Origin of the sequence: Streptomyces sp. NPDC015130, assembly GCF_043080005.1 — a bacterium.
In the GTDB taxonomy this organism is placed as follows: domain Bacteria; phylum Actinomycetota; class Actinomycetes; order Streptomycetales; family Streptomycetaceae; genus Streptomyces.
Genome location: NZ_JBIBVC010000018.1, coordinates 113,592 through 168,281, shown reverse-complemented (window position 1 = coordinate 168,281; position 54,690 = coordinate 113,592). Strand labels below are relative to the sequence as shown.

The window sequence follows — 54,690 nt, the reverse complement described above, 5'->3', positions numbered from 1 at the left end:
GCAGCAGCCACGGCCTGCTCCACTTGGCGATCACCGGCAGCCCCAGCGACCAGGCCATGGCCGCGGCCTCGTCGGTGCCGGTCGGGATCTCGGTACGCGGATGGGGCAGCCCCAGCGCCGCGCAGGTCCTGGCGAGCCCGGCCTTGTCCGCGACCCGGAGGAGCTGTTCCTCGGTCTGCTCGGGCAGCAGGAGGCGCGGGGAGAGCTCGGCGCGCCGCCGGGCCAGGGCGAGCGCGCTGACGTCGTCCAGCGGGACGGCCAGTACGGGATGTGACGGCCCGTCGGCCGTGGTTTCGGCGATCTCGTCGGCGATCCGGGTCAGCAGGGCCGCGAGCTCGACGGACGACGGCGTCGCGGGGCCCGTGCGGGCCGAGACCAGATAGCGCGACCGGGCGACCGGACTGGTGCTCGATTCGATGACGGCGTGCACCGGAATTCCCGCCCGTCCCAGCGATCGCGCGGCCCCGAGTGTGCCGTGATGGAAGGGATTCCGGTCGAGCCGCACGAGGACGGTGGGGACGCGGGTGTCGAAACTCTGACGGCGCGGCACGGCATGCCCTTCATCTCGGGTGCCCCAACTGGGCGATGAAATCCTCTAATGGACTACTGATCCAAGGGAAGCCGAGTTCACGGTCGGCTCATTAGGAATACTTTCGGAGAATCGGATTGACGGATCATCAAAAAGCAAGCGACGAGAAGGAGTGGCCATGGGAGCTGCGCAGCGGAGAACATCGAGAGCGTGGCTGGGGGTGTTCACCGCCGGTCTCCTCGCCTCGGGATCGGTCGTCCTGTCGTCCCCGGTCCATGCCGCCGAATCCGTAACGACGAAGGACCCCGGTCCGACTCTCTCCAGCGCCATGGGAGCCTTCCTCGACTCGGGCGAGCTCGGGGTCGCCCGCATCGCGGAGCTCGAAAGGTGGCTCGGCGGACGCGAACTCCGGGTCGGCCACACCTACCTGCCGGGCGACCTCTGGAAGAACATCGAGGGCCCGCCCGGCTTCCTCGACGCCTGGGCGGACTGGCGCAACGAGCAGGAGGACCGGCTCTTCGTCCTCAACGTCCCCATGCTGGAGCGCAACGAGGCCGGCGTCTCCGACTACGAGGTCCGCCGCCAGCTCCAGCTGGGCGCCGCCGGGTACTACGACCACCACTTCACGGCCCTCGCCGAGCGGCTCGTCCGGCTCCGGGCGACCGACACCGTCATCGTCCTCGGCTGGGAGATGAACGGCACGACGTACACCCACCGGTGCGCGCCGGACCCGGCGGCCTGGAAGAAGTACTGGAACCGCATCGTCACCGCGATGCGCTCCGTCCCGGGGCAGGAGTTCCGCTTCGACTTCAATCCCAGCCGCGGCCGCGACGCCGTGCCGTGGACCGAGTGCTACCCGGGCGACGACGTCGTCGACATCATCGGCATGGATTCGTACGACCAGCCGCCGGGAATGAGTTTCGACGAACACGTGAGCGAGCCTTACGGGCTCCAGAAGCAGGTCGATTTCGCCGCGGAGCACGGAAAGCAGATCTCCTATCCCGAATGGGGTCTCTTCCGTAACGGCGACAACCCCGTCTACATGCGGCGCATGCTGGAATGGATGAAGCAGCACAAGCCGCTGTACCACACGATCACGGACTACTGTCCGCACGGCGTCTGGCAGTGCGACGACAATCCGCGGTCGTCACTGGTGTTCCGGCAGACGCTGTTCGGGGTGGAGCCGGAGATTCCCGAGGTTCCCGTGGACCCGGTGGACCCGGTGGACCCGGTGGATCCGGTGGATCCGGTGGATCCGGTGGACCCTGTCGACCCCGTGGACCCTGTCGACCCGGTGGACCCTGTTGATCCCGTGGATCCGGTCGACCCTGTCGACCCGGTGGATCCTGTGGATCCTGTGGATCCGACCGACCCCGTCGAGCCGACAGACCCGACGGTTCCGGTTCCCAAGCCTGAGCCGAAGCCGGAACCGAAGCCCGAGCCGAAGCCTGAGCCGAAGCCGGAACCCAAGCCCGAGCCGAAGCCCGAGCCGAAGCCGGAACCGAAGCCCGAGCCGAAGCCTGAGCCGAAGCCGGAACCCAAGCCCGAGCCGAAGCCCGAGCCCAAGCCGGAACCGAAGCCTGAGCCGAAGCCGGAACCCAAGCCCGAGCCGAAGCCCGAGCCGAAGCCGGAACCGAAGCCCGAGCCCAAGCCGGAACCGAAGCCCGAGCCGAAGCCCGAGCCCGACTGCTGGACCGTGAACCTCGGTTCTTGGGTGGAGAGTTGGATCGGCGGGCCCGTCTGTGTCCCGAAGAGCTCCTGGAAGGACGAGGTCGACCTCGACTGGAAGGACGCCCTGACGGGGGTCTGGCCCTTCTGACCCGACCGGACCGGACCCGGACGGCGGCGGAGATCATCCGCCGCCGTTCGGCGTCCGTCCGGGGAGCCGGGCCAGGGCGCGGCCGACCCAGGCGCGCTCACGGGCCTGGCGGGCCGCCCAGCGGCGGCCGTCGGCGGCGCCCGCGCGCAGCCACAGGAGCGGGGCCGTACGCCGGCCGGCGAGCATCAGGCGCTGGTTGCGGACGGTCTCCGGGCGCCAGTGCTGCTTGTACGCCTCCGTGCCGCGCAGCATGCTCAGCGTGGCCCGGCCGCCGGTGCCGGCCTCGCGGGCGCCGTGGCGGAGGAGCATCGTCGCCACGTCGACCTTGCGGGCCCGCAGCGCCGGGTCGGCGCCGTACAGGTAGCCGCCGGCGAGCCGCGGGGACATCAGGGTCAGGTCGGCGGCCACCACGTCCCCGGCGAGCCGGAACTCGGTGACCATCGCGTCGCCGCGCTCCACCATCGGCCGCACCGCCCGTGCGAGGTGCTGGGCGAAACGGCTGCTCGTGTGCTCGGCGGTCACCCCCCGCCCCTGCCACTGGAGCTGATGGAGCCGCAGGAGCCGGTCGAGGGCCGCCGGGACCTCGTCGCCGGTCACGACGTGCGAGTCGATGCCGAGGGCGTCGAGCTTGCGGAGCTTCGCGCGGACCCGCTGCGCCTTCCCGGAGGGGATCCGTTCGAGCAGGCCCTCCATCGGGACGGCGGGCAGCTCCAGGCACAGCGAGTCGGGCAGCCGCCGGCGCGGCCCGCGCCAGTGGGCGAGGACCCGCTCGACGGCCGCGCCGGGGCGCACCTCCCGCAGGTCGACGACCGCGCCCCCGGCCGCCCCGGCGATCGCGCCGGCCAGGGCGGACGCCGCCTCGGGGCAGTCCTCGTCGAGGAGCACGTCCGTGAAGTCGGTGATGGTGCCGCCCAGCTGGGTCAGGACGGGCAGCGGCCCGCCGGTCCGCATCAGGGGCGCGGCGGCGACGAGTTCGCCGCTCTCCCGTCGTACGAGCACCACCCGCAGCGCACCGGGCCGCCCGTAGGAGAGCCACCAGGAGTGCAGCCAGGAGTGGGACTGGAAGGGGGTGGCGGAGGAGCAGCGCCCGTACAGCGCCGTCCACTCGGCCGCCAGCCCCCCGAACCGTTCCTCGTCACGGCAGATCTCGGTCCGCAGCGCTCTCGGGGTCACACCGCCTCCGGTTCCGGCTGGTGCGAGGCGGCCGCGGGCGCGGGCACCGCGGCGGAGGCGGCGGACGTGCCCGGGGCGGCCGGGGGAGTCTGCCGGGAGTGCCGGGCCTCGCCGCGCGCGGTACCGCGCTTCGGGCGGACGAGCAGCACCAGACCGCCGAGGAGCCCGCCCGCACAGGCGCCGACGAGCGCGGAGAGCGGCGCCGACGGGGACACCGGGGCGACGGGCTTGGTGGCGCGCGAGAACTGGACGACCTTGACGCCCGTGCTGCCCGCGACGTGCGTGCTGTTGAGGACGAGCGCGCGGGCCACCCCGTCGGCCATGGACACGGCCTTCGCGGGCTTCTCGGCCCGCGCCGTGATCGAGATCATCGGCGCGTCCGGGGACGTCGCCGCCTGCACGCTCCTGCGCAGGGTGTCGGCGGTGACACCCGCCCACACCTGGGCGTCGCCGGTCACCGCGATGTCGGTGGCGACCCGCCCGTAGGCCTGGGCGAAGCCGAGCGCCGCGGCCGGGTCGGACTTCTCGGCCGGTACGACGATGACGTAGCTGACCGCCGCGTACTGCGGGGTCTTGAGCGCTCCGTACCCGCCGCCGAGCGCGGCTCCGGCGAGGACGGCCGCGGGGAGCACGGCCCAGCGGCCGGGGCGGCGCAGCCCGGCGGGCGGGAAGGAGCGGGTTGGGGTGGTCTTCATCGTGCGGGCTCTCTCACTTCGCGGGGGAGGGGGTGCCGTGGACGGCCTGGTCGTAGAGGGACATCAACTGCCCCGCGCTGCGCGCGATGTCGTAGCGGCGGGCGGCCGCCGGCTGTGGGAGCCGGGCGAGCCGGGCGTCCCGGATGCCGCGCAGCGCGGAGATCAGCTCGGGCACCGACTCGCCGATCCGGCGCGCGCCCGGAGCCGCGTCCGGCGGCAGGTCGTCGATCGCGGGGCAGGCCACGTACAGCACGGGAAGGCCCGCGGCCAGCGCCTCGACGACCGCGAGTCCGAAGGTCTCGTCGGGGGACGTGGACACGAAGGCGTCCATGGCGGAGAGCAGTTGGGGCAGCGAGGGGCCGGTCGAGGCGGCGGGCGGCGGGTCCTCGCAGGCCCCGGCGAGGAGCACCCGGCCGGCGGCCCCGCACTCCCGGGCCACCCGCAGCAGCTCCTCGCGGTGCTCGCCCTCGCCGACGAGGAGCAGCCGGGCCTCCGGCACCGCGGCCACGGCCCGGACGAGCCGGTCGAACCGCTTCCCCGGCGCGAGCCGCCCGACACCGCCGACGACGTAGGCGTCCTCGGGGATGCCGAGGCCACCCCGGGTGAGGCGGCGGGCGCGGGCGTCGAAGGCGAAGCGGCCGGTCTCGATGCCGTTGGGCACCACCTGGATACGGGCCGGGGGCACCCCCCAGTCGGCGAGGCGACGGGCCACGCTGGGCGAGACGGCGACCGTGGACGTGCCGAGCCGCTCGGAGGCCAGGTACAGGGCGCGGGTGCCCGCGGAGAGGGGGCGGCCCTCGATCTGGGCCTCGCCGAGCGAGTGCTCGGTGGCGATGACCCGGCGGACCCCGGCGAGGCGGGCGGCGAGCCTGCCGTACACGCACGCCCGGTAGAGGTGCGTGTGGACGAGGTCGTAGCGGCCCTGCCGGACGATCCGCGCGAGGCGGGGGAGCGCGCCGAGGTCGCGGTTGCCGGCCATGCCCAGGTGGGTGACGGGGGTGCCGTCGGACTCGATGCCCGCGGCGACCGCGCCGGGGTTGGTGAGGGTCACCACCCCGTGCTGGACCGGGAGGTGGCGCAGGAGGAGCCGCAGCTGCTGCTCGGCGCCGCCGATGCCGAGCCCGGTGATGACGTGCAGGACCCTCATGGCGCACCGACCACGGCGGGTCCGGTCTGGGCCGGCGAGGGGAACACGTCGACGGGGTGGCGGCGGCGCAGCGGGTGCAGCACGCGCTTGGCCGTGAGCCGCCAGGACGTGTCGTTCTCGCCGATGTGGATGCGGGGCAGGGCGTACGCGCTGGTGTGCGGGCCGGGGTCGATCGCGCAGGCGTGGCGGTAGCCGGCCTTCCGTACGGCGTGGATGACGCGCCCGTCGACCTTCCCGTACGGGTAGCAGAAGCCGTCCACGGTGTCGCCGGTCATCTCCTCCAGGAGCTCGCGGCTGCGCCGGGTCTCGTCCGCGAGGGCCGCGTCGTCGGCCTCGGTGAGCGCGAGGTGGGTGAGGCCGTGGGAGCCGATCTCCATGCCGGCCGCGGCGATCCGCAGGATGCCGTCCTCGTCGAGGAGCGTCTTGCGCGGGCCCTCGGTGTCCCAGGCGTTCTCGCCGCCGAGCCGGCCCGGCAGGACGTACACGGTGGCGGTGAAGCCGTGGCGGCGCAGCAGCGGCAGCGCCGAGTCGAGGAAGTCGGCGTAGCCGTCGTCGAAGGTGAGCCCGACGAGCCCCTCGGCGCGCCCTGCCGCGGTGGCGGCGAGCAGCTCCCGCACCGAGACCCCGCGCAGCCCCCGGTCGCCGAGCCAGTGCATCTGCCGGGCGAAGCGGACGGGGGAGACGGTCACGCGGTACGGGTCGTCACCGGGGTCCGTGATCGAGTGGTACATCGCCACCCACAGGGGCGGTTTCACCCACAGGGGCGGCTTCGGCAGCAGTCGGCGCAGCGCGGTGGGGGCGGGCATGGTCGGTCCTCCGGGAGGCGGAGCGGGGCAGGGGCGGGATCTCCGGCGCCTTGGCGGCGCAGGCGATGAAGAGCAGGAAGACACCGATGACGACGGCGGCGGCGACGGTGACGGAGAGGGCGGGGGAGTCGATCCCGACCGAGCAGAGCCAGCCGGCGCCGGTGGCCCACGCGCCGGCGGTGGCGAGCCGGAGGAGCCCTTCGCCGAGCCGGTCGACCTGGACCGGCACGGCCTGGCGGTGGGCGCCGCGCAGCAGCAGGACGGCGGTGCACGTGATGCCGAGGGCGTTGGCGGCGGCGATGCCGACGGCGCCCCAGTAATGGGCCCCGGGGATGCCGGCGACGGTGGTCACGGCGAGCCCGGCGGCCATGGCGGCGGCCGGGTACCAGAGGGGGCGGGCGGCGGAGAAGTAGCAGCGGACGAGGGCGCCGACCATGGTCTGGCCGAGGAGGCCGAGGGAGTAGACGCGCATGACGGCGGCGGTGGCGACGGTGGCCGTGCGGTCGAACTCCCCGCGCTCGAAGAGCAGTTCGACGATCTTGGGGGCGGCGGCGATCACCGTCGAGGCGCCGACGAGCACGACGACGGCCGCGAGCAGCAGGTCCCGCTCGACCCGGCGCCGGGCCGCCTCGGTCTCGCCCGCCGCGAGCGCCCGGGCGACCACGGGGAAGCTGACCGTGCACAGCATCAGGGAGAGGATCATCGGCATCTGCGCGACCTTCTGCGCGTAGTTCAGATACGAGATGGCCCCGGCGGGCAGCGGCGAGGCGAGGAACCGCTCGACGAGCGTCTGCGACTGGCGGAAGAGCGAGAAGGCGACGACGGGCGCGATCAGCCCGAGGACCAGGATGCGCCCCTCCTGCCCGCCGTCCGGCGCGAGCGCGGTCGGCTCCTCCTTCGGCACCGGGCGGGCCCGCAGCTCGCGCAGGAGCGACGGCGCCTGGACGAGGACCATCAGGACCCCGCCGACGGCGACCCCGGCGGCGGCGGACCGCACGCCCCACGGCTCGCGCAGCACCAGGACCGTGCCGATGATGCCGACGTTGTACGCGACGTAGATCGCGGCCGGCGGCAGGAAGCAGCCGTGCGCGCGGAGCGCGGCCGAGCAGTACCCCACCAGCGCGAAGGACAGCACGCAGGTCGCGGTCAGCCGGGTGCAGTCGACGGCGAGCCGCGGGTCGGGCAGGCCGGGCGCGAGGGCGGAGACGACCAGCGGCGCCGCCAGGATCAGCGCGGCGGCGGCGACCGCGACGACGAGGGTGAGCCGGGGGAGGGTGCCGCGCACGAGGGCGCGCACCGGATCCCCGAAGAGGCTGCCCGAACGGCGGGCGAGCGCCCGGGAGAAGGCCGGGACCAGGATCAGGGCCAGCGCGTCCTCGATGAGCAGCGTCGAGGCGAACTCGGGCACCGTCCACGCCACCAGGAAGGCGTCGGTCTCGGCGCCGGCGCCGAAGTACCCGGCCAGGATCTGGTCGCGTACGAGCCCGAGCAGCGCCCCGAGGGCGGTGAGGGCGGCGGTCACGGCGGCGGCCTTCGCGAGGAAGCCCCGCCCCTGCACCCGGTCGGCCCCGGCCCGCACCCGCGCCCGGGCGTGGGCGCGTCGGCCGCGCGGCGCCCGCACCGGCACCGGGTCGGCCGGCACCCCGTCGGCCCGTACTCCGACCCCACGCACTGCGTCGGCACGCACTGCCTCCGCATGCGTTCCGTCGGCCGGCACGCGGTCGGTCCGTACGGCCGTCCCGGCCCCGGCCCCGGCTGCCGCCCCCGCCCCAGTTCCGGCCCCCGGCAGCACCGAGGCCTCCGGGGTCCACGGGGGGTCCGTGGGGCCCGGAGGCGCGGTCTGCCAGGGGTCGGTCAGCGGGGTGCCGCAGGGCGGCCGGGAAGCGGGGCGCGGGGCGCCGGGCCACGGGGTGTCCGTGGGCTCCGGCTCCCCGGCCCACGGGTCACGCACGCCGCACCTCCGCCAGCGACCACCAGGCCGCCAGGCCGAACACCACCGACATCAGCACCGTCGAGGGGCCGCCGATGTCCGCGTAGAAGAAGTCGATCAGCTGCCAGGACAGCAGGCCCGAGGCGACGAGCGCGCAGTCCGCGCCCAGGCGCCGCCGACGCAGCGCGCCGACGAGCAGCGCGACCCAGCTGCCCGCCAGCGCGAGCAGCCCCAGGAGCCCCTGCTCGCTGAGCACCAGCAGGTACATGTTGTGCGGGGACAGCAGCGGCTGCCGCTGGAACGCGGCGCCCGCGCCGGCCGTGTCGCTGCCGGAGGAGAGCGCGAGCGAGGCGTTCGAGTCGCGGTACGCGGGGAAGCCCTTGAGGCCGACGCCCGTGACCGGCTCCGCGCTCCACATCCGCCCGGCCGCCGCCCACATGGTGTACCGGTCCGTCACCGACTGGTCCGGCGCCGCCGCCACCTGCGTGATGCTGGCGGCCCGCTCCTTCACCATCGCCGAACCGATGCCGAGACCGCCGACGAGCACGACCCCGAGCGCCCCCGCCGCGAGCGCCACCAGGGCCGCCCGGCGCGGACCGGACAGCAGCAGCTGGATCCCGCAGGCGAGCACGGTCGCGATCCACGCGCCCCGGCTGAAGGACAGCACCAGCGGCAGGAAGAGCAGCCCCGCGCAGACCAGCGCCGCCGTCCGGGTCCGGCCGGGCCGGCTGCCGAGCGCGAGCCCGGTGACGACGACGAGCCCGTACGACACGACCGTCGCCATGCCCATCACATCGGTCGGCCCGAAGGTGCCGACGGCCCGGATGTCCTCGCCCATGTACGAGGCGCCCGTACCGGTCAGGTACTGGACGACGCCCACCGCGCCCTGGAGCAGCGCGAGAGCGACCAGCCCCCACGCGACGACGGCGAAGTCCCGCCGGTCGCGGATCATCAGGAGCACGGCCGCCGGGACGAGGACGAAGACCTGCACGTAGCGCGCGACGCCCGGCAGGCTCGCCGCCGGGTCGTTCGAGGTGATCGCGGCCAGGCAGATCCCGAGGACGGGCAGACCGAGGACGACGGCCGCCGCCCGGGTCAGCGGCCGGGTGCCGCCGCGCAGCAGCCGCACGAGGCAGATCAGGACGAGGAGTCCGGAGGCCGCGTCCGCGATCGTGCCCGTGCCGCCGGTGCCGCCCTGCGCGCCGCCGCCGCCCGGGACGAGCAGCAGCGCGATCACGGCGAGGACCGGGGACAGCGCCCCGGCCCGGCGGACCCAGTCCCGTACGTCGGGACGGACCGCGGGCCCCGGCGGCACGATCCGGACGTCCGGGTCGACCGCGGGCACCGGCGTCACGGCCGTGGCCATCCTCAGCTCCCTGTGGGTCGGACGAGCCCGGCCGCCGTGCGCAGCAGGATGCAGACGTCCTGCCAGAGCGACCAGTGGTCGATGTAGTGGTTGTCGAACCGGCAGCGGTCCTCGATCGACGTGTCCCCGCGCAGCCCGTGCACCTGCGCCAGACCGGTCAGCCCCACCGGCATCCGGTGCCGGGCCGCGTAACCGGTGTGGATCTTGCTGAACTGGGCGACGAAGTACGGGCGTTCGGGTCGCGGCCCGACCAGGCTCATGTCCCCGCGCAGCACGTTCCACAGCTGCGGCAGCTCGTCCAGCGAGCTCTTGCGCAGGAAGCTGCCGGCCGCGCTCATCCGCCGGTCGCCCGCCACGTTCCAGCGGGTCGCCGACTCGGTGTCGTCGCTCGGCCGCAGCGTACGGAACTTCAGGAGCGTGAAGTGGCGGCCGTGCTGCCCCACCCGCTCCTGCCGGAACAGGACCCCCGGACCGTCCGAGAGCCGCACGGCGAGCGCGCACACCAGCAGCACCGGCAGCGCGAGCGCCAGCGCGGGCGCGGCGAGCGCGATGTCCAGCGCCCGCTTGGCGGACAGCCCCGGGCGCTCGCCCAGCGGGACGATGCGGTGCCGGGCGTACCCCCACAGGTGCTCGCCCATCGCGCCGGTCCGCGGCTCGCCGCCGACCCGCCAGGTCGTGCAGCCGTAGTGCTGGAAGAGCGTCACCAGACCCGGGTCGTCGTCGAGGAACACCGCGTCGCGCACGCTGTTCTGGATGACGGCCCGATGGATCTCCTCGGTCGTGGTGAGCACCGGAAGCCCGGGCTCCCCGATCGACCGGGGAGCGCCGCCCTGCTCCGGCACGCCGATGATCCCGACCGGCCGCATCCCGTACTCGGGGTGCTGGGCCGCCGCGGCGGCGAACCGGCGCGCGGCCCCCGCCCCGCCGACGAGCAGCGCCGAGCGCGGACGCTCCCGCGCCACCCGCCGCCTGCGGGCCAGCAGCATCGCGCGGACCAGGCACACGACGGCGACGTGCGTGCCGTACGCGGCGCAGAGCCGCAGCGGCCCGATCACGAGCGCGGGGGAGTACGCGGCCACGGCCGCCGCCGCCAGGCACCAGGCGACCCCGGCGCGGGAGGCGAGCGCGGGCAGCTCGTCGAGCAGCCGGGTGTGCGCGGCCGGCCGGTACAGCCCGCCGAACCCGTCGAGGACGAGGACGAGCGCCGCGACCGGCAGCAGCAGCCGGGCGTCCTGGTGGGCGGCGCTCAGCAGCGAGGCGGCGGCCAGGACGGCGAGGCAGTCGACGGCCACGAGCGGCGCGGCGCCGGACCGTCGCCGGCGGACGCGGCGGTGCGGCATCGCGAGCCGGTTGGGCGCGCCGCGGCGCGGCGCGAGGGAGGCCAGCCCGAAGGCCTGGCCCGCCGTGGGCCAGGGGCCCGGGGAAGGAACGCTGGTACTTTCCGTGGTCACTGCGCAATCGGCTCTCTGTGCTCGGCCCCCCGCACACCGGCGAGTTCGCGGTAGACCCCCGCGACGGCCGCACCGGTGCGCCGGACATCGAAACTGCTCAGTACGTGGTGGTGGGCCTCTCGGCCCAGTCGGTGCCGCAGCTCCGGCCTGCCGAGGAGGCGGCCGAGAGCGGCGGCGAGCGCGGCCGGGTCCTCGGGTGGGACCAGGCACGGGGACGCGTGGTCGGGCGGCAGGCTCTCGCGCGCCCCGTCCACGTCGCTGACGACGACCGGCCGGCCGCTCGCCATGGCCTCCAGCGGCGCGAGCGCCATGCCCTCCCAGCGGGACGGCAGGACGACCACGTCGGCGGCCCGGTACCAGGGGACGGTGTCGTCGACGGCGCCGGTGAAGCGGACCGAGGGGCCCGCCGCGGCGCGCAGCCGCTCGCCGTCCGGGCCGTCACCGACCAGGACGAGCCGGGCCGTCGGCACCTCGGCGAGGACGGCCGGCCAGGCGGCGAGCAGCACGTCCTGGCCCTTCTGGCGGCAGAGTCGGCCCACACAGACGACGGTGGGCGCGGGGTTGCCGGGCGGCCCCTCGGTCGCGAACCGGGCCACGTCCACACCGTTGTGGACGACGGACCAGTCCGCCCTGACGCCGGCCGCCTCGCCGGTACGGCGCTCGGCCTCGCTCACGCAGAGGATCCGGTGCGCCCAGCGGGCGCCGAACCGCTCCCAGCGGCGGGCGAGCGAGGCGGTCGTCCCGGTGACCGCCTCGAAGGACCAGGCGTGCGGCTGATACACCGTCGGAATCCGTCCGCGCAGGGCGAGTCGGGCGCACAGCCCGGCCTTGGCGCTGTGTGCGTGGACGAGCGAGGGCCCGACGGCACGGATCACCCGGGCCAGTTCCCTGGTCTCGCGGACCAGCCGGGGCCCGGGGTCCCGGCCGGCCCGCCAGTCGTGGGTCTCCGCGCCCTCGGCGCGGACGGCGGCGGACAGGGCGGTGCCGGGCGGGCAGGCGACGGCGACCCGCAGGCCGGCGGCGCGCTGGGCACGAACCAGGTCGACGACGACACGGGCGACCCCGCCGTCTCCGGGCTGGACCGCGTGCAGGACGGTGAGGGAGGCGGGATCCGGCGCTTCCGGCGCTCGTGGAGGCCGCACGTCAGCGCCGGACGTCAGCCTGGAGGAAGAGCGCACCGAGCCAGACGGTGTCCTTCCGGCTGCCGAACCCGACGTGGACACGATCGGCCCCCTCGCGCAGCGCCCCCCGGAGGTCGAACACGTCGGAGTCGTATCCCAGAGTGTTCGTACCATCGGGGAAGCGGACCGTCCGACCGGTGCCGAATTCCGTGATGCTGGAGTTCATGACGTCGTCGGAGGAATTGGCGGAATCGGCCATTCGGACGCGCTTGGACGCGCTTGTCCCGACCGCCAGGTAATCGCCGGAAGTACCGCGGTCACCGTCATAGGCGATCACTCCGAGCCGCCCGGCCGTGCCCTTCGGATAACGGTTTCCGTCGACCGGTACGCGCAGCTCACCGGTGGCCGGGCCGACCGTTTCGAAACCGTCCCAGACGGCCAGCCGGCGCAGCGGTTCCGAGGCCTTCTCGTACGCGGCGACGAGCGTCCAGCCGCCCCAGCCGCCGACCTTCGAGCGGCCCATGGCCACGTTGACCTGGGCGACGGTCCACTGGCCCGAGCGGGCCGAGCGGACGAGCTCGGTGACATCGGCGGAGGCCTGGAAGGCGTCGGCGCCGTCGGCGGTGCGGTGTCCCATCAGGGTGTCGGCGAGCAGCGCCTTGTACCGGCCGCCGGGCTCGGCGATCAGGACGCGCCCGTTGTCCGCGGACGGCTTCTGCTCGCCCACCCGCAGGTTCCCGCCCCAGTACAGCCGGGCCCAGCCCACCCGGGCGCCCGAGGGCACCGGGAGCTCGGCGCGGCTGGAGTTGTACGTGTTCGGGTCGTCGTCCACGTCGACGTACGCGATCGAGGAGTCGTCGTTGACCGACTCGGTGCCCCTCAGCCCCTTCGCCGCGGTGTTGGCGGCCCGCACGATCCCGCCGTGCTGCTCGGCCTCGTAACGCGGCGCGAAGGGGACGCGGGCGGCCTCGCCCGCGGGGGGCGCGGCGGCGGAGGCGACCGGCAGCGCGGCGGACAGGACCGCACACGACAGGGCGCACAACACACTGCGACGCACAGCAGGAAACGCTGAATTCCGCATAGAGGTTCTCCGCTTTGATGGGAGGAGGAGGGGAAGACCCGAGAAGGCCGGGAGAGGGGGAGGTGTCGTCCGCACGAAATGGGTGAACGCGCGGCCGGCCCGGAAGCAACGTTCGGGAACGTTATAACCCCGACGCGGGGCGATAGTAAGCATTAGATGCTCGGAAACGCTAACTCCCGTATCCGCGCGGCCGGTTCCTCGTTGAGCGTGTTGCGCCATTCCACGCCCAGTCGCTCCAATGGCCCTCTTATGGCCCAAAGATCGGTTGAACGTCACCCGTTCGGGAGAGCAACCGATGAAACGCCGATGCGTTGTTGAGAGAGCCGGGCCGAACAGTCCGCGCAGTCCGAGTTGGATGAATTCGATCGAGGAGCTCTTCTCCATGTCCCGTATCGCCAAGGCCGTTGTCCTGACCGTGGGTGCCGCCGCCGCCGTCGCCGGTGCCACCGGTGTCGCCGCTGCCGACTCCATCGCCGAGGGTGCGGCCGTGAAGTCTCCGGGTGTCGGCTCCGGCAACGTCGTCCAGGTCCCGGTCCACATCCCGGTCAACGTCTGCGGCAACACCGTCAGCGTCATCGGCGCGCTGAACCCGACCTTCGGCAACTTCTGCGCCAACGTCTGATCTCGCACAGCGGATCGGTCCTTCCGAAGCCGGTGCGCCCACCCCGATCGGGGCGGGCGCACCGGCTTTTTCCTTGCGGGGACTGGTGGGCTACTCGTTCGGCCGCACCGTCGTGCGCCGTTCGGTGCAACGGCGTACGCCCCTTCGGGGGGCAGGGCGGGCGGGGGGATTCACTCGAACGGAGACGTGGCGCTCAGTAGTTCTCCGGTCGCGGAGGGCTATACCCGCAGGCACAGTGGGAGAGCAGTTGTCCCACGCATCAGGAAAAGGAACACAAGTGCGTCCCCTGGCTACACGCCGCATCACCGCCCTGGCGATATCCGCCGCCATCACCCTCGGCGCGGCGGGACCCGCCGTCGCCGGCGAACACCATCCGTCCTCCGCGGCCGACCGGGCCGCCCACGCGCCCCTCCCCGAAGCCGCCGCCCTGCTGACCCAGGCCGAGGCGCTCGGAGACCTCGGCTCCGTGACGACCCCCGTGACCGAACTCGTCACGGCAGCCCTCAAGGCCGACGCGGGCCAGCTGCCCGCGGCCGACGCCGACGCCCTCAAGACGAAGATCGCGGCGGCCGTCGAACAGGCCAAGGAAGCGGCCCCGGCGCCACTGCCGGACACCCCGGCGCCTGACCTCCCGGCCCCGGACCTCCCCGCCCCGGATCTTCCGGCCCCGGACCTCCCCGCTCCAGATCTTCCGGCCCCGGACCTTCCGGCCCCGGATCTCCCCGCCCCGGATCTCCCCGCCCCGGATCTTCCGGCCCCGGACCTCCCCGCGCCCGAGCTTCCCGTGAAGCCGCCGGTGAGCCTGCCCGTCGCCGCCGGTGCGAAGGCTGCCGCCGCCGCGCCCGCGGACGTCGTGGACGACGCCCTCGCCACGGTCGAGAAGGCCGTCGCCGGGCTGCTCGCCGCCGTCACCTCGGGTGACGCCGCCGGAGTCGTGCCGCAGGTGACCGCGACGCTCACCTCGCTGGTCAACCTGGCCGTCGCCACCGTGCTCGGCAGCGGTCTGCCCGCACCCGACCTGGCCGGCCTGCCCGCGCTCCCGGCGCTCCCGGCCGGCGTGCCGGAGCTCCCGGTCGACCCGCCGGAGCTGCCCGTCGACCCGCCCGAACTGCCGGTCGACGCGCCCGTGAAGCCGCCGGTCGCCCTCCCCGACCTGCCGGTCAAGCCCCCGCTTCCCGTCAGGTAGTCCCCCGAAGGCCCGTACCGGTCCGGCGTCCGCCGGCCGGTACGGGCCTTCGCGCGCGACAAATAGCACCGGTCGACATCGATCGGGTGCAGTGTCGAGAAATCCTTCCTCCTGGAGTTTCCGGGGAGCGCACCTCTCGTTACAGAAGGCAGAACAACACACGGGATTCGGCCAAGAAGCCTGTGTGGAAAGCGACTTGAAAGAACAGAGGAAGGATTCCCCCATGAAGTCCACCAAGGTCGCCGCGATCGTCGCCGGCTCGCTCGTGGCGCTGGGTGCCGCCGCGCCCGCCATGGCCACGGAGGCGCTGACCCCCACCAGCCTGAACGGCGGGCTGGACGCGATCGCCGCCAACGGCCTGAAGACGGACGTGCTCAGCAGCACGACGGAGGGTTCGCCGGTGAAGACCGTCACGGACACCGTGGGCCAGCTCAACGAGGCCGGCAAGGGTGGCTCCTCGATGCTCGGCGGTCTGCCGGTCGGTACTCCGCTCGGCGGCTGATCGAATGATTTTCTGATCGGCCGCCGTGTCGCCCCCGCTCGGCGCGGGGCACCGCTCCCTACTGTCTGGTCCATCCCACGCGATCGTCGACGTGGACTGACCGGTCGGAGCGAGGGGGGATCCTCGCCGGTCTCTCCCTTTCTCCAGAGGAAGAGCGGTATGCGGTCCATCATCAGCAGGAAATATCTCACCGCAGCGGCGGCGGCCGGCGTCCTGTCGCTGACCGGCGGATTCGCCCTCGCCGCCAACTCCCATTCCGGTACGGGTGATTCCCCCGGACCTGGTTCGGCGGGCCATGCCCAGGGCCCCCTCCCCGCGGACGTCTGCGGCAAGGACGGGGAGATCGGCGAGTTCATCGCGGCAGCCGTCGGAGACCTCTGCGCCCAGGCGGGGGAACCCGGCGGCTACGGCGACGAGCCGACCCACCCCCCGACGACGCATCCCCCGACGACTCAGCCGCCGACGACGCATCCCCCGACGACTCAGCCGCCGACGACGCATCCCCCGACGACTCAGCCGCCGACGACGCACCCTCCGACGACTCAGCCGCCGACGACGCACCCTCCGACGACTCAGCCGCCGACCACGGAGCCGCCGACGACCGGGCCTCCGACGACCACCCCGCCCGAACTCCCCGAGACCGGCGGTGACTCCGCGCTCATGGGTGCGGCCGCCATCAGTGCGGCGCTGATCATCGGCGGCACCGTCGTCTACCTCCGGGGCGGACGGATCGCCCGCCGTCACTGACGCCACGGACCGACGGAACGTCAAGCGAGGCCCTCGCCTTCACCGGTGAGGGCCTCCGGCGTTGCTGCACACGGGGGTATTGCGCCACGTTTCCCCCGAACGCCTCGTTCTCCAGGGCATGACTCTGCGCTCTCACGCCGGCATGGGAATCCTCATGACCGCGCTCGCCTCCGCCGCCCTGGCCACCCCGGCCTCAGCCGTCGAGGCACCGGTGATCGTCCCGCTCCAGGGCCTGGACCCGGTACTGCCGATGGACGCTCCCACGGTCGCCACCGGTGTGCCCGTCCCGGTCCCCGGCGCGCCCACCGGCTTCCAGAAGGGCCTCGGCTCCCTGCCGGACCTCGCCCTCCCGAGCGTGCCGCTCACGGGCACCCTCCCGAAGACCGTCGTGGACGCTCCGCTGCCCGAGCTCCTGGACGGCAGCGACCCGGGCCGGGCCCTCCTCAGCAGCCCGCACTCGGAGATGAAGGCGGCCACTCCCGGCGCCGTCGTCGGCAACCCGGTGGAGGCCCCCGGCGGCAACGGGCTCGCCGGCCTCCCGGACCTGGCGAAGCCTCAGGTCGGCGTCCTCACCCCCGTGCTCAGCGGGGCGCTCGACCCCCAGCTGGGCCTGGTGCCCACCGCGCACTGAGGCCGGAGCGCCCCCCGCGCGGGTGAAGACACGATTCTTCCCCGCCACCCCAAAGGTCGTTGATCGTTACAACAGAAGGCTCGTCGCATGGCCGCGGCCCGTGGACCGAGATCGCCCGTCGTATCCGGCGGCGGCGCCCTCCGGTCCACGGGCCAAACTCTTTTCGGATCTTTTCGGATTTCTTCCGTACCGTTCGGCGCAATGACCGTGACCAGTCCTTGTGACGGGCGTTGAAGGGGAGTCGGCCGTGATTCCTGCGGTCGCTATCCACGTCCAAGGAGTTCTTGATGTCTCGCATCGCGAAGGCTGCCGCTGTTCTCGCCGGCACGGGTGCCGTGGCCCTCAGCGGAGCCGGCCTGGCCGTCGCCGACTCGGGCGCCGAGGCCGTCGCCGCCCACTCGCCCGGTGTCGCCTCCGGCAACGTCGTCCAGGTCCCGGTCCACGTCCCGGTGAACCTCTGCGGCAACACCGTCAACGTCATCGGCCTGCTCAACCCGGCCTTCGGCAACACCTGCATCAACGCCGACGGCCACGGCCACGGTGACGGCGGCTACGGCGGCTGAGCCCCCCTCGCTCCACCCCGTGTGTCCCCCCGGCCCGCTCGGCCGGGGGGACACACGCGCGTACGGGCTCAGGCGTACCGGTAGATCCGGCTGTGGTCGAAGAGCTCCGCCGGGGTGACCCCCCAGGGCGCCATCGGCTGGTGCCGGGCGACGACCTTGCGGTACTGCGCGTCCCCCAGCGGCGGCGGCTCCGCCGGCAGGTAGGCGGCCCCGGGGTTGCGCTGCTGCCAGCGTGACCACACCAGGTCGACGAAGGAGTGGTGCAGCCAGAACACCGGGTCGTTGACGGAGCCCCCGCCGAGCATCAGCCCGCCGACCCAGCGGTGCACCCGGTTGTGGATCCGGAACCGCTCGTTGCCCTGGCCCGGGGCCCAGCCCTCCAGCCGGTTGCGGAAGCCGGAGGAGCTCGTCGAGTTCCAGGGCGCCACGTCGTACACCCGCTCCCGCATCACGTCGTCGAGCTGGGCCTGCGTCGGGAGGGCGACCGGGTCGCGCGGCCGGCCGAAGTCCCTGGTCAGGAAGCGGGTCTCGGACATCGCGTACGTCACGTTCCACCGCCCCGAGGAGTGGGCGAAGGGGCCGGTCATCACCTGGAGGTCGGCCCGACGGCCGTTCCCGCCCATGAAGTCCTCGCCCCAGATCGAGGAGGCCGGGCTGTTGTCCCGGGTCCAGTCCCAGTACGGGACGGAGACCGTGCCGTCGATCCGGCGCAGGGCCTTCTCGAACTCCAGCAGGAACCTGCGGTGCCAGGGCAGGAAGCTCGGCGCCATGTGGGCGGTCCTGAGCCGCCCCTCCCCGTCGGCCGTGTAGTGGTCGATGTGGGTGCGGACGAACTCGTCGTACGCGCCGGTCCGCTTGAGCTCCAGGACGGCGGCCACGAACTTCCGGCGCTCGGCGCCGGTCAGGTCGCGCTGGTTCTTACGCGTGTACACCACGCGGACTCCCTCCCGTCGGGTCGGTGTGGACGCCGTGGGCGGCGGCGAACCGGGACAGCGGTGCCGTCCCCAGCTCGTCCACGGCGGCGCGGGTGGCCGCCAGCGGCGTCGGGCAGGACGCGTAGTGGTCGATCGGCGAGACGTAACCGCCGTCGGCACAGCGCATCAGGTGCAGCGGCCGGCCGTCGACGAGCGCGACCGGGGTGCCGCCGGGGCCGACGAAGCCCTGGATGCGGCGGCCCCCGTACATCTCGTCGAAGGCGAGCGGGTCGCGCGGTGCCCCTGACGGTGCTCCCGGCGGGGTGCGGGTCGCGATGCGGCCGAGCGCGCCCCCGGTGAAGGCGGTGACCGCCAGTGCGAAGAGGGACCGCAGTGCGACGCGGCGCGGGACGATCATGAGTGATCTCCTCGGGTCGGCAATTGCCCTCTGGGCACAACGATGAAAACCCGCGTTCGTTGCGTCGGAAATGCCAGCGGCGTGAATATCGACCGTTCGGGTGAAATCGGCGCGGGGAAAGGGTGGTTGGCCCACTAGCATCCTTATTCATGACCACTTCCAATGTCGTTTCCTCGGCGCGCAGCGCCTCTCCGCTGGGAACTCTCACGGTGATTCCGTGGTCCAGCGAGCCCACCGCTGACGAGGCGGCCACGCCGTTCCTCATGGCGTATTCGCTCGGCGACGGCCGGGACGGACCGGAGGCCGGTCAGCAGGCGATGCGTACGGCCCTGGAGTCGATGGGCCTCTCGGTCGGCGACCGCCTCTTCGACCTGGAGAAGGACGCCGGGATCAACGCCACGCTGCTCGTCGAGGGCGGCTCGGCCGTGCTCAACCTGCCCTTCCTGAAGGTGCAGTGCCCCGTGCCCGACGAGTGGCAGACCGCCGCCCGCGAGCGCGGCCAGGTCTACCTCATCTGCTCCGTGCGCCCCTGGCCCGAGGCCGTCCCCGGGCAGCCCGTCGACGAGGCGCAGCTGCGCACCTTCGTCTCCGACGAGGAGATGCTCGCGGAGAGCGCCCACGTCCTGATGCCGGTCCGGCGCCTCCAGGGCTGAGCCGGAGAACGGAGAGGGGGTCGCGACATGGCGACGGTGAACGTACGGGGCGGGGTGCCCGGGCAGCGGCAGGAGGAGGCCGCGCGGGAGGCCGCGGGAACGGGGCTCGGCGCCGGCCGGGCCTTCGCCTGGATGCTGATGGTCACCGGGGCGGCGGGCGTGCTCGCCGGCTGGGTGATCACGATCGACAAGTTCAAGCTCCTGGAGGACCCCGGTTTCCAGCCCGGGTGCAGCCTGAACCCGGTCGTCTCCTGCGGCAACATCATGAAGAGCGAGCAGGCCGCGGTCTTCGGCTTCCCGAACCCGATGCTCGGGCTCGTCACGTACGCCGTCGTCGTCGCCGTCGGTGCCGGGCTGCTCGCCGGCGCCCGCTACCGGGGCTGGTTCTGGCTCGGCCTCAACGCCGGGATGCTCTTCGGCGTCGGCTTCTGCACCTGGCTCATGCACCAGTCGCTGTACGAGATCAACGCGCTCTGCCTGTGGTGCTGTCTGGCCTGGACGGCGACGATCGTCATGTTCTGGTACGTGACCGCGCACAACGTCCGGGCCGGGCTGCTGCCCGCCCCGGCCGGGGTGCGGACCTTCCTCGGCGAGTTCGCCTTCGCCCTGCCCGTCCTGCACATCGGGATCATCGGGATGCTGATCCTGACCCGGTGGTGGGACTTCTGGACCAGCTGACGTGAAACCTTTCCTCTCCTGGCCGCGGGCCGCACTGACCGTGCTGCTCGCGGCCGTTCTCGTGCTCCTGCTGCCCCACGGCGGCCTCGCGCCGGGCGGGCGGCACACCGGCAGCAGGGCTCCAGTGGCGCCGGAGCCGCTGCCCGGGGTGCCCTCCGGCTTCTTCACCGGCTCCGACGAGGCGGGGGTGCGGCGGATCGCGCAGGTGCAGGCCTGGCTCGGCGGCGAGACCCTCACCGTCGGGCACACGTACCTGCCCGGCGACCGCTGGTCCAACATCGAGGGCCACCCGGCGCTCTTCGAGCCCTGGGCGCGCTGGAAGGAGGAGCGGCCGGGACGGCTCTTCGTCCTGAACGTGCCGCTGCTCGACCGCAACGAGGCGGGGCTGCCGGACGCGGAGGTCCGCGCCGGGCTGCGGCGCGGCGCCGGGGGCGCCTTCGACGCGCACTTCCGGGTCCTCGGGGAGCGGCTCGTGGAGCACGGGCTCGACGACGCGGTCCTCGTGCTCGGCTGGGAGATGAACGGCACCACGTACAGCCATCGCTGCGGGCCGGACCCGACGGCCTGGAAGGCGTACTGGCGGCGGGTCGTGGGGGTGCTGCGGGACGTGCCGGGGCAGCGGTTCCGCTTCGACTTCACCCCGAGCCGGGGGCTCGACGCCGTGGCGTGGCCGCTCTGCTACCCCGGCGACGACGTCGTCGACATCATCGGGATGGACGCCTACGACCAGCCGGCCGGGCTCTCCTTCGAGGAGCAGGTCACCGAGGAGTACGGGCTCGAACACCATGTGCGGTTCGCGGCGGCGCACGGGAAGCCCGTCTCGTACCCGGAGTGGGGGCTGTTCCGGAACGGGGACAACCCCGTCTACGTGCGCGGAATGCTCGACTGGTTCGCGGCGCACCGGCCCGTCTACCAGACGGTGACGGACTACTGCCCGCACGGAGTGTGGGAGTGCGCGGACAATCCGGAGTCGGCGCGGATCGTCAGGGGCGCGCTGGGGGCTCCCGCCCGCCCCTGACCGTCGTCGCGGCTCAGGCGTGCTGGTAGGCCACCAGCGAGATGCCGACGTAGTGGACGATGAAGGCCGCCAGGGTCAGCGAGTGGAAGACCTCGTGGAAGCCGAACCAGCGGGGGGAGGGGTTCGGGCGCTTCATGCCGTAGATGACCCCGCCCGCGCTGTAGAGCAGACCGCCGACGATGACGAGGACGAGGACGGCGATGCCGCCCGCGCGCATGAAGTCCGGCAGGAAGAAGACGGCGGCCCAGCCCATCGCGATGTAGCAGGGCGTGTACAGCCAGCGCGGGGCGCCGACCCAGAAGACGCGGAAGGCGATGCCGGCGAGCGCCGCCGCCCAGACCGCCCACATGAGCGGCTTCGCCGTGGAGTCGGGCAGCAGGAGCAGGGTGAGCGGGGTGTAGGTGCCCGCGATGATCAGGAAGATGTTGGCGTGGTCGAGGCGGCGCAGGACGGCCTCGCCGCGCGGCCCCCAGTTCCCCCGGTGGTAGAGCGCGCTGATGCCGAAGAGCAGGCAGGCCGTGAGGGCGTAGATCCCGCAGGCGATCCGGGCGCGGGGCGAGTCGGAGAAGGCGACGAGGACGAGGCCCGCGACGATGACGGCGGGGAACATGCCGGCGTGCAGCCAGCCTCTGAGTCGAGGCTTCGGCGGGAGCGACAGGGGGTTCTCGACCGGCCCCGGGACATCGGTCGGGGTCACTTCCGGCATGGCTGCAGTCATGAGACCGCATCGTACCTACGCGCCCGTAGGTCCCGGATATGAGTGGCGATGCTCACGTGTGCGGCCCTCTGGACATATGGGCGCTAACATCGGATGATCAAATGAGTGCGGTCGGCACCGGATGAGCAGCTACGAAGCATCCGGGTCGCGGCCCCCACGGGGCATACACCAAAAAAACCCCTCAACAAGGAGCAATCGTGGCGCGCGACAACGCGGCTCCCACCACCGTCCCGACCCAGCACCAGGAGCTCGTCTCCTGGGTGAACGACATCGCCGAGATCACCCAGCCGGACAACATCGTCTGGTGCGACGGATCCGAGGCGGAGTACGAGCGTCTGTGCGAGGAGCTCGTCGCCAAGGGGACCTTCACGAAGCTCGACCCGGTCAAGCGTCCGAACTCGTACTACGCCGCTTCCGACCCCTCCGACGTCGCGCGCGTCGAGGACCGCACCTACATCTGCTCCGAGAAGGAGGAGGACGCGGGCCCGACCAACCACTGGAAGGCCCCCGCGGAGATGAAGGACGTCTTCGCCGGTGAGAAGGGCATCTTCCGCGGCTCGATGCGCGGCCGCACCATGTACGTCGTGCCCTTCTGCATGGGCCCGGTCGGCTCCCCGCTCTCCGCCATCGGCGTCGAGATCACGGACTCCGCGTACGTCGCCGTCTCCATGCGCACCATGACCCGCATGGGACAGTCCGTCCTGGACGAGCTCGGCACCGACGGCTTCTTCGTCAAGGCCGTCCACACCCTGGGCGCCCCCCTCGCGGAGGGCGAGGCGGACGTGCCGTGGCCGTGCAACACCACCAAGTACATCTCGCACTTCCCGGAGACCCGCGAGATCTGGTCGTACGGCTCGGGCTACGGCGGCAACGCCCTGCTCGGCAAGAAGTGCTACGCGCTCCGCATCGCCTCCGTCATGGCGCGTGACGAGGGCTGGCTCGCCGAGCACATGCTCATCCTCAAGCTCACCCCGCCGCAGGGCGAGGCCAAGTACGTCGCCGCCGCCTTCCCGTCGGCCTGCGGCAAGACCAACCTCGCCATGCTGGAGCCCACGATCTCCGGCTGGACGGTCGAGACCATCGGCGACGACATCGCCTGGATGCGCTTCGGCGAGGACGGCCGCCTCTACGCGATCAACCCCGAGGCCGGCTTCTTCGGCGTCGCGCCCGGCACCGGCGAGCACACCAACGCCAACGCCATGAAGACCCTGTGGGGCAACTCCGTCTTCACCAACGTCGCGCTCACCGACGACGGCGACGTGTGGTGGGAGGGCATGACCGAGACGGCCCCCGCCCACCTCACGGACTGGAAGGGCAACGACTGGACGCCGGAGTCCGAGACCCCGGCCGCCCACCCGAACGCCCGCTTCACCGTCCCGGCCGGCCAGTGCCCGACGATCGCCCCCGAGTGGGAGGACACCAAGGGCGTCCCGATCTCCGCGATCCTCTTCGGTGGCCGCCGCGCCTCCGCCGTCCCGCTGGTCACCGAGTCCTTCGACTGGAACCACGGCGTCTTCCTCGGCGCGAACGTCGCCTCCGAGAAGACCGCCGCCGCCGAGGGCAAGGTCGGCGAGCTGCGCCGCGACCCCTTCGCCATGCTGCCGTTCTGCGGCTACAACATGGGCGACTACATGGCCCACTGGGTCAAGGTGGGCGCGAACGCGGACGCCGCGAAGCTGCCGAAGATCTACTACGTGAACTGGTTCCGCAAGAACGACGCGGGCAAGTTCGTCTGGCCCGGCTTCGGCGAGAACAGCCGCGTCCTCAAGTGGATCGTGGAGCGCCTGGAGGGCAAGGCCGAGGGCGTCGAGACCCCGATCGGCATCCTGCCGACCCCGGAGTCCCTCGACACCGAGGGCCTCGACCTGCCGGCCGAGGACCTGGAGTTCCTCCTCAAGGTCGACCGTGACGTGTGGCGCGAAGAGGCCGCCCTCGTCCCGGACCACCTGAACACCTTCGGCGAGCACACGCCGAAGGAGCTGTGGGACCAGTACAACGCGCTCGTGGAGCGCCTGGGCTAGTCCCCCTTCCCAGACTCGTGGTGGGTTGCCCCGAAACACCGCCCTGACCAGTGGGGTCACGACGGCCCACCACGACGCATCCGGCCCCCGGAGCCCCCTCAGGCTCCGGGGGCCGGCGCACGTCCGCTACAGGATCGGCTGTCCGGTCTCGACGGTGGCGATCGCCTTGCGGCAGGCGTCACGGAAGGCCTCGAACCGGCCGCCCGACTTGTACCAGGTCTGCGCGCGGTCGCCGCGGGACGAATGGTCGCCGAAGAGGCTCTCGCGGAGCTCCGTGGTCAGCTCCAGCTGCGCTCCCATGGAGAGCATCGTGAGGTTGCACGGGTTGGTGACGTGGCTGCCGTTGTACTCGCCGAGCGTGGCGGAGTACTTCGGGTCGTAGGCGTCGACCGCCTGGAAGCCCGCCCTCTTGATCTCGGTCACCAGCGCGGTACGGAAGGCCTTGTTGAGGCCGCCGACGACGGCGACGGCCTTGTTCCCGGTCTCAGGGAAGTCGGCCAGGGGCAGGTCGAGCTGGCCGAACGTACACCCGTGCAGGGACAGCACGTTGAGGTGGCTGCGCACGGTCGACAGGACGACGTGGTCGTCGCAGTTCTTCGAGGTGACGTGCAGGGCGCGGTTGCCGTCGGAGAGCAGGCCCTCGAACATGAAGTAGTCGTGCACGGTCGGCAGGATCGGGGCGCCCGCGGGGTCGCCCTTGCCGTCGCCGGGGGCGCTGCCCGGGCTGTAGCCGGCGATGCCCAGGCACAGTTCGCTCGTGCCCTTCTCGATGCCGCCGCCGTGCAGCGCGAGGATCGCGGTGCGCGGGAAGTCCCCCTGTGCGGACATGTCGGTGTCGAACCGCTGGTGGCGGCGCCAGCGACGGCTGTACGAGGTGCCCTCGACATGCGCAGGGTCCTTGTACAGCGCGGTGTTCGAGGGGTACTCCGGCGGGGCCGGCTGCACCGGGTCCACCCCGGCGGCGGCCGCCGGGGCGGCGGAGGCGAGGCCGAGGACCGGGGCGCCTGCGGTGGCGGCCGCGGCGAGGGTCGTCAGGACGGTGCGGCGGGACGTGGGGCGCTCTGAGAATGTCATGCGCGGAACATATTCGATCTTGGAGCGCCGCCGCCGGTGGTTTCTCTCCCGAGTGATCCTCTTCTCAGCGGTTCCTCTCTTCCAGGTAGCGCGTGTGCGTCTGCTGCCGCAGGGCCTCCGCCTCGTGCAGCTCGTCCGCGATCGCCGACGCCTCCTCGCGCAGCGCCGAGAGCTGCCGTTCCAGGTGCCGTTCCGGCGGCTCCGCGCCCGGGGTCACACGGGACCACCAGCGGGTCCGTACGAAGGTGTCGACGGCCTCGGGGACGTCCTGGCGGACCGCGCGGGCCAGGACGTGGAGCTGCTCCGGGTCGCTGACCCAGCCCGGCGCCAGCAGGGCGTCGAGGAGCTCCGCCAGCTCGTCGACCCGCTCGCGCGCGGCCGGCGGCAGCTCCACCTCGGCCAGGTAGGCGCGCAGCTTCGTGAAGTCGGCGCGCAGCGCGTCGAGTTGCTCGCCGGCATCCGGGAAGCACGGGGTGTCGGGGCGCTCGGGCGGGGCGATCAGCGCCCCCGCCGCGTACAGGCCCACGACCACCAGCGGCCACAGGGCGCCCGCCGCCCCGGTGAGGGTGAGCGCGAGACCGGCCAGGCCGGCGGCGCAGCCCGTCAGGTTCTTGCGGGACTCGGCGTACCGCAGGAGGCGGTTCGGGAGACGGTCACTGGTAGCCACGGATCTCCTCGAAGGCGCCGTCGAGCGAGCCCGTGGTGGCGTCGAAGAGCTTGCCGCCGGTCAGGCTCGCGATGTGGTCGAGCTCGCCGCGGTCGGAGTCCCCGAAGAGGATCGGGAAGACCGGGGTGCGCTGCTGCTCGGCGGGCAGGGAGCGGTAGAAGGTGTCGAAGGCGGAGGCGGGGTCGCCGTCGGTGTTCTCGCCGTCCGTCATGAGCACGATCGAGGTGAAGGTGTCGTCGCCGCGGGTTCCGCCCAGGAAGCGGTACGCCTCCTGGAGGCTGGAGTAGATCGCGGTGCCGCCGGAGGCCGTGAGGTTCCCCGTGTCGCTCCGTATCTCGTCCTGCGCCGCCTTGGGCGAGGCCGGGTCGACCTTGTGCGTGTGGACCTCGCCCCGCTTCACCGCGGAGCCGAAGGGCATCAGGGTGACCTCCTCCCGGTCCCGGAAGTCGCCGGTGAGCTCGGCCAGCGACGCCTTCAGGCGTTCGAGGCGCTCGCCCGCCATGGAGCCGGACGTGTCGAGCACGTACACCGTGCGGGAGGGCCTGCGCAGGGCGTTGTCGTAGGAGTCGAGCAGGTCGTCGGCGACGGCCCGGCTGCCAGGGAAGGGCAGCTCGCGCCGCTTGTCCTCGGCGAGCGCGGCCGCCGGCGGGACACCGAGGACGACCGGGCGGCGCAGGGTCGTCTCCGTGATGCGCCGCTGGGCGTCCGGGGTGCGCAGATACGTCGTGAGCCGGCCGGCGGCGTCCTTCGCCTCGGCACGGGCGGAGGTCAGCAGGGTCAGCGGGTAGTCGGCGGTCACGACGCCGTCCGAGGGGCGGATCACGGTGAGCTTCCCGGGCGCCGACAGCAGCACGGACTCGTAGTTGACGAGCGCGTCGAGGTCGGTGCGGCGGCCGTACGCGGTCGCGAGCCAGCCGGAGGAGCCGGACGTCAGCTTCTGGCCCGCGAAGAACTCCTTCAGCCGGGGAGTGGCCCGGGCGACGTCCTGCGCGGTCAGCGCGGACTGCGCGCCGGAGAGCCCCGAGGCCACCGAGACCAGCGCGGAGAAACCGGAGTTGGAGCGCTTCGGGTCGGTCATGCCGTACGTCAGCTTCTTCTCGGCGACCGCCTTGTGCAGCTGCGACCAGGTGACCTTCGACGGGTCCCAGCCGAGCCGGGCGACGGCCTCGGGCCGTACGCCGACGGCCACCGGCGAGGTCATGACCGGGGTCTCGCCGGTGATCCGGCCGACGGTGTCCGGGCGGAGCCTGAGGTAGTCGTTGGAGGACAGCCAGATCGCGTCGTACGCCTTCTCCGCCTCGCCGGAGGCGATCTGCTCGACGGCGTCGAGGGTGCCCGCGTAGGTGGGGCGGACGGTGACCCCGGTGGCCTTGCGGGCCTCTTCCAGTACGGGGGCCATGTCGGCCAGCTCGGAGGAGGCGAGGACCCGGAGCGTGCCGGGGGCGTAGCCCGTGCCGTACCGGTCGGGCGTCGGGCCGCCCTGGCCGCCGACGGTGCTGTTGTCGATGGTCGAGCAGGAGCCGCCGGTGGCCGTGACGAGCAGGGCGAGGGCGAGGGCGGCGAGCGCCCGGGGGAGGGAGGCGGCCTTCCTCATGCGGCGCCGCCCCCTTCCAGGGCGCTCGTGCGGCGGCTGCGCTCCAGGTGCGCACTGGCCACCTGGAGTTCCGCGGTCAGGGAGTCGACCGTGGCCGCCATGGACTCCGTCGCCCGCACCTTGTAGGTGTCGATGGCGTCGAGGGTCGAGTAGATCTGCTGGAACGCCGTGCGGAGGGTCTCCGCGCCCACGGCCGGGTTCGCCGCCATCTCGTGGATGTCGTCGGCCTGCTGCGACAGCATCGCCGCGTTGCCGAGGATCAGGTCCTCCGTCGTCGACCGCAGCACGTTCACCTGCTCGGTGACCTTGTGCTGGTTCTCCAGGGCGGAGGCGAGCATGACGGCGATCCGCAGGGCCGTCAGCGTCGTCGACGCCGCGCGGTCCACGCCCTTGATCAGCTCGTCGTTGTTCCGCCGGACCACGTCCATCGCCATGTACCCCTGGGCGCAGACGGCCAGCTGGGTCAGCAGGTCCTGGTGCTTCTGCCGGACCGGGAAGAGTACGTCGGCGCGCAGCGCGTCCGCCTGGGCCGGGTCCGGGGTGCGGGCGACGCGCTGCTCGACGGCCGCGTCGAGGGCCTCCGTGAGCACCGCGTACTCCTGGAGTCTGCCCATGGTCTCCCACAGGCGGGCCCGCTCCGTCTGCAACGCCGCGTTGTCGCGGCGCAGTTCGTCCTGGCCGCCGCGGAGCGAGCCGACGATCCGGCTCAGCGTGGCCTGCGAGGAGGCGTACTTGGCGACGTGGTCGCGCAGTCTGTTGCCGCCGGGGAGCTTGGCGAGCAGCCCCTTGATGCCCTTGGTGGGGGTGTCCCGGGGGTCCAGGTCCTCGACCGTGCGCCGGAGTTCGACGAGCGAGGCGCCGACCCGGGTCTGGGCGTCGCCGCCGGGCGCGCCGGTGCCGAGCGAGCGGACCGTGCGGTCGAGCATGCGGTTCGACTGCTGGGCGGCCGAGCGCATCTCGCCGGCGCCGAGCGCCGCGATCTCGCCGATGCGGCCCGCGAAGTCGGGGGAGCGCGGGTCGAGCCCTTCGAGCGTGGTGACGTACTCGGAGGCCCGCCGGGACATCTCGGTGCGGGTGGCCTCGTCCAGCGGTACGAGGCCGGAGGCCTGCGCGGGGCGGACGGGCGGGACCGGCTCGGGCGGGGTGAGCACGAGCGGGGTGTCGTGCCCGGGAGGTGTCAGGGCCATCGTTCTTCTCGGGTCCTCGGGCTGCTGTCCGGTCATGCGGGGTCCCCCTGGTCGCGGGCCCGCCGCGCCATCTCGTGCAGCACCTCGCTGGTGGGCACGGGCGCCTGGCGGACACCGGTGAGTGTCTGGTTGAGGTAGGCGGTGTGTGCGCCGGTGGCGGAGGTGAACTCGCCCGCCGGGCCCTGCGGCCGGAAGCCGTGGCGGACCGCGAGCTTGCGCAACTCTGGGTCGCTGGAGAGGAGTTCACCGAGCGCCCGGCCGTTCTCGGTGAGCGGTACGAGGGTGTGGTCGCTGCTGACGGTGGTGTCCGGGTAGAGGACGACGAGGTCGCCCATCGGCCGGCCCGCGAGGAGCTGGGCGGCGACCTGGGACTCGTACACCAGGACCAGGGGGTTGCCGACACCGCTGACGAAGTCGCGGAACGGGGCGTCGGAGCCCGCCTGCTGGGCGCCCTGCACCTGGATCAGTTTGCGCATGAGGGGTGCGGTGCGGGTCACGGCGGCGGTGTCGCCCGCGACCTTGCCGCCGTCGGCGACGTAGCTCGCGGCCGCCAGGTAGAGGGCGCCGGAGTTGGAGGCGACCGGATCGGTGGAGGTGATGAAGAGGGTGCCGCTCAGCTCGGCGTGCCCGGCGGAGCCCTTCAGCTGCTGCCAGGTCCGGTCGGCGCGGGCGGCGGCCAGATAGGCGTCCATCTTCAGGGTGCCGGTCGTCCCGCGCGGGCCGAGGGTCGCGAGGCCGTTGCCCGCGAGGACCCGGGCGGCCGGGCTGTGGGCCACGACGACGAGCGGCGAGTAGAACGGCCGCAGGGGCGAGGTGGTCGCCCGGTCCTTCGTCTTCGCCTTCGCGCGGAGCCCGTCGGCGGGCCCGCGGGAGGAGGGGAAGGCGAAGTCGTAGCCGTCGAGGGGCAGTTCGTCCATGTCCCAGGACCCGGAGGTCTCGGTGCCCACGGTGAATCCCTTGGCGGCGAGCGCCTTCACCACCTGAGGGTCGGCGAAGAACTCGGCCTTCTCCGACCCGATGACTCCTCGCACGGTCTTCGTTGCCGTGCCTGTGTCCTTGTCGCCGTCCGTCAGGAGGACGGCGGCCACGCCGCCGAGGAGCAGAACGGCCAGGACGATTCCCAGGATGCGTCTCACGCGGGCAGAGTGCTCGCGGAAACCCACATTCCAGGGGGAGTTGGGTGTACGGCGCGTGAAGTGCCGATCCCGGTACCGAACCGGAGCGGGGGGTGCCGCATCCCGTCCGCTCCGTCTCCGGGGGCGGGTATGTGTGGCTCCCGGTCCGCGCGGTTCGTGCCACGCGGACCGGGGCCGTCAGGGGGTGCCGGCCGCGGCCAGGGCGGGTTCCCCGGCCAGCGCCGCGGTGTGCGCGTCCATGCGCTCGGCGGCGAGGATCGCGGCGGCCGTGTCGGCCCGGGAGGCGGCGACGACCAGGGCGCGGCCCGCGAGGGCGTGCGCCTTGCTGTGCAGGTCCCGCGCCGGCGAGCCGCTCAGGCCCGCGTGGCGGGCGGGCGGCGCGCCGCGCAGCCGCGCCACCTGGCGGGCGATGAGCTCGCCGGCCTCCGTGTCGCCGAGCTCGTCGGTGACGGCGAGCAGGGCGGCGAGGTGTCCGGCGAGCTGGATGTCCAGCTCCTCCTCGCGCGAGCGGTGCGGATACGTGTGGTCGTCGTCGGCCATCCGGTGGACCGACTTGGTGCGGATCGGTTCGTACATGGGGACGGCCTCCTGGGTGCTCTGGAGCCATCCTAGCTTAGATTCTGTCTAAAGTTGAGTGAGGTCCGGTGATGGCGCGCGGCCGCCGGGTCTCAGGGCTGGCTGTAGCCGTCCAGGAACCGGCCGATCCGCGTCACCGCGTCCGCCAGGTCCGCCGCCGCCGGCAGCGTGACGATCCGGAAGTGGTCCGGCTCGTGCCAGTTGAACCCCGTCCCGTGCACGACCATGATCTTCTCGGCCCGCAGCAGGTCCAGGACCATCTGCCGGTCGTCCTTGATCTTGTAGACGTTCGGGTCGAGGCGCGGGAAGAGGTACAGCGCGCCCTTCGGCTTCACGCACGTCACGCCCGGGATCTGCGTCAGCAGCTCGTACGCCGTGTCCCGCTGCTCCAGCAGCCGCCCGCCCGGCAGGACCAGGTCCTCGATCGACTGCCGGCCCTGGAGGGCGGCGGCCACCGCGTGCTGCGCGGGCATGTTCGCGCACAGCCGCATGTTGGCGAGGATCGTGAGGCCCTCGATGTAGGAGGTCGCGTGGTGCTTCGGGCCGCACACCGCGAGCCAGCCGGAGCGGAAGCCCGCCACCCGGTAGTTCTTGCTCATCCCGTTGAAGGTGAGGCAGAGCAGGTCCGGGGCGATCGCGGCGGTCGGCGTGTGCGTCGTGCCGTCGTAGAGGATCTTGTCGTAGATCTCGTCCGAGCAGACCACCAGGCCGTGGCGGCGGGCGATCTCCGTCAGCGAGCGGAGCATCTCGTCGTCGTAGACGGCGCCCGTCGGATTGTTCGGGTTGATGATCACGATCGCCTTGGTGCGGTCGGTGATCTTCCGCTCGATGTCGGCGAGGTCCGGCATCCAGTCGGACTGCTCGTCGCAGCGGTAGTGCACGGCCGTACCGCCCGCGAGCGAGACCGAGGCCGTCCACAGCGGATAGTCCGGAGCCGGTACGAGGACCTCGTCGCCGTCGTCGAGGAGCGCCTGCATCGACATCTGGATCAGCTCCGAGACGCCGTTGCCGAGGTAGATGTCCTCGACGGAGAGCGGAATGCCCTTCGTCTCGTAGTGGCTCATCACCGCCCGGCGGGCCGAGAGCAGGCCCTTCGCGTCGCCGTAGCCGTGCGCCTCGGAGAGGTTCCGCAGCACGTCCTCGAGGATGGCGGGCGGACACTCGAAGCCGAAGGCGGCCGGGTTGCCCGTGTTGAGCTTGAGGATGCGATGACCCGCAGCCTCAAGCCGCATCGCCTCTTCGAGCACCGGACCCCGGATTTCGTAACAGACGTTGGCGAGCTTCGTGGACTGGATCACCTGCATGACGAGAGCTTACGGCGGGGCCGGGCGGGACGCCTCGTGTTTTGGGACACGTCGGACACCCCGGTGTGACCCCCGTCGCACTCTCGGTGGCGTGCTCCCTACAATTCGGCCCCATGAGCCAGCACGACCCCGGAGCCGCCGGATCCCGGCGCGCCCGCCGCCGCCACGCCCCCGCCCGCCGGGCCCGCGGCCCGGTGTGGCTGATCGCCGCGGGCGGACTCGCCGTCCTCGGCGCCGCCGCCGCGCTGCTCTCGGGCGGCGCCGGCACGAAGGGCGGGTCGAACTCCCCGGACGGCGGCTCCGACGGGCCGCCCGCGCTGATCCAGGCGGATCCGACCGCCCCCACCGCCACCGCCACCGCGGGTACCTCCGCGCCCTCCGGCCCCGGCTCCGGCGGCTCCGGCGGCGCCCCCACCGCGACCGCGACGACCCCCTCCCCGGGGAGCACCGGCCCCGAAGCCACCGGCGAGGGCCCGTCGGCGACGACTGCTCCGACCGGGGCGGCGACGGCCGGACCGGGTACCGCGCCCACCGCCGACGCGTCCGGCGCCACCGAGCACCCGGGGAAGCAGGGCCGCGGGCGGGGCGCCACCAAGCGGCCGAGGTAGCGGGCGAGGTCGGAGGATTCGGGGGTCTCCCGCGCGCGGGATAGGTTGGCACGTCATGTGGGTCTTCAGTGCCTCCGGATGCCGGTGGCTGGGTGCTGCCGGGTCGCTCGCCGTCGCCGTGGGCGGGTGGGCCGCCGGGACGCTGCCCGTACGCGGCGGCTGGGGCCTCTGGGAGCCGCGCGGCTCCGCGCTCACCGTGGCCGGCGCCCTCCTCGCGTACCTCGGCCTGACCCTGCTCGTCGCCGCCTGGTGGCGGTACGGCGTCCTGCTCGCGCGGGGCGTACGGGACGGGGTGCTCGGGACCCTGGCCCTCTGGACCGCGCCGCTCCTGCTCGCCCCGCCGCTCCACAGCGCGGACGTCTACAGCTACATCGCCCAGGGCGGGATGGTCCTCGAAGGCCACGACGTCTACGGCGCCGGGCCCTCCGTCCTCGGCCCCGGCGAGCTCGGCGCGGACGCGGCGGCGAGCGTCGGAGGGAACTGGACCGACACCCCCGCCCCGTACGGCCCCGTCTTCCTGCTCCTCGCCGAGGCCGTCGTCGCGGTCACCGGCGGGGCGGTCGTGCCCGCCGTCCTCGGCATGCGGCTGATCGCCCTCGGCGCCCTCGCGCTGATCGTCCGGTCCGTCCGCGGCCTCGCGGGCGGCACGGCCGGCCACCGCGACGGCGCGGTGTGGCTGGCCGCGCTCAACCCGCTGCTCCTGATCCACGTCGTCGGCGGCATGCACAACGACGGGCTGATGATCGGCCTCGTGCTGGGCGGGGTGCTGCTCGCCGTGCGCGGGCGGTGGGTGCTCGGCTGCGTCCTCGTCGGCCTCGCCATGATGGTGAAGTCGCCGGCGGCGGTCGCCCTGCTGTTCATCGGCGTCATGGTCGCCCACCGCGACGGCGGCGGCGTACGGGGTGTGGCGAAGGGACTGGTCCTGCCCGGGCTCGTCGCGGGCGCGGTCGCCGTCGGGGCGACGCTCGCCGCCGGAACCGGCTTCGGGTGGCTGCGGACGCAGAGCGTCGCCGGGGCCATCCACACGGCCCTCTCCCTCACCAGCGACCTCGGGCTCGCGCTCGGCACGCTCCTCGCCGACGACCCCGACCCGGTCAAGGGCGCCGTCCAGAAGCTGGGGCTCGCCGTCGCCGCCGGGCTGATCCTGGTGCTCGCGTGGCGGGCCTGGAAGGGCCGGACCGACCCGGTCCTCGGGCTCGGCCTCGCCCTGGTCGCCCTGGTCGCGCTCTCGCCCATGGTGCAGCCCTGGTACCTGCTGTGGGGCACGGCCGTCGTCGCGGCGGCCGCCTGGCACAGCCGGGCGGGCCAGGTCCTCGCCGTCCTCTCGGCGGCGCTCGTGTACGAGACGGCGCCCTCGGGCCACACCCCCTGGTACGGCTTCGTCCTCGCCGGCCTCGTCCTCGCGCTCGGCCTGCTGTGGCTCCGAAGGGACCCGTGGCCGCCGGCCGCCTCCGCGCCACCGGCGGACGCGCCCCGCGGTGACCTGCGGGACACCCCGGCCCGGTAGCTTCCGGACGGACCGGTCCCGGTGGGCTCCGGACGGACCGGTCCCGGTGGGCTCCGGACGGACCGGTCCCGGTGGACTCGGGCGGACCTGCGGGACGCCTGGTCCCGGTGGGCTCCTGCTGAGCGCGGGCCGTCCGGTCCCGGGCGCCCCCGGCACACCCGCGGGCCGCCCCGTCACGGCAGCCCCCGTGCCCTCCCGCCGGGTGCCCCGCCCGGTAGCCTCCGGCAGCATGATGCGTGCGTGGGTCCTGCCGGTGCTGTTGCTGCTCTGCGGTGGGCTCGTCGTCGGTGCCCGGGTCGCCGACGGTGGTTCCTTCGCGGTGGTCGCCCCCCTGGTGCTGCTCTTCGTGCTGCTCGCGGCCGTCACCTCGCCCCTGGTCTTCCCGAGGTCGACCGGGGCCGCCGAGGCCCGGCGCCGCGCCGAGGCCGACGGCCGCCCCGTCGTCTACTGGCGGCCCGGCTGCGCCTACTGCCTGCGCCTGCGCCTCCGGCTGGGCACCCGGGCCCGCCGGGCGCACTGGGTCGACATCTGGCGCGACCCGGAAGGCGCGGCCGACGTCCGGGCGGCCACCGGCGGCGACGAGACGGTGCCGACGGTCGTCGTCGAGGGCAGGGCGCACGTGAACCCCGACCCCGCCTGGGTGCGCGCCCGGCTCACCCGCTGACGGGTGTCCGGCGGATCGCCCGGCCCGCCAGGACGTCCGTCCGCCGGCCGTCCTCGACGACGAACCTGCCGTCCACCAGGACGTGCGGGATGCCCACCGGGAGGGTGCGGGGGGACGCGTACGTCGCTCCCGCCGCGACCGTCGCCGGGTCGAAGAGGACCAGGTCCGCCACGTACCCCTCCCTGACCAGCCCCCGGTCCGGGAGGCGGAGCCGGGCCGCCGGGCGGGACGTCAGATGGGCGACGCACTCCTCCAGGGAGAGGACGCCGAGCTCGCGCACGTACCGCCCCAGGTACTCCGGGAACGTGCCGTACGCGCGCGGGTGCGGCTTGAGGCCCTGGAGGATGCCGTCCGAGCCGCCCGTGTGCACCCGGTGCCGCATGATCGTCCGGACGTTCTCCTCGTGGCCCACGTGCTGGAGGACCGACGTGCCGAGCCGGTCGTCGAGCAGGAGCCGGCGCGCCGTGTCCCAGCCGTCGAGGCGGCGGCCCACGAAGCCCGCGAGAGCGGGGTCGCCCACGCCCGCGATCTCGATCGTGTCCCACTCCATCGGCACCCCGTGGCAGCCGTCCGAGCCGACGACCTCCAGGTGGTGCCGGATCCGCTCCGCCGTCCCCTCGTCGCGCAGGCGCGCCAGCACCGCCTCCGGGCCGCCCTCGCCCGCCCAGCTCGGCAGGACGGCGACCAGGGTCGTGCTGCCGGGCGTGTACGGGTACGTGTCGAGGGTGATGTCCGCGCCCCCGGCGAGCGCCTCGTCCAGCAGGGCCAGCAGCTCCGGCGCCCGGCCCTCGTTCACGCCGAAGTTCATCGTGGCGTGGGCCAGATGGAGGGCGCAGCCCGCCTCGCGGGTGAGGGCGACCATCTCCTCGTACGCCCGCAGGGCCCCGGCGCCGTACGAGCGGTGGTGCGGGCAGTAGTAGCCGCCGTACTCCGCCACGACCCGGCAGAGCTCGGTGAGTTCGGCGTCCGGCGCGTACATGCCGGGGGTGTACGTCAGACCGGAGGACATGCCGACCGCGCCCTGCTCCAGGCCCTCGGCGACGAGCCGCCGCATCCGGTCCAGCTCGGGCCCGGTCGCGGGGCGGTCCTCCCAGCCGACCGCGTACATCCTGACCGTCCCCTGCGGGACGAGGTACGCGGCGTTGACCGCGATGCCCCGGCCGCCGTGCGCCCCGTCGAGCCGGTCCAGGTACTCGCCGACCGTCCGCCAGTCCAGGTCGACGGTCGTGTCCCCGGGCGCACCGCCGTTCCAGCCGGAGATCGTCCGCCGGACCTCGTCGAGCGTGCGGTCGTCGACCGGCGCGTACGACAGGCCGTCCTGGCCCAGGACTTCGAGCGTCACGCCCTGCGCCGCCTTCGCGCTGTGGTCGGGGTCGCGGAGCAGCGCGAGGTCGCTGTGGGCGTGCATGTCGACGAAGCCGGGGGAGAGCGCGAGGCCCTCGGCGTCCACGACGCGCCGGGCGGTCGGGCGCTGGCAGCCGGCGGCGGCGCCCTCCTTGACGATCGCGGCGATCCGGCCGCCGTCGATCGCCACGTCGGCCCGGTACGACGGCCCGCCGCTGCCGTCGACGACCTCCGCGTCGCGGAAGACGAGGTCCATGACCCTGCTCCTGTTCCTAGGGCGTGTTGCGAAAGTAGCGCCGGCCGCCCGAAGGGCGGGCCCGACGGCGTCTGGCACGCACGCTCGCCGCGTTGTCGTCACTCGTCAACGTCCCCCGCAGCCCTTCGGGCACGGGGGCACCGCGTTGACTGCCTCCTCCGCCTTGCGATCGCACGCACCAGCAGCCGCTCCCTGATCCGGCCTGATCGACCGGACAGGTCCTAGAAGAAGGTGCGGATGTAGTCGACGACCGTGCCGTCCGCCTCGACCAGCGGGATCAGCTGCCACTTGTCGAAGGACGTACACGGGTGGGACAGGCCCATGCCGACCCAGTCGCCGACCTCCACGTCCGCGCCGGACTCCGTGCGGAGCCAGGCGTGCTGGTCGGAGAGGCCCGTGACGGTGACACCCTCGGCGGCGCGCACCTCGCCCGTCCGGGCGTCCCGGACGACCTGCGCCTCGGGGAGGTGGAGGTCGTGGGCGGCGTCCCGCTTGCCCGCGTTGGTGAACGCCTGCTCGGCGGTCGGCCGGGACACGACCTGCGACCAGAGCCTGAACGCGGGCTGGAGCGCGCCCTCCTCGGGCACCCGGTTGAAGGGGGTCCGCTCACGGTACTGCCCGTCGTCGTGCGAGACGTACGCGCCGGAGCGCAGCAGCTTCAGGACCGGGCGGGAGAGGCCCGGGATCTCCGCGAAGACCTCGGCGACCGCGTCGAACCACTCGCTCCCGCCCGCGCTGATCACGATCTCGCCGATCGCGGGGTCGAAACGGCCGGCCTTGTCGAAGTCGGCCGCGAGGCCCACCAGCCGCTGCAGCCACTCCCTGACCCGCTCGCCGTCCGCGCCGGGCATCGTGCCCTCGTACCCGGCGACGCCGACGAGCCGCAGCGCCGGAGCGGCCGCGACCGCGTCGGCGACGGCCGCGCACTCCGCCTCGGTCCGCACGCCCGTCCGCCCGGTCGCGCCGGCCGCCAGCTCGACGACGACGTCCACGGCGCGGGCGGCGCCGGCGGCGCGCAGCGCCTCGTCCATCAGCTCGACGCCGCGCACGGAGTCGACGTAGCAGAGGAAGCGGAAGTCCGGGTCGGCGTCGAGCTCGGCGGCGAGCCAGCGCAGGGCGACCGGGTCGACGACCTCGTTCGCGAGGAAGATCCGGGCGACACCGTGGGCCCGGTAGACGCGGGCCTGGTGCGGCACGGCGGCGGTGATCCCCCAGGCGCCGTGCTCCAGCTGGCGGTCGAAGAGCCGGGGCGCCATGGAGGTCTTGCCGTGCGGGGCGAACGCGAGGCCGTGGCGCTCCGCGTAGACCTCCAGGAGGCGGAGGTTGTGCTCGACGGACTCGGCCGAGAGCGCGAGCACTGGGGTGGTGAAGCCGCCGGTGAAGAGGTTGCGCCGCTGGGCCGCCAGCTCGCCGACGGTCAGGCCCTCGGCGTCCGGGGGCAGCCCCTTGAATCGGTGGTCGACTCGCTCGTTCGCCAGGTCGGGCATCGGGCCTCCTCATCTGCGCGTTGCGGAAGATGCAACGCTCATTGCGCATACTGCTCACTGCTGTCTAACATCCGGGCCAAGGCCGGGTCAATGGACCCGTAGGAGCCACAGGGAGCCCGAGAGTGAGCGGACACGCGCCCCCGGACTTCGTCTGCCTCGGCGAGTCCATGGTGACCTTCCTGCCCTCCCGGCCCGGCCGCCTCGCCGACGTCCCCTCCTTCGCCCGCGCGATCGGCGGCGCCGAGTCCAACGTCGCCTGCGCCCTCGCCGCCGCCGGCCACCGCGTGCGGTGGGTCGGCCGCGTCGGCCGGGACGGCTTCGGCCACCACCTGGTCGAGACGATCGGCGCGTACGGCGTGGACGTCGCCGCCGTCGGCCGCGACCCGCACCGCCCGACCGGCGTCTACTTCCGCACGGCCGACGACCGGGCCACGGAGGCCCACGAGGTCGTCTACTACCGCGCCGGCTCGGCCGCCTCCGCGATGTCGCCCGCCACCGTCCCGTACGACTCCGTCGCCGACGGCCGCGTCCTGCACCTCACCGGCATCACGGCCGCCCTCTCCGCCGACTGCCTCGCCCTCGTGCGCGAGCTGACCGCCCCGCGCCCCGGGCGCCCCCTCGTCTCCTTCGACGTCAACCACCGGCCCGCCCTGTGGCGCGACGGTGCCGCGCCCGAGGTGCTGCTCGAACTCGCCCGCCGCGCCGACCTCGTCTTCGTCGGCGCGGACGAGGCGGAGGCGCTGTGGGGGCTCCGTGAGCCGGGCGAGATCCGTGAGGTGCTGGCGGGGCCCGCGGTGCTGGTGGTCAAGCAGGGCGGGGAGGGGGCGGTCGCGTTCGAGCGCTGCGCGGCTTCCTTCCCCACCCCGCCCCTTCCCGAACCGGGGGCCCTGCGCCCGGACCCCCGCGCCTCAAACGCCGGCGGGGCTGATCATGACACCGTCACCACCGTCCCCGCCCCCCGCGTCGACGTCCTCGCGCCCGTCGGCGCGGGCGACGCCTTCGCCGCCGGGTTCCTCTCCGCGACCCTCCGGGGGCTCGGCATGACCGAACGCCTCCGCCACGGCCACCTCATGGCCGCCGCCGCCCTCACGGTCCCCGGCGACGTCGCCGTCCCGCCCCGCCGCGCCCACGCCGACCGGCTCGCCGCCCTCGACGCCGACGCCTGGGGGACACTTCACCTCGGCCCCGGCTGGACGGGGCGCGACCAGGAGGGCCCCGACCGGACGGGGGACGACCAGGAGGTACGTACGCCATGAGCCAGACCGTCGACCGGGCGCTCAGCATCCTGCCGCTGCTCGCCCGTGGCCCCGCCGACCTCGGGCAGGTCGCCGACGAGCTCGGCGTCCACAAGTCCACGGCCCTGCGCCTCCTGCGCACCCTCCACGAGCACGGCCTCGTCCACCGGCAGCAGGACCAGCGCTACCGCCTCGGCGCCCGCCTCTTCGCCCTCGCCCAGGAGGCCGTCGAGAACCTCGACGTCCGCGAGATCGCCCACCCCTACCTCACCGAGCTCAACGAGCGGATCGGGCACACCGTCCACCTCGCCGTCTACGAGGAGGGCGAGGTCCTCTACATCGACAAGGTCGAGAGCCGCTACCCGGTCCGCATGTACTCCCGCATCGGCAAGCCGGTCGCGATCACCGTCGCCGCCGTCGCCAAGCTGCTCCTCGCCGACCTGCCCGAGCCCGAGCGCCGCGCCGTCGCCGCGAAGCTCGACTACCCCCCGTACACGCCCCGTTCGACCCCGAACGCCGCCGCCTTCCTCAAGGAGCTGGCGACCGTACGCGAACAGGGCTGGGCCACCGACCTCGGCGGCCACGAGGAGTCCATCAACTGCGTCGGCGCCCCCATCCGCGGCGCCGACGGCCGGGTCGTCGCCGCCATGTCGGTCTCGGCGCCCAACGTGGTCGTCACGGCCGAGGAACTCCTCACCCTCCTCCCGCAGGTGCGCCGCACCGCGGACGCCATCAGCCGCGAGTACTCCGGCACCGCACCCACCAAGGACAACGGATGACCACCGAGAAGATCGCCCTCACCCCCGCCACCCACACCGCCCCGCCCGCGAAGTTCTCGCACGGAGTGAAGAAGGGCAACATCCTCCAGGTCGCCGGCCAGGTCGGCTTCCTCCCCGCCGTCGAGGGCCAGGCCCCGGTGGTCGCGGGCCCGACGCTGCGCGAGCAGACCCTCCAGACCTTCGCCAACGTCAAGGCGATCCTGGAGGAGGGCGGCGCGAGCTGGGACGACGTCATGATGACCCGCGTCTACCTGACGGACGTGGACCACTTCGCCGAGATGAACGAGATCTACAACGCGTACTTCGAGGAGCAGGGCCTCAAGGCCCCGGCCTCCGCCCGGACGACCGTGTACGTCGGCCTCCCGGCCGGTCTCCTCATCGAGATCGACGCACTCGCCGTCCTCGGCTGAGGCGGGCGGCCCCGGCCCCCGGGCGGTAGGCCCGGGGCGGTCGGGCCCCTCGCGGTCGGGCGCGACCGGCGCGCGGGTCAGGCCGAGGCGGGCGCGGAGCGGTCCGCGGTGGTGGGGTCGTGGGCTTCCACGATTTCCGCGTCCACGACTTCACCGTCCACGAAGTCGGCTTCGGCGCGGGCTGCTCGGGGGGCCGGCAGGGTGAGTTCCAGTCCGGCGAGGTGGTTCTTCAGCCTCTTCGCCATCGGGCGGTAGGTCGCGTACGTCAGCCCGCCGGAGACGACGGCCCCGACGACGGGGATGGCCTTCGAGACGGTCTTCGCGAAGGTCTGCTTCGTCATCTGGACGCCGAGGTAGCCCGCGACCCTCTTCACGATCGGATAGACGACGCCCTGGGTGAGCGCCTTCTGCGGCAGCTTCTTGGCGACCTCCTTCGACATCATCCCCGCGATCTGCCCGACGGCGGCGTTCGCCGACTGGGTACCGAACATCACGCCGAAGAAGAGCGTCAGGACGCTCTTGGTCGCGTCGTCGACCCCGTCGCTGTCACCGGAGAACAGATCGGGCCAGCTGTAGAGGTACGCGAGCTTCTGCGCGATGCGCAGCATGTGGCCGAAGTACTGGGCCAGGTCGGCGGGCACGGTGGCCGGCAGGGCGAGGAAGCCGGGCATCCCGGCGGCGGCGGAGAGGGCGCTGGCCTTGGCGGTCTCGTAGCCGATGGAGTCGTCGGCCGCCTTGTTCAGGACCTCGAGAGGGATGCCGGCCGCCGCGGGGGTCTCCTCGATCGCCCTGCGGATGTCGTCCTCGGAGCAGTGGCGGGCCAGGGCCTTGCGGAGGTACGCCTCCCGGTCGATCCGTACACCCGGAAGGCCCGCCGCGCTCGCCAGTACCGCGGAGAAGCGCGACTCCGGGCTCTCCATCACCTTGCTCTTCGCCATGGCGCGAACCTACAGGGCGCCCACGGGCGCCGATCCGGTTTCCACGGAAATGCCACGACGGGCCCTGGGGGCGACAGAGCCGGGGCCGGCGGGAACTTCCCGCCGGCCCCGGCCCGTTCACCTCGTGTGCTCAGGACGTCGTGCAGTACTGGGCCTGCTTGCCGATCGAGCGGTACATGCAGTCCGCGTTCTCCAGGAGCTGGAGGACGGCGTCGCGGTTGCGGCTCGTCTCGCGCTCGATGACCTCGTCGGGCGGGTAGAAGCCGCCCCCGCCGGACGAGGCCGGGTACATCTCGAACGTGTAGCCGAAGATCCTGTGCACGCCCCACAGGTAGTCGTCGATCGAGCCGTCCGTGATGTAGAGGTCGCTCGACTGCTCGGGCGTGTAGCCGTTGCTCGCGGCCATCTTGCCGCCGACGGCCGCGAAGGCGTCGCGGTCGTCCTGCGTCATGCCGGGCGCGGTGTTGGCCGTGGTCCAGCCGAAGGGCCAGAGGACCAGCTCGCTGTAGGTGTGGAAGTCGATGGCCGCGGTGATCTGCTGCTTGCCGCCGACGACCCGCGAGCGGACGAAGTCGGAGACGACCTTCACCTCGGGGGCCGACTCGGGGGCCGTGCCGCGGTACGTCTCCGAGCTCTTGGACCCGGAGGAGCCGCCGCAGCAGCCCCACTTGTAGTTCCAGTTCCGGTTCATGTCCGTACCGATGTACGAGGAGCCGGAGTTGGGCTGCCGGTTCTTGCGCCAGCTGCGGTACGAGCCGGAGGCGATGTCGTACTCGCCGCCGTCCGGGTTGAGGTCCGGGACGATCCAGATCTCGCGCCCGTTCACGGCGTTGGTGACCCGGGAGTCGCTGCCGTAGCCCGCGCCGAGCTCGCGCAGGAGGTACAGCGCCATCTCGACCGTGAGGTGCTCGCGGGCGTGCTGGTGGTGGGTGAAGAGGACCTCGGGCTCGTTCTCGTCGGTGGCGACGTTGTCGCTGATCTTGATCGCGACGATGTCCCGGCCCTGGTACGTCTTCCCGATCACCTGCTTGCGCATGATCGAGGGGTACTGCGCGAGGCGCTGGTCGATCTCCGCGTTCATCTCCGCGAAGTTGTGGTACCTCGAATCGGCGGAGGGGAAGTCGAGCGGGGCGATCCCCTCGCTCTCGTGCGTGTGGCCGTGGGGCTGTGCCTTGGCGGGGCCGCGGTCCGGCGGGCCGGGAAGGGCGACGGGCCTGTAGCCGAGTGCCTTGAGCCGGGCGAGCTGCTCGGTGTTGGCGCTGACGACGACCGCGCGGGCGTCGACCTCGTCGATCGAGACGCCGGTGGCGGTGAGCGCGGTGCGGGCGGCGACGGTGGAGGGACCGGTGATCTCGTACTGCCGGATCACCTCCTCGGCGCCGGAGGCGATACGGGCGGCGATCGGCGCCGGGTCGGCCCCGGCGGGTGAGGAGAGGGCGGAGAGGGGCGCCGCGAGGGCGAGCGCCACGAGGGCCGCGAGGGTGGCGGACCTTCTGCCGCGGGTGGGACGTCGCATGCTGTCTCCTGGGTGGGGAGTGTGGGGGAGTGCGACAAACTCGTGCGGGTGTCCGGCCACATGGTGAAGCTATGTCATGGACCGGTCAAGATGTCGAGTTCGGCCATGCTGTCCCGCGTGGGGACCCTCATCGGCAGATACTCATCGAGCACAAGCTAGGCGAAGGCGGCATGGGAACCGTCTACCTGGCCCGATCGCGCGGCGGGCGCGCCGTCGCCGTCGAGGTCGCGCGGCCGGAACTCGCCTCCGACCCGTCCTTCCGCGCGCGCTTCCGCGCCGAGGTCGCGGCGGCCCGTCAGGTCGGCGGCTTCCACACCGCGCAGGTCGTCGACGCCGACCCCGAGGCGGAGGCGCCCCGGCTCGCCACCGCCTACATCCCGGGACCCACCCTTTCGGGTCTCCTCGCCGCCCGGGGCCCGAAGGGGGAGGCGGCGCTGCGCGCGCTCGGGGCCGCGCTCGCCGAGGCCCCGGAGGCCATCCACGCCTGCGGGTTCGTCCACCGGGACCTCAAGCCCGGAAGCACCTGGGGTACCTCCCAGGCCGAAGGCACTGGGGGAGGGCCGTTCGGGGACGGGATGCCGATGGGGCTCATGCACCTGTCGGTGCACGAGGCGCCGGACCTCGCCAGACGGCGCCGCGCCGCCGGGGGAGCGGCGGCGCGGCGCGGTCGACTCGCCTGCCGTTACGGCAGGTTGTGCACGTGCGGACCCACCGCGTTCGACCAGGCGTTGCCGGCCGTCGCGTCCCAGTTGGTCGACCAGGTCATCGCGCCGCGCAGCGTCGGCCAGGCCTGGGACGGCTTGTAGCTGCCGCAGCCGGTGAGCTTGGTCAGGCAGTCGAGCGCGTTCTTCACGATCTGCGGGTCGACGTAGCCGCTGCCCGCGCCCCGGGTGGAGGCGGGGACGCCCAGGCCGACCTGGGACGGGGCGAGGCCGCCCTGGATCTGGATGCAGGCGAGCGCGGTGAGGAAGTCCACCGAGCCCTGGCTGTAGACCTTGCCGTCGCAGCCGAGCATCGAACCACTGTTGTAGTACTGCATGTTGACGACCGTGAGGATGTCCTTCACGGCGAGTGCCGTCTTGAAGTACTCGGTGCCGGTGTTCTGCATGTCGATGGTCTGCGGGGCCATCGTCAGGACCATGGTGGAGCCCGCCTTGGCGGAGAGCTGGCGCAGCGCCTTGGTCAGGTACGTGGAGTTGATGCCGTGCTCCAGGTCGATGTCGACCCCGTTGAAGCCGTACTCCTGCATCAGGGCGTAGGCGCTGTTCGCGAAGGCGGTGGCGGAGGCGTCACTGTTGATCGTGACGTTCCCCTTCTCGCCGCCGACCGAGATGATGACGGACTTGCCGGCCGCCTTCTTGGCCGCGATGTCGGCCTTGAAGTCGGCGGTGGAGGCGTAGCCGACGGCCGGGTCGAGGTTGAAGACGATCTGGCCGGGCGTGGCGGTGGAGTCGGCGAACGAGACCGCGATGATGTCGTACTGCGACTGCACGTCCCGCAGCTTCTGGACGGTCGCGCCGTTGTTGAAGTTCTGCCAGTAGCCGGTCAGCGCGTGCTTGGGCACGGCCGGGCCGGGGCCGGGGTCCGTGACCTTGGCGGTCCGCGCGGACACCGCGGAGGACTTCGCGGACTCGCCCGCGGAGTTCGTCGCGGCGACCTGGAACTGGTAGGCGGTGTCGGCGGTCAGGCCGGAGACGGTCACCGACGTGCCGGCCACGGCCTGCGGGTTGGCGCCGTCGCGATAGACCTTGTAGCCGGTGGCGCCGGAGACGGCGGTCCAGCTCAGGTCGACGGAGGAGGAGGTGACCGTGCCCGCGGCGAGGCCGGCCGGGGTGGCCGGGACGACCGGGTCGGGGTCCTGGCCGCCGCCCCCGTCGGGGCCGTGGACGGAGACGTCGTCGACGGAGTACGGGGTGGTGCCGTACCAGCCGTGGGTGTACACCTCGACCGAGGTGGTGCTCGGGCCGGTGGTGAAGGTGGTGGTGAGCTGCTTCCACGAGGCGCTGTCGGGCGTCCAGGTGGAGACGCTGCCCGAACCGGTGCCGGTGCCGCTCGCGCCGAGGTAGGCGTACCCGCCCTGGACCCAGGCGCTGAGCGTGTACGTGGAGCCGGGCTTGACGGCCACGGTCTGCACGCACTTGGCGTTGTCGAGGCCGGCCGGGGTGGCCCTCAGGGCGCCCGCCCCGGTGCGTACCGGCGAGGAGACGGCGGCGCCGCTCCCGGCGGAACAGGACCAGTTGGAGAGGCCGTTCTCGAACCCGGCGTTCTTGGCGACGTTGACGTCGGCCGCCTGGGCGGTGCCGGCTCCGCCGACGAGGACGAGCCCGGAGCCGACGGCGAGCGCGAGGGCTCCGCCGAGCCATCGACGTCCGCGAGGGCGGGTGGTGGTGCGGTCCACGTGCATCCTCCGGTGGGGGAGTTGGGGATGTGGAGGTGCCGTACGTCGTCGTACGGAGGGGTTCGTACGGGGGTGCGGGCGGTGGCCACCGTTGTCGGAACAAGTTGGTCCAGACCAATCGCGTTGTCAAGGCCTCCGGCAACAAGGGACGGTCGGCGAGGGGGGGTCGGCGAGGGGAAGCCGGCGCCCCGACGGCCCGCCGCCGGGCCCGAAGAAAGTGGGGAGAGCTTGGCGGATTGTGTGTTCACCACCCCGGGTGACGTGGATAAAGTGCAGAGGCGGCGGCGCCTTCGGTGACGCCGCGAACGCGGAAGGTGATCCGCGGCCCCCGGGACCCCGGAGGCCGGAGGGGACGGGGGTCTGACGTGCCGACAGCGATCGCGGTCACCAGCACCGACCTGGTGCTGCCGCCGACCGACCCCCAGACGCCGAACGCCGCCGTGCTCGCGGCACCCGAGACGCGGTCCCTGGACGCCTCGATCGCCGACATGCAGCAACTCCTCGCGCGGTACGGCAGCGTGGTCGTCGTCTGCCCCACCTCCGCCCCCGCGGCCGTCCAGCGCCGCCTGCACGCCGTCCGGGCCCTGCTGGAGAGCGACCGGATCGCGCTGGTCCGCACCGACCTGCCGCCCCTCGGGGCGGCGGTGCTCGTGCGGCAGTTACGGCAACTGGCGGCCTGCGACTTCAGCCCCGGCGTGCTCGCCTCCGCCGCCCGGCTGCTCGCCCACTACATCTACGCCGGGGCCGTACTGGGCTCGGTGTCCCGCCTCGACCGCGTACCCGTCAGCCTCTCCTCCCACCTCAAGGGCTGGCTGCCCGGGGCCCACTTCGCGGTCCTCGCCGGACCCACGCCGCAGATCGTCCGGCTCGGCGGAGCGGGCGACCAGCGCCTCGCGGGGCCGGAGTTCGCCACGCAGCTCCTCGTCGCGCGCGGCCAGCTCCAGACCGACTGGCCCACCACCGCCCTCGTCCCCGCCTGGCAGATCCAGGGGCCCGTCCAGGAGACCGCGCTGCCCGAGGCCTCGCCCGGCTGGTGGGGCACCGGCAAGGTCGTGGAGTTCGCCGCGTACCTCCCCGACCTGCCCGTCCTCTACCAGCTGGTCTCCTCCGTACGGCGCGAGGCCTGCCACTGGTGCGGGATGGAACTCATCGGCGACCGGTGCGGCTTCTGCGCGGCCCCGCTGGCGACACCGGCGGGCCCGGCGGCCGTCGCGGGCGGGACGCCCCAGGCCCAGGCCCAGGCCCAGGCCCAGGCCCAGGCCCAGGCCCAGGCCCAGGCCCAGGCTCAGATCCAGGCCCAGACCCGGGGGGCGCCCCAGGCGCTCGGCGCGGCCCGGGGGGCGGCACCGGCGCTCGACGCGGCACCGGGCCACCGCGCGGGCCCCGCCCTCGACGCGGTCCCGGCGCGCGGAGTCGCACGGGCGCTGGGCGCGCCACCGGCCCACGCGGCCCGCCCCCTCCCCGCGCCCGGCCCCGCGACCGACCCCCGCTCGGTCCCGTGAGCACCACCGCCCGCCCCCGTACGGCGAACCGGCCCCGCCCGGCCCACCACACCCGTACCGCGCACCACGCCCGTACCGCCGACCAGACCCGTACCCCGCACCACTCCCACCTCGCCCACCACCCACATCCGCCCAGCCCCACGGATCCGATCGAGGAAGTACGGTCATGAACTCCCGCCAGCGCCGCGGCGTGATCCTCCTGCTGCTCTCCGTCCTGTGCGCCCTCGGCGCCTTCGCCGGCGTGCTCACGGTCATCAGCGACGTGAACGCGAAGGTCGGCCCGGAGGTGACCGCGTACCGCCTCACCAGGAACGTGGCCCCCTACACCGCCCTCAACGCGGGCCAGTTCGAGAAGATCTCCATGCCCAAGCGCTGGCTCTCCGCCACCGCCGTCACCGATCTCCGCCAGATCGAGGGCCGGATCGCCGTCACCGAGCTCAAGGAGGGCTCCCTCCTCCAGAGCGACATGATCGTCGAGCGGCCCGAACTCAAGCCGGGCGAACAGGAGATCGCGATCATGATCGACGCGGCGACCGGCGTCGCGGGCAAGATCAACGCCGGCGCCACCGTCAACATCTACGCCACCTTCGAGGGCGAGAAGAAGGGCGACCCCTCCCAGTCACGGATGATCGTCGCCGGCGCCCGCGTCCTCTCCGTCGGCCGCCTCACCCCGATCAGCGACAGCAACGACCGCTCCGGCCGCGCCTCCAACGCCGTCCCGATCAGCTTCGCGCTCTCCACCCTCGACACCCAGCGCGTCGCGTACGCCGAGTCCTTCGCCGAGCACGTACGCCTCGCCCTCGTCGCCCCCGCCACGGGCGGCGCCCCGGCCGACCAGCGCGACCGCACCTACACGCTCGACAAGGACAAGTGAGGCCGGAATGACCACCAGGATCCTGCCGGCCGTCGGTGACCCCGACGCGGCCCGGTCCGTCGTCACCCTGCTCAGCCAGCTGCCCGACGCCGAACCCGCCGCGCCCGTCACCGACTCCACCCAGCTCGTCGACACCCTCGCCCGGCTCGCCGCCGAATCCCTCGACGAGCTCCCCGAGGTCGTCCTCGTCCACGAGCGGATCGGACCCGTCCCCGCCCTCGACGTCGTCCGCGAGGTCGCCCTCCGCTTCCCGGCCGTCGGCGTCGTCCTCATCACCGCCGACGCCAGCCCCGTGCTCTTCTCCGCCGCCATGGACTCCGGCGCGCGCGGCCTCGTCACCCTCCCCCTCGGATACGAGGAACTCGCCAGCCGCGTCCAGGCCGCCGCCCAGTGGTCCGCCGGCGTCCGCCGCCACCTCGGCGCCGGCGCCGAGATCGCCACCGGACCCGGCGGCACCGTCGTCACCGTCAGCGGCGCCAAGGGCGGCGTCGGCACCACCGTCACCGCCGTCCACCTCGCCCTCGCCGCCCGCGCCTCCGGCCGGACCGTCGCCCTCCTCGACCTCGACCTCCAGGGCGGCGACATCGCCTCCTACCTCGACGTCCAGTTCCGGCGCTCGGCCGCCGACCTCGCCGCCATCGCCGACATCTCGCCCCGCGTCCTCCAGGACGCCGTCTACGTCCACGAGACCGGCCTCGCGCTGCTCCTCGCCCCGGCGGAGGGCGAGCGCGGCGAGGAGGTCACCGACCGCGCCGCCCGCCAGATCGTCAGCGCCCTGCGCGCCCGGCACGAGGTCGTCGTCGTCGACTGCGGCTCCCAGCTCACCGGGGCCAACGCCGCCGCCATCGAGATGTCCGACACCGCGCTCCTCGTCACCACGCCGGACGTGGTCGCGGTCCGGGCCGCCAAGCGGACCGTACGGATGTGGGAACGCCTCCAGGTGCGCAAGGCCGAGGAGACCGTCACCCTGGTCAACCGCCATCACCGGTCGACGGAGATCCAGCCCCCGCTGGTCCAGAAGATCACGGGTACGCGCACCTCGGGCGTCTCCGTCCCCGCCAACTTCAAGGAACTCCAGGCCGTCGTCGACGCGGGTCGACTCCACGACCTCGACGCCAAGTCGACGGTCAAGCAGGCGCTGTGGGCGCTGGCGGGGGAGCTGGGCCTGGTCCAGGCGACCCCCGCGCCCGGCAGGCCCGGCAAGGAACTCGCCCGCGCCGGCGACCGGGGCTCCCTGGGCCTGCGCCGCCGCCACGGAGGCCGCTGAGCCATGCGGCCGACGAACCGGGACGGCGACGACAGGGGACAGGTGGCGATCGAGTTCCTCGGCATGGTGCCGCTCATCCTGCTGACGCTCGCGCTGCTCTGGCAGGTCGTCCTGGTGGGATACACGTACACGCTGGCGGCGAACGCGGCGGACGAGGGGGCGCGGGCGGAGGCGGTCGAGGGTGACTGCCCCGCAGCCGTGCTCCGGCACCTGGACGGCCCCTGGGCGAGCGGTGCCACGTCGAACTGCGGCACGGGCGACGGCATGGCGACCGCCGAGGTGACCATCCAGGTCCCCGTCCTCTTCCCCGGAGTGGGCGGTCTCTTCACCGTGGAGGCGAAGGCGGGCGCGGTCTCGGAGAGGGCCCCGGCAGGGGGAGGGAACCCATGAGGAACCCACCGCGCCGAAGGACCCGCGACCGGGGCCAGACAGCCATCGAGTACCTCGGCTTCCTCCCCGTCCTGCTCATCGTCGGCCTCGCCGGCCTGCAGCTCGGGATCGTCGCGTACGCCGCGCAGCAGGCCGGCACGGGAGCCCGCGCCGCGGCCCGGGCGGCCGGCGCCGACGACGAGGACGTGTCCGCGAACCCCGAGGCAGTGGGCTACGCGGCCATGAGCGGCTGGATCGCGTCCAGAGCCACGGTCGACGAGGACGGCGGGGTGGCCACCGTACGGGTCACCATCCCGAGCGTCGTCCCCTTCTGGAGCTTCGAGCCCGTCGAGAAGACCGCCACCATGCCCGTACCCCAGACCCCGTCCGAGGACGACGAATGAGAAGGGACGACGAGTCATGAGCCTGCGCGCCCGGATCAACGCCCCCGAGGACAAGGGCGCCGGAGCCGGCCGGGAGGACGGGCACCTCGTCGCCGCCTTCCGCGCCAAGCTCCTGGAGGAGATCGACCTCACCGAGATGTCCGCGCTCGCGGCCGCCGAGCGGCGCGCCCGCCTGGAGCGCGTGCTCGGCCACATCATCAGCCGCGAGGGCCCGGTCCTCTCCACCGCCGAGCGCGGCCAGCTGATCCGCCGCGTCGTCGACGAGGCCCTCGGGCTCGGTGTCCTCGAACCGCTCCTCGAAGACGCCTCGATCACCGAGATCATGGTCAACGGCCCCGACCAGATCTTCATCGAGCGCGCCGGCCGCGTCGAGCTGCTGCCGCTCCGCTTCGCCTCGCACGAGCAGCTGATGCAGACCATCGAGCGGATCGTCTCGACCGTCAACCGCCGCGTCGACGAGTCGAACCCCATGGTCGACGCCCGCCTCCCCTCCGGCGAGCGCGTCAACGTCATCATCCCGCCGCTCTCTCTCACCGGGGCGACGCTCACCATCCGCCGCTTCCCCCGGGCGTACACGCTCCACGAGATGATCGGGCTCGGCTCGCTCGACGAGCAGATGCTGCTCCTGCTGTCCGGACTCGTTCAGGCCAAGTTCAACGTGATCGTCTCCGGTGCCACCGGCACCGGCAAGACGACCCTCCTCAACGCCCTCTCCGGTCTCGTCCCGGAGGGCGAGCGGATCATCACCATCGAGGACTCGGCGGAGCTCCAGCTCCAGCAGGCCCACGTCATCCGCCTCGAAGCCCGCCCGCCGAACATCGAGGGCCGGGGCGCCATCTCCATCCGCGACCTCGTGCGCAACTCCCTGCGCATGCGCCCCGACCGCATCATCGTGGGTGAGGTCCGCGGCGGCGAGACGCTCGACATGCTCCAGGCGATGTCCACCGGCCACGACGGCTCCCTCGCCACCGTCCACGCCAACTCGGCCGAGGACGCCCTGATGCGGCTCCAGACCCTCGCCTCGATGTCCGAGGTCAAGGTGCCCTTCGAGGCGCTCCGCGACCAGATCAACAGCGCGGTCGACGTCCTCGTCCAGCTGACCCGCCACCCGGACGGCACCCGCCGGATCACCGAAATAGCGATCCTCGCGTCCCACGGGCGCGAACGCTTCCTGCTCGCCACGGTCTGCCGCTTCCAGGCGCAGCCGATCGCCGCCGACGGCCGGGTGTACGGACAGTTCACGTACCACCCGCTGCCCCGGCGGGTCGCCGAGCGGCTGTACATGGCGGGCCAGCCCATCCCCCAGGCCTTCGGTGTGGCCGCGACCGACGCGGGGCTCGCCACCCGCGAAGCGAACTAGGAGCGAGGGCATGCTGACCGACCCCTTCTGGCTGACGATCGGCGTGGCGCTGCTCTGCTGCGTCCTCGCCGTCACGGGCGTCCAGGTGTACGCGAGCGGGGCCCGGCGGCACGCGGCCCTCGTCGCCCGGCTCGACGAGACGAACGAGCCCGAGGCGACCGGCCGCCGCCGGCGCTACTTCCGGGGCATCGACCGGCGCGTGCGCCGGACCGCCCTCGGCCGGAAACTGGAGCTGCGCATCGCGGCCACGGGCCTGGACGTCACGCCGGGCGAGTTCACGGTGGCGCTGACGGCGACCGTGGCGGTCCTGTGGGTGGTGGGCCAGTCGGCGCTCTCCCCCTTCTTCGGCCCGATCTGCGGCCTGCTCGGCGTCTGGGTGGCCCTCGGATACCTGAACTGGCAGCGTCAGAAGCGGATCGAGAAGTTCATCAACCAACTCCCGGAGCTTTCCCGCATCCTGGCCAACGCGACCCAGGCGGGGCTGGCCCTCCGCATGGCGCTCAGCCTCGCAGCCGACGAGATGGAGTCCCCGGCCGGAGACGAACTGGAGAAGGTGGCGCAGCAGCTGGCGGTCGGCACCTCCCTCGACGACGCCCTCGGCGAGCTCGCCGAGCGCCTCCCCTCCCGCGAGCTCGTCGTCCTCGTCACCACCCTCGTCCTCGCCAACCGGGCGGGCGGCACCGTCGTCTCCTCTCTCCGGAACCTCACCGAGACCCTGGAGGAGCGCAAGGAGACCCGGCGCGAGGTCCGCACCCAGCTCTCCCAGGTGAGCATGACCGCGTACTCCGTCCCCGTCATCGGCGTCGGCTCGCTCCTCCTCATCGACAACATGCAGCCCGGAGCCCTGGACCGCATGACCGGCTCGACCGTCGGACAGTTCGCCGTGGTCGCCGCCTTCGCGCTGTACGTGGTCGGCTTCGCCGCCATCCGCCGCTTCTCGAAGATCGACGTATAGGGACGGGCAGCCGACCATGGACCTCCTCCTCGCCCTCCTCGCGGGCCTGGCCGTCGCGGGCATCGCCTACGGCCTGCGCCTCTACCGCGCCGACGCCCGCCTCCCCGACGACCTCAAGCTCGCCCTGGAGGTCGGCGCGACACGTACCGGCGCCGTCGACTCGGCCGTCGACCGCCTCGGCATGCGCTGGTCGCCGGCCGTCCTGCGCCTGATGGGCCCGAAGCGGGTCAACGCGGTACGCCGCCGGATCGACCTGGCGGGAAACCCGGGCGGCCTGACGATCGACCGGTACGGGGCGAGGCGGGCGGTGTACGGCTTCCTCGGCGTCCTGGGCGGCCTGCTGATGCTGAGCAAGGGCTCGGTTCTCGTCGCCCTCCTCCTCTTCGCGTTCGGCGCGTTCTGGACGGAGGTCGGCATCTGGTCGGCGGTCCGCATCCGCAAGGACCAGATCGAGCGGACGCTCCCCGACTTCCTCGACGTCCTCGCGGTCGTCGTCTCCGCCGGCCTCGGCTTCCGCCAGGCCCTCGAACGCGTCGCGGAGCAGTACGCGGGCCCCTGGTCGGACGAACTCCGCATCACCCTGCGCCAGATGGACATGGGCGTGAGCCGCCGCCAGGCCTTCGACGAACTGCGCCGCCGCAACGACTCGGAGCAGGTGGCGCAGTTCGTGACGGCGCTCCAGCAGGGCGAGGAGCTCGGCGCGCCGATCGTCGACACGCTGATCCAGATCGCCAACGACATGCGTCGCACGGACGCCCAGAACGCCCGCCGAAAGGCGGCGAAGGCGGTCCCGAAGGCGACGATGGTCATCACGACCCTGATGGTCCCGGCGACGATGATCCTCCTGGGCGCGGGCCTGTTCCTGGGCACGGGCACGGACTTCGGCTCGGTCACGGGGGAGTGAGCGCCTGACCGCTGACGGGCCGCCCCGGGCACGAGCGGTGCCCGGGGCGGCGTGCGTTCACCGCTCACCCTCCGGACTCAGCAACTCGAACACGTCCGGCACGGACGGGAAGTGCGGCGCGCACTCCGGGCAGGCGTAGACGTTGAACCCGGGACCGGAGCTCTGGTGCACCTCGGAGACGAGTACCGGGTCAGACGTGATCAGGCAGCAGCGCACGCACATCCGCACGGGCGGGTTCATCACGCCACCCCCAACCCATGGAGGTCCCGGGTGTCCAGATCGATACCGAAGTCCGCCGCGAGGACCATCAGAAGCCGCCGCTGCCGCTGCCGCGCCCGCTCCTGCCGCTGGTCGTAGGCGACCAGGTAGGGGCGGACGAGGGCGGACTCGTCGCCGTTCAGAGGTACGTCGAGCCCGTAGGGGGAGCGGGGTGCGGGCGGTTGTGCGGGCGAGGGGGCTGGGACCGGGGCCGGGGTCGGGCGGAGCGACGACCGGCCGGCTGCCGACAGCGCGGTACGGGCGCGATGCCGACCGCTGCTGCGGAAACCGATCACCAGCCTCGCCCACAGGCTGAGAGCGCGGATAGGGTCTGCCATGTCGACCTGCTTTCGTCAGGTGGGCCATGCCCCGGGAGTGTTCGCGCACTCGCCGGGGTCCTTGCGTTGTGGACGCTAGCCCTCGCTTGTATAGCTTGTCTACCTCGTCTAGGACGTTGCCCATATGTTAGGCGTAGGGGACGTGGCTAACGTCCGGTACATGGATATAGACCGCTTCGACCCGACGCCTATCTACAAGCAGGTCGCCCGCGTCATCCGTGGGCGGATCGAGTCCGGCGAGCTCCGGCCGAGGGACCCGATCCCGTCCGAGTCGAAGCTGGTGGCGGAGTACGGCGTCGCGAGGGACACGGCACGGCAGGCCGTCGCCCTCCTGCGCTCGGAGGGATGGGTGATCACCCTCCCGCAGCGGGGCAGCTTCGTCGCCGAGCAGCCGCCCACCGTCGCGCCCGAGCGTGACTGACGCGTTCCCGCCAACCCGGCGTCGGCGACTGTCTCAATCCCACCCCAGATTGACGATCCCGCTTCGCGCACACAACCGCATGTGACAGAGTGCGGACTGGGTGTGAGAGGGGGTGGGAGTGATGGGCCTGAACAACCGGCAGTTCGCAGCGACTTACCGCAACTGCGTCGTCGCCGAACCCCACGCCGCCCCGCGCGCCGAGACCATAGCCTCCTGGCTGGGCAGGCCACCCCGATGACCAGGGCCCACGGACGGGCCCATGGGTCCGGTGAGCCAACACGACCGCTGGCGTCTGAACGCGGAGGGGACCACGATGAACGACGCGATGCTGAAGGCCGTGACGAAGGCGAAGGTACGCCTGACGAGCCGCCTGCTCTCCGGGGATCGGGGGCAGACGGCGGTGGAGTATCTAGGGATCATTGTGGTGGTGGTGGCGATCGTGGTGGCGATCACCGGCACGGACATCGGCACGACGATCATGAATGCGATCAGGACGAAGATCTCCGAGCTGACCGGCTAGTTGCGGCCGGGGCTGGACGGTGGGATTCGGGTCAAGCGTTTCCTGTCTACATCGCGGTCGTGGCAGGCCTCTTGTTCCTGGCGTTCGCCTACTTCGCTGTGGGGCAGGCCGCCTTCACGCGGAACAGTGCCCAGACTGCGGCCGACGCCGCAGCGCTTGCAGCCGCGCAGGAGGCTCGGGACCAGTTGCGCGAAGACTGGCTCGACGTCATCCTCGATCCAGACCAGTGGGAAGACCTCCTTGAAGGCGAGATCTACGACGAGGGCACCGCGTGTCTTTCTGCGGCGGATTACGCGGCCCTGAACGAGGCCGCGCTCTCGGGTTGTGACCGTCTCGCCCCTTCGGGGTTCCGCGTGACAGTAACCACGACGGGCTCGGAGCCTAAGAACGCAACGGCGTCTGCTGAGGCTGTGATCGAACCGCGCTGCACGTTCACGAAGCAGGAACCCACCCCGGATCCCAGTCCGGAGCCGACGCCCACGCCGACTCCCACCGACGAACCCGACGACGACCCGATCGTGGGGCTGGTGTGCGGGGACGACCCCTGGGAGATCGATCCGGAGGACCCGACAACCCTGCCAGGAGCCGTCGATCTCTTCACGGTCCGACTCTCCGAATGACCTGGGACGACGAGTAAAGGAAGCGCGCTTCATGAACGTTCGGTACGCACGCAGGGGATTGGCTTGCCTCACGCTGGCGTCGGTGGCTCTCTTCGCAGCAGGCTGCGGGGCTGAGGAGAAACCGAAGACGGACAAGCCGAAGACGACGACGTCTGCTGCTCAGCAAGGGTCGACCACGCAGACCTCCCCGACGGCAGAGGCCCCTGTGGAGACGCTCGCGGTGCTCAAGGGGAAGCAGGGGGTGGAGCTTGCGATCAGCTCCGCAGAGCGTGATGCTGGTGGTTTCCTCACGCTCAAGGGACAGCTGAGGAACTCCTCTGGATCTTCAGTCCTCCTTCCCGTAGAGATGAGGGGGAATGAGACCGAGGTCATCAAGCACGGTCTGACGCTGGGTGGGGCCACGCTCATCGACTCCGTAGGGAAGAAGCG

The 54,690-nt window shown here is 72.8% G+C and carries 55 protein-coding genes and 3 pseudogenes (2 of these 58 running past the window's edge); 31 read left to right on the top strand and 27 right to left on the bottom strand.

Annotation, left to right across the window (positions count from 1 at the left end; translation table 11 throughout):
* Positions 1–550, bottom strand: the 5' portion of a protein-coding gene (locus ACF08F_RS30950) for an ATP-grasp domain-containing protein (RefSeq protein ID WP_392301831.1). 776 nt of this gene lie to the left of the window's left edge; the window shows 550 of its 1,326 coding nt (coding positions 1–550); its start codon is at positions 548–550; its stop codon lies off the left edge, out of view.
* Between the two features lie 157 nt (positions 551–707).
* On the opposite strand from ACF08F_RS30950, the pseudogene ACF08F_RS30945 reads away from it, so the two are divergent.
* Positions 708–1,850 (top strand): annotated as a pseudogene (locus tag ACF08F_RS30945) (glycoside hydrolase family 26 protein); the annotation flags it as partial.
* Positions 1,851–2,381: 531 nt separating this feature from the next.
* Here ACF08F_RS30945 and ACF08F_RS30940 read toward each other — a convergent pair.
* The 9 genes from ACF08F_RS30940 to ACF08F_RS30900 all read right to left on the bottom strand — a co-directional run bounded on the left by ACF08F_RS30940 (position 2,382) and on the right by ACF08F_RS30900 (position 13,118).
* Entirely contained in the window at positions 2,382–3,521 is a 1,140-nt protein-coding gene (locus tag ACF08F_RS30940) for a GNAT family N-acetyltransferase (protein WP_392301830.1), read from the bottom strand.
* On the bottom strand, positions 3,518–4,216 hold the full coding sequence (locus tag ACF08F_RS30935; RefSeq protein ID WP_392301829.1) for a lipopolysaccharide biosynthesis protein: 699 nt from the start codon (positions 4,214–4,216) through the stop codon (positions 3,518–3,520). The genes ACF08F_RS30940 and ACF08F_RS30935 overlap by 4 nt, the downstream gene beginning before the upstream one ends.
* Before the next feature lie 13 nt (positions 4,217–4,229).
* Positions 4,230–5,363 carry a glycosyltransferase gene (locus tag ACF08F_RS30930; protein WP_392301828.1) on the bottom strand — a complete coding sequence of 378 codons (1,134 nt, stop codon included), beginning with the start codon at positions 5,361–5,363 and terminating at the stop codon, positions 4,230–4,232.
* Positions 5,360–6,169, bottom strand: a complete 810-nt coding sequence (locus tag ACF08F_RS30925) for a polysaccharide deacetylase family protein (protein ID WP_392301827.1) — start codon at positions 6,167–6,169, stop codon at positions 5,360–5,362. Before ACF08F_RS30925 ends, ACF08F_RS30930 begins: the two co-directional genes overlap by 4 nt.
* Positions 6,066–7,856: a lipid II flippase MurJ gene (locus ACF08F_RS30920; RefSeq protein WP_392301826.1), complete on the bottom strand. Its 1,791-nt coding sequence runs from the start codon at positions 7,854–7,856 to the stop codon at positions 6,066–6,068. Before ACF08F_RS30920 ends, ACF08F_RS30925 begins: the two co-directional genes overlap by 104 nt.
* A gap of 256 nt (positions 7,857–8,112) precedes the next feature.
* Complete coding sequence (locus ACF08F_RS30915) at positions 8,113–9,465, bottom strand: O-antigen ligase family protein (protein WP_392301825.1); 1,353 nt, start codon at positions 9,463–9,465, stop codon at positions 8,113–8,115.
* Positions 9,466–9,467: 2 nt separating this feature from the next.
* Positions 9,468–10,916, bottom strand: coding sequence for a sugar transferase (locus ACF08F_RS30910; RefSeq protein WP_392301824.1), 1,449 nt, complete (start codon positions 10,914–10,916; stop codon positions 9,468–9,470).
* Positions 10,913–12,058 (bottom strand): glycosyltransferase, encoded by a 1,146-nt coding sequence (locus ACF08F_RS30905; protein WP_392301823.1) that lies wholly within the window; start codon positions 12,056–12,058, stop codon positions 10,913–10,915. Before ACF08F_RS30905 ends, ACF08F_RS30910 begins: the two co-directional genes overlap by 4 nt.
* 1 nt (position 12,059) lies before the next feature.
* Positions 12,060–13,118 (bottom strand): DUF3344 domain-containing protein, encoded by a 1,059-nt coding sequence (locus ACF08F_RS30900; RefSeq protein ID WP_392301822.1) that lies wholly within the window; start codon positions 13,116–13,118, stop codon positions 12,060–12,062.
* A 382-nt stretch (positions 13,119–13,500) separates the two neighbouring features.
* Here ACF08F_RS30900 and ACF08F_RS30895 point away from each other — a divergent pair, with 382 nt between their 5' ends.
* The 6 genes from ACF08F_RS30895 (at position 13,501) to ACF08F_RS30870 (ending at position 17,369) form a co-directional block, all read left to right on the top strand.
* On the top strand, positions 13,501–13,740 hold the full coding sequence (locus ACF08F_RS30895; protein WP_189510333.1) for a chaplin: 240 nt from the start codon (positions 13,501–13,503) through the stop codon (positions 13,738–13,740).
* Positions 13,741–14,017: 277 nt separating this feature from the next.
* The gene (locus tag ACF08F_RS30890) at positions 14,018–14,926 is read left to right on the top strand and encodes a hypothetical protein (protein ID WP_392301821.1); all 909 of its coding nucleotides are present in this window, start codon (positions 14,018–14,020) and stop codon (positions 14,924–14,926) included.
* A 223-nt stretch (positions 14,927–15,149) separates the two neighbouring features.
* Positions 15,150–15,428: a hypothetical protein gene (locus ACF08F_RS30885; RefSeq protein ID WP_392301820.1), complete on the top strand. Its 279-nt coding sequence runs from the start codon at positions 15,150–15,152 to the stop codon at positions 15,426–15,428.
* A 159-nt stretch (positions 15,429–15,587) separates the two neighbouring features.
* Positions 15,588–16,175: a hypothetical protein gene (locus ACF08F_RS30880; RefSeq protein ID WP_392301819.1), complete on the top strand. Its 588-nt coding sequence runs from the start codon at positions 15,588–15,590 to the stop codon at positions 16,173–16,175.
* A 118-nt stretch (positions 16,176–16,293) separates the two neighbouring features.
* A complete protein-coding gene (locus ACF08F_RS30875; RefSeq protein ID WP_392301818.1) occupies positions 16,294–16,806 on the top strand; it encodes a hypothetical protein in 513 nt (170 codons plus the stop codon).
* 287 nt (positions 16,807–17,093) lie between these two features.
* Positions 17,094–17,369, top strand: a complete 276-nt coding sequence (locus ACF08F_RS30870) for a chaplin (protein WP_150266565.1) — start codon at positions 17,094–17,096, stop codon at positions 17,367–17,369.
* 68 nt (positions 17,370–17,437) lie between these two features.
* On the opposite strand, the gene ACF08F_RS30865 is transcribed toward ACF08F_RS30870, so the two are convergent.
* A complete protein-coding gene (locus ACF08F_RS30865; protein ID WP_392301817.1) occupies positions 17,438–18,304 on the bottom strand; it encodes a tyrosinase family protein in 867 nt (288 codons plus the stop codon).
* The gene (locus ACF08F_RS30860; protein ID WP_392301816.1) at positions 18,288–18,701 is read right to left on the bottom strand and encodes a tyrosinase family oxidase copper chaperone; all 414 of its coding nucleotides are present in this window, start codon (positions 18,699–18,701) and stop codon (positions 18,288–18,290) included. The genes ACF08F_RS30865 and ACF08F_RS30860 overlap by 17 nt, the downstream gene beginning before the upstream one ends.
* A 149-nt stretch (positions 18,702–18,850) precedes the next feature.
* On the opposite strand from ACF08F_RS30860, the gene ACF08F_RS30855 reads away from it, so the two are divergent.
* Genes ACF08F_RS30855 through ACF08F_RS30845 form a run of 3 tightly spaced genes read left to right on the top strand, consistent with a single transcriptional unit; the run spans position 18,851 to position 21,050 of the window.
* Positions 18,851–19,354 carry a DUF5949 family protein gene (locus ACF08F_RS30855; protein ID WP_392301815.1) on the top strand — a complete coding sequence of 168 codons (504 nt, stop codon included), beginning with the start codon at positions 18,851–18,853 and terminating at the stop codon, positions 19,352–19,354.
* Positions 19,355–19,381: 27 nt separating this feature from the next.
* Positions 19,382–20,032: a vitamin K epoxide reductase family protein gene (locus ACF08F_RS30850; protein WP_392301814.1), complete on the top strand. Its 651-nt coding sequence runs from the start codon at positions 19,382–19,384 to the stop codon at positions 20,030–20,032.
* Position 20,033: 1 nt separating this feature from the next.
* Positions 20,034–21,050: a glycoside hydrolase family 26 protein gene (locus ACF08F_RS30845; RefSeq protein WP_392301813.1), complete on the top strand. Its 1,017-nt coding sequence runs from the start codon at positions 20,034–20,036 to the stop codon at positions 21,048–21,050.
* A gap of 13 nt (positions 21,051–21,063) precedes the next feature.
* Here the strand turns inward: ACF08F_RS30845 and ACF08F_RS30840 are convergent, their stop codons facing one another.
* Positions 21,064–21,768: a hemolysin III family protein gene (locus ACF08F_RS30840; protein WP_392301812.1), complete on the bottom strand. Its 705-nt coding sequence runs from the start codon at positions 21,766–21,768 to the stop codon at positions 21,064–21,066.
* Between the two features lie 197 nt (positions 21,769–21,965).
* On the opposite strand from ACF08F_RS30840, the gene ACF08F_RS30835 reads away from it, so the two are divergent.
* Entirely contained in the window at positions 21,966–23,789 is a 1,824-nt protein-coding gene (locus ACF08F_RS30835) for a phosphoenolpyruvate carboxykinase (GTP) (RefSeq protein WP_392301811.1), read from the top strand.
* A gap of 126 nt (positions 23,790–23,915) precedes the next feature.
* Here the strand turns inward: ACF08F_RS30835 and ACF08F_RS30830 are convergent, their stop codons facing one another.
* The 7 genes from ACF08F_RS30830 to ACF08F_RS30800 all read right to left on the bottom strand — a co-directional run bounded on the left by ACF08F_RS30830 (position 23,916) and on the right by ACF08F_RS30800 (position 31,327).
* On the bottom strand, positions 23,916–24,863 hold the full coding sequence (locus ACF08F_RS30830) for a poly-gamma-glutamate hydrolase family protein (RefSeq protein WP_392301810.1): 948 nt from the start codon (positions 24,861–24,863) through the stop codon (positions 23,916–23,918).
* Positions 24,864–24,927: 64 nt separating this feature from the next.
* Positions 24,928–25,530, bottom strand: coding sequence for a hypothetical protein (locus ACF08F_RS30825; RefSeq protein WP_392301809.1), 603 nt, complete (start codon positions 25,528–25,530; stop codon positions 24,928–24,930).
* Positions 25,517–27,124, bottom strand: coding sequence for a substrate-binding domain-containing protein (locus ACF08F_RS30820; protein WP_392301808.1), 1,608 nt, complete (start codon positions 27,122–27,124; stop codon positions 25,517–25,519). Before ACF08F_RS30820 ends, ACF08F_RS30825 begins: the two co-directional genes overlap by 14 nt.
* On the bottom strand, positions 27,121–28,347 hold the full coding sequence (locus ACF08F_RS30815) for a toxic anion resistance protein (protein ID WP_392301807.1): 1,227 nt from the start codon (positions 28,345–28,347) through the stop codon (positions 27,121–27,123). Before ACF08F_RS30815 ends, ACF08F_RS30820 begins: the two co-directional genes overlap by 4 nt.
* Positions 28,344–29,474, bottom strand: coding sequence for a hypothetical protein (locus tag ACF08F_RS30810; protein WP_392301806.1), 1,131 nt, complete (start codon positions 29,472–29,474; stop codon positions 28,344–28,346). The genes ACF08F_RS30815 and ACF08F_RS30810 overlap by 4 nt, the downstream gene beginning before the upstream one ends.
* Positions 29,475–29,624: 150 nt before the next feature.
* Positions 29,625–30,023, bottom strand: a complete 399-nt coding sequence (locus ACF08F_RS30805; RefSeq protein WP_392301805.1) for a hypothetical protein — start codon at positions 30,021–30,023, stop codon at positions 29,625–29,627.
* A 92-nt stretch (positions 30,024–30,115) separates the two neighbouring features.
* Positions 30,116–31,327: a pyridoxal phosphate-dependent aminotransferase gene (locus tag ACF08F_RS30800; protein ID WP_392301804.1), complete on the bottom strand. Its 1,212-nt coding sequence runs from the start codon at positions 31,325–31,327 to the stop codon at positions 30,116–30,118.
* A 113-nt stretch (positions 31,328–31,440) separates the two neighbouring features.
* Here ACF08F_RS30800 and ACF08F_RS30795 point away from each other — a divergent pair, with 113 nt between their 5' ends.
* The 3 genes from ACF08F_RS30795 (at position 31,441) to ACF08F_RS30785 (ending at position 34,106) form a co-directional block, all read left to right on the top strand.
* Complete coding sequence (locus tag ACF08F_RS30795) at positions 31,441–31,935, top strand: hypothetical protein (RefSeq protein ID WP_392301803.1); 495 nt, start codon at positions 31,441–31,443, stop codon at positions 31,933–31,935.
* Between the two features lie 55 nt (positions 31,936–31,990).
* Positions 31,991–33,442 (top strand): polyprenol phosphomannose-dependent alpha 1,6 mannosyltransferase MptB, encoded by a 1,452-nt coding sequence (gene mptB / locus ACF08F_RS30790; protein ID WP_392301802.1) that lies wholly within the window; start codon positions 31,991–31,993, stop codon positions 33,440–33,442.
* 229 nt (positions 33,443–33,671) lie between these two features.
* A complete protein-coding gene (locus ACF08F_RS30785) occupies positions 33,672–34,106 on the top strand; it encodes a glutaredoxin domain-containing protein (protein WP_392301801.1) in 435 nt (144 codons plus the stop codon).
* On the opposite strand, the gene ACF08F_RS30780 is transcribed toward ACF08F_RS30785, so the two are convergent.
* Together ACF08F_RS30780 and ACF08F_RS30775 are read right to left on the bottom strand one after the other, a co-directional pair.
* Positions 34,096–35,706 (bottom strand): amidohydrolase family protein, encoded by a 1,611-nt coding sequence (locus ACF08F_RS30780; protein ID WP_392301800.1) that lies wholly within the window; start codon positions 35,704–35,706, stop codon positions 34,096–34,098. The genes ACF08F_RS30785 and ACF08F_RS30780 overlap by 11 nt on opposite strands.
* A 221-nt stretch (positions 35,707–35,927) precedes the next feature.
* Positions 35,928–37,193: an alanine racemase gene (locus ACF08F_RS30775; protein ID WP_392301799.1), complete on the bottom strand. Its 1,266-nt coding sequence runs from the start codon at positions 37,191–37,193 to the stop codon at positions 35,928–35,930.
* A gap of 122 nt (positions 37,194–37,315) precedes the next feature.
* Here ACF08F_RS30775 and ACF08F_RS30770 point away from each other — a divergent pair, with 122 nt between their 5' ends.
* Genes ACF08F_RS30770 through ACF08F_RS30760 form a run of 3 tightly spaced genes read left to right on the top strand, consistent with a single transcriptional unit; the run spans position 37,316 to position 39,617 of the window.
* On the top strand, positions 37,316–38,449 hold the full coding sequence (locus ACF08F_RS30770; RefSeq protein ID WP_392301798.1) for a sugar kinase: 1,134 nt from the start codon (positions 37,316–37,318) through the stop codon (positions 38,447–38,449).
* Positions 38,446–39,207: an IclR family transcriptional regulator gene (locus ACF08F_RS30765; RefSeq protein ID WP_392301797.1), complete on the top strand. Its 762-nt coding sequence runs from the start codon at positions 38,446–38,448 to the stop codon at positions 39,205–39,207. Before ACF08F_RS30770 ends, ACF08F_RS30765 begins: the two co-directional genes overlap by 4 nt.
* Positions 39,204–39,617 carry a RidA family protein gene (locus ACF08F_RS30760; protein WP_392301796.1) on the top strand — a complete coding sequence of 138 codons (414 nt, stop codon included), beginning with the start codon at positions 39,204–39,206 and terminating at the stop codon, positions 39,615–39,617. The genes ACF08F_RS30765 and ACF08F_RS30760 overlap by 4 nt, the downstream gene beginning before the upstream one ends.
* 77 nt (positions 39,618–39,694) lie before the next feature.
* On the opposite strand, the gene ACF08F_RS30755 is transcribed toward ACF08F_RS30760, so the two are convergent.
* Entirely contained in the window at positions 39,695–40,555 is an 861-nt protein-coding gene (locus ACF08F_RS30755; protein WP_392301795.1) for a hypothetical protein, read from the bottom strand.
* A gap of 130 nt (positions 40,556–40,685) precedes the next feature.
* On the bottom strand, positions 40,686–42,071 hold the full coding sequence (locus ACF08F_RS30750; protein ID WP_392301794.1) for a M14 family metallopeptidase: 1,386 nt from the start codon (positions 42,069–42,071) through the stop codon (positions 40,686–40,688).
* A gap of 137 nt (positions 42,072–42,208) precedes the next feature.
* Here ACF08F_RS30750 and ACF08F_RS30745 point away from each other — a divergent pair.
* Positions 42,209–42,697: pseudogene (locus ACF08F_RS30745) on the top strand (serine/threonine protein kinase); the annotation flags it as partial.
* Between the two features lie 56 nt (positions 42,698–42,753).
* On the opposite strand, the gene ACF08F_RS30740 reads toward ACF08F_RS30745, so the two are convergent.
* A complete protein-coding gene (locus tag ACF08F_RS30740) occupies positions 42,754–44,475 on the bottom strand; it encodes a chitinase (protein WP_392301793.1) in 1,722 nt (573 codons plus the stop codon).
* 359 nt (positions 44,476–44,834) lie between these two features.
* Here ACF08F_RS30740 and ACF08F_RS30735 point away from each other — a divergent pair, with 359 nt between their 5' ends.
* The 9 genes from ACF08F_RS30735 to ACF08F_RS30695 are packed head-to-tail and all read left to right on the top strand — an operon-like array spanning position 44,835 to position 52,104.
* Entirely contained in the window at positions 44,835–45,971 is a 1,137-nt protein-coding gene (locus ACF08F_RS30735) for a hypothetical protein (protein ID WP_392301792.1), read from the top strand.
* Entirely contained in the window at positions 45,968–46,141 is a 174-nt protein-coding gene (locus tag ACF08F_RS30730) for a hypothetical protein (protein WP_392301791.1), read from the top strand. The genes ACF08F_RS30735 and ACF08F_RS30730 overlap by 4 nt, the downstream gene beginning before the upstream one ends.
* Positions 46,138–46,845 (top strand): Flp pilus assembly protein CpaB, encoded by a 708-nt coding sequence (gene cpaB, locus ACF08F_RS30725; protein ID WP_392301790.1) that lies wholly within the window; start codon positions 46,138–46,140, stop codon positions 46,843–46,845. The genes ACF08F_RS30730 and cpaB overlap by 4 nt, the downstream gene beginning before the upstream one ends.
* Positions 46,846–46,852: 7 nt before the next feature.
* Positions 46,853–48,112, top strand: coding sequence for a CpaE family protein (locus tag ACF08F_RS30720; RefSeq protein WP_392301789.1), 1,260 nt, complete (start codon positions 46,853–46,855; stop codon positions 48,110–48,112).
* Positions 48,113–48,115: 3 nt separating this feature from the next.
* A complete protein-coding gene (locus ACF08F_RS30715) occupies positions 48,116–48,502 on the top strand; it encodes a TadE/TadG family type IV pilus assembly protein (RefSeq protein ID WP_392301788.1) in 387 nt (128 codons plus the stop codon).
* A complete protein-coding gene (locus ACF08F_RS30710) occupies positions 48,499–48,885 on the top strand; it encodes a TadE/TadG family type IV pilus assembly protein (protein ID WP_392301787.1) in 387 nt (128 codons plus the stop codon). The genes ACF08F_RS30715 and ACF08F_RS30710 overlap by 4 nt, the downstream gene beginning before the upstream one ends.
* Positions 48,886–48,901: 16 nt before the next feature.
* On the top strand, positions 48,902–50,245 hold the full coding sequence (locus tag ACF08F_RS30705; RefSeq protein WP_392301786.1) for a CpaF family protein: 1,344 nt from the start codon (positions 48,902–48,904) through the stop codon (positions 50,243–50,245).
* A 10-nt stretch (positions 50,246–50,255) separates the two neighbouring features.
* Entirely contained in the window at positions 50,256–51,200 is a 945-nt protein-coding gene (locus ACF08F_RS30700) for a type II secretion system F family protein (protein WP_392301785.1), read from the top strand.
* Between the two features lie 16 nt (positions 51,201–51,216).
* A complete protein-coding gene (locus tag ACF08F_RS30695; protein WP_150266512.1) occupies positions 51,217–52,104 on the top strand; it encodes a DUF5936 domain-containing protein in 888 nt (295 codons plus the stop codon).
* A 57-nt stretch (positions 52,105–52,161) separates the two neighbouring features.
* Here ACF08F_RS30695 and ACF08F_RS30690 read toward each other — a convergent pair whose 3' ends face one another.
* Entirely contained in the window at positions 52,162–52,344 is a 183-nt protein-coding gene (locus ACF08F_RS30690) for a hypothetical protein (protein ID WP_392301784.1), read from the bottom strand.
* Positions 52,344–52,700: a hypothetical protein gene (locus ACF08F_RS30685; RefSeq protein WP_392301783.1), complete on the bottom strand. Its 357-nt coding sequence runs from the start codon at positions 52,698–52,700 to the stop codon at positions 52,344–52,346. The genes ACF08F_RS30690 and ACF08F_RS30685 overlap by 1 nt, the downstream gene beginning before the upstream one ends.
* A 160-nt stretch (positions 52,701–52,860) precedes the next feature.
* Between ACF08F_RS30685 and ACF08F_RS30680 the strand changes: the two genes are divergently transcribed.
* The 4 genes and pseudogenes from ACF08F_RS30680 to ACF08F_RS30665 form a co-directional block, all read left to right on the top strand.
* The gene (locus ACF08F_RS30680; protein WP_392301782.1) at positions 52,861–53,121 is read left to right on the top strand and encodes a GntR family transcriptional regulator; all 261 of its coding nucleotides are present in this window, start codon (positions 52,861–52,863) and stop codon (positions 53,119–53,121) included.
* A 325-nt stretch (positions 53,122–53,446) separates the two neighbouring features.
* Positions 53,447–53,641 (top strand): Flp family type IVb pilin, encoded by a 195-nt coding sequence (locus tag ACF08F_RS30675; protein ID WP_392301856.1) that lies wholly within the window; start codon positions 53,447–53,449, stop codon positions 53,639–53,641.
* A 41-nt stretch (positions 53,642–53,682) separates the two neighbouring features.
* Positions 53,683–54,261 (top strand): annotated as a pseudogene (locus ACF08F_RS30670) (pilus assembly protein TadG-related protein); the annotation flags it as partial.
* 31 nt (positions 54,262–54,292) lie between these two features.
* Positions 54,293–54,690: the 5' portion of a hypothetical protein gene (locus tag ACF08F_RS30665; protein ID WP_392301781.1), read on the top strand. Its footprint extends 175 nt past the window's final position; only the first 398 of its 573 coding nucleotides appear in the window; it begins with the start codon at positions 54,293–54,295; the stop codon falls past the right edge of the window.

Bases quoted from the DNA above. Each gene is read 5' to 3' on its own strand.
- ACF08F_RS30935 (WP_392301829.1), bottom strand. From the start codon at position 4,216: ATGAAGACCACCCCAACCCGCTCCTTCCCGCCCGCCGGGCTGCGCCGC.
- ACF08F_RS30930 (WP_392301828.1), bottom strand. From the start codon at position 5,363: ATGAGGGTCCTGCACGTCATCACCGGGCTCGGCATCGGCGGCGCCGAG.
- ACF08F_RS30925 (WP_392301827.1), bottom strand. From the start codon at position 6,169: ATGCCCGCCCCCACCGCGCTGCGCCGACTGCTGCCGAAGCCGCCCCTG.
- ACF08F_RS30915 (WP_392301825.1), bottom strand. From the start codon at position 9,465: ATGGCCACGGCCGTGACGCCGGTGCCCGCGGTCGACCCGGACGTCCGG.
- ACF08F_RS30900 (WP_392301822.1), bottom strand. From the start codon at position 13,118: ATGCGGAATTCAGCGTTTCCTGCTGTGCGTCGCAGTGTGTTGTGCGCC.
- ACF08F_RS30895 (WP_189510333.1), top strand. From the start codon at position 13,501: ATGTCCCGTATCGCCAAGGCCGTTGTCCTGACCGTGGGTGCCGCCGCC.
- ACF08F_RS30885 (WP_392301820.1), top strand. From the start codon at position 15,150: ATGAAGTCCACCAAGGTCGCCGCGATCGTCGCCGGCTCGCTCGTGGCG.
- ACF08F_RS30880 (WP_392301819.1), top strand. From the start codon at position 15,588: ATGCGGTCCATCATCAGCAGGAAATATCTCACCGCAGCGGCGGCGGCC.
- ACF08F_RS30875 (WP_392301818.1), top strand. From the start codon at position 16,294: ATGACTCTGCGCTCTCACGCCGGCATGGGAATCCTCATGACCGCGCTC.
- ACF08F_RS30870 (WP_150266565.1), top strand. From the start codon at position 17,094: ATGTCTCGCATCGCGAAGGCTGCCGCTGTTCTCGCCGGCACGGGTGCC.
- ACF08F_RS30860 (WP_392301816.1), bottom strand. From the start codon at position 18,701: ATGATCGTCCCGCGCCGCGTCGCACTGCGGTCCCTCTTCGCACTGGCG.
- ACF08F_RS30855 (WP_392301815.1), top strand. From the start codon at position 18,851: ATGACCACTTCCAATGTCGTTTCCTCGGCGCGCAGCGCCTCTCCGCTG.
- ACF08F_RS30850 (WP_392301814.1), top strand. From the start codon at position 19,382: ATGGCGACGGTGAACGTACGGGGCGGGGTGCCCGGGCAGCGGCAGGAG.
- ACF08F_RS30840 (WP_392301812.1), bottom strand. From the start codon at position 21,768: ATGACTGCAGCCATGCCGGAAGTGACCCCGACCGATGTCCCGGGGCCG.
- ACF08F_RS30830 (WP_392301810.1), bottom strand. From the start codon at position 24,863: ATGACATTCTCAGAGCGCCCCACGTCCCGCCGCACCGTCCTGACGACC.
- ACF08F_RS30820 (WP_392301808.1), bottom strand. From the start codon at position 27,124: ATGAGGAAGGCCGCCTCCCTCCCCCGGGCGCTCGCCGCCCTCGCCCTC.
- ACF08F_RS30815 (WP_392301807.1), bottom strand. From the start codon at position 28,347: ATGACCGGACAGCAGCCCGAGGACCCGAGAAGAACGATGGCCCTGACA.
- ACF08F_RS30805 (WP_392301805.1), bottom strand. From the start codon at position 30,023: ATGTACGAACCGATCCGCACCAAGTCGGTCCACCGGATGGCCGACGAC.
- ACF08F_RS30800 (WP_392301804.1), bottom strand. From the start codon at position 31,327: ATGCAGGTGATCCAGTCCACGAAGCTCGCCAACGTCTGTTACGAAATC.
- ACF08F_RS30795 (WP_392301803.1), top strand. From the start codon at position 31,441: ATGAGCCAGCACGACCCCGGAGCCGCCGGATCCCGGCGCGCCCGCCGC.
- mptB (WP_392301802.1), top strand. From the start codon at position 31,991: ATGTGGGTCTTCAGTGCCTCCGGATGCCGGTGGCTGGGTGCTGCCGGG.
- ACF08F_RS30785 (WP_392301801.1), top strand. From the start codon at position 33,672: ATGATGCGTGCGTGGGTCCTGCCGGTGCTGTTGCTGCTCTGCGGTGGG.
- ACF08F_RS30780 (WP_392301800.1), bottom strand. From the start codon at position 35,706: ATGGACCTCGTCTTCCGCGACGCGGAGGTCGTCGACGGCAGCGGCGGG.
- ACF08F_RS30775 (WP_392301799.1), bottom strand. From the start codon at position 37,193: ATGCCCGACCTGGCGAACGAGCGAGTCGACCACCGATTCAAGGGGCTG.
- ACF08F_RS30765 (WP_392301797.1), top strand. From the start codon at position 38,446: ATGAGCCAGACCGTCGACCGGGCGCTCAGCATCCTGCCGCTGCTCGCC.
- ACF08F_RS30760 (WP_392301796.1), top strand. From the start codon at position 39,204: ATGACCACCGAGAAGATCGCCCTCACCCCCGCCACCCACACCGCCCCG.
- ACF08F_RS30755 (WP_392301795.1), bottom strand. From the start codon at position 40,555: ATGGCGAAGAGCAAGGTGATGGAGAGCCCGGAGTCGCGCTTCTCCGCG.
- ACF08F_RS30750 (WP_392301794.1), bottom strand. From the start codon at position 42,071: ATGCGACGTCCCACCCGCGGCAGAAGGTCCGCCACCCTCGCGGCCCTC.
- ACF08F_RS30740 (WP_392301793.1), bottom strand. From the start codon at position 44,475: ATGCACGTGGACCGCACCACCACCCGCCCTCGCGGACGTCGATGGCTC.
- cpaB (WP_392301790.1), top strand. From the start codon at position 46,138: ATGAACTCCCGCCAGCGCCGCGGCGTGATCCTCCTGCTGCTCTCCGTC.
- ACF08F_RS30720 (WP_392301789.1), top strand. From the start codon at position 46,853: ATGACCACCAGGATCCTGCCGGCCGTCGGTGACCCCGACGCGGCCCGG.
- ACF08F_RS30715 (WP_392301788.1), top strand. From the start codon at position 48,116: ATGCGGCCGACGAACCGGGACGGCGACGACAGGGGACAGGTGGCGATC.
- ACF08F_RS30710 (WP_392301787.1), top strand. From the start codon at position 48,499: ATGAGGAACCCACCGCGCCGAAGGACCCGCGACCGGGGCCAGACAGCC.
- ACF08F_RS30705 (WP_392301786.1), top strand. From the start codon at position 48,902: ATGAGCCTGCGCGCCCGGATCAACGCCCCCGAGGACAAGGGCGCCGGA.
- ACF08F_RS30700 (WP_392301785.1), top strand. From the start codon at position 50,256: ATGCTGACCGACCCCTTCTGGCTGACGATCGGCGTGGCGCTGCTCTGC.
- ACF08F_RS30695 (WP_150266512.1), top strand. From the start codon at position 51,217: ATGGACCTCCTCCTCGCCCTCCTCGCGGGCCTGGCCGTCGCGGGCATC.
- ACF08F_RS30690 (WP_392301784.1), bottom strand. From the start codon at position 52,344: ATGAACCCGCCCGTGCGGATGTGCGTGCGCTGCTGCCTGATCACGTCT.
- ACF08F_RS30685 (WP_392301783.1), bottom strand. From the start codon at position 52,700: ATGGCAGACCCTATCCGCGCTCTCAGCCTGTGGGCGAGGCTGGTGATC.
- ACF08F_RS30680 (WP_392301782.1), top strand. From the start codon at position 52,861: ATGGATATAGACCGCTTCGACCCGACGCCTATCTACAAGCAGGTCGCC.
- ACF08F_RS30675 (WP_392301856.1), top strand. From the start codon at position 53,447: ATGCTGAAGGCCGTGACGAAGGCGAAGGTACGCCTGACGAGCCGCCTG.